Annotated in this window: 47 protein-coding genes and 5 pseudogenes; 26 read left to right on the top strand and 26 right to left on the bottom strand. The window is 62.0% G+C overall.

Annotated elements, in window-relative coordinates; genetic code table 11:
- From H7225_RS11790 to H7225_RS11760, 7 genes and pseudogenes are all read right to left on the bottom strand, one after another.
- The coding region (locus tag H7225_RS11790; RefSeq protein ID WP_290662019.1) for a phage tail protein at positions 1–257 on the bottom strand (257 nt) is incomplete at its 3' end.
- 22 nt (positions 258–279) lie between these two features.
- Positions 280–2256, bottom strand: coding sequence for a phage tail sheath subtilisin-like domain-containing protein (locus H7225_RS11785; protein WP_290662017.1), 1977 nt, complete (start codon positions 2254–2256; stop codon positions 280–282).
- 30 nt (positions 2257–2286) lie between these two features.
- A complete protein-coding gene (locus tag H7225_RS11780) occupies positions 2287–2562 on the bottom strand; it encodes a hypothetical protein (RefSeq protein ID WP_290662015.1) in 276 nt (91 codons plus the stop codon).
- A gap of 211 nt (positions 2563–2773) precedes the next feature.
- Positions 2774–4156 (bottom strand): sigma 54-interacting transcriptional regulator, encoded by a 1383-nt coding sequence (locus tag H7225_RS11775; protein WP_290662013.1) that lies wholly within the window; start codon positions 4154–4156, stop codon positions 2774–2776.
- Between the two features lie 103 nt (positions 4157–4259).
- Positions 4260–4367, bottom strand: a pseudogene (locus H7225_RS11770) (peroxidase); the annotation flags it as partial.
- 54 nt (positions 4368–4421) lie between these two features.
- Positions 4422–5717: an aminotransferase class I/II-fold pyridoxal phosphate-dependent enzyme gene (locus H7225_RS11765; RefSeq protein WP_290662011.1), complete on the bottom strand. Its 1296-nt coding sequence runs from the start codon at positions 5715–5717 to the stop codon at positions 4422–4424.
- 24 nt (positions 5718–5741) lie between these two features.
- Positions 5742–5960: a TOBE domain-containing protein gene (locus tag H7225_RS11760; protein WP_290662009.1), complete on the bottom strand. Its 219-nt coding sequence runs from the start codon at positions 5958–5960 to the stop codon at positions 5742–5744.
- Between the two features lie 150 nt (positions 5961–6110).
- On the opposite strand from H7225_RS11760, the gene H7225_RS11755 reads away from it, so the two are divergent.
- From H7225_RS11755 to rpiA, 3 genes are read left to right on the top strand one after another with little or no spacing between them, the layout of a single operon-like run.
- On the top strand, positions 6111–6737 hold the full coding sequence (locus tag H7225_RS11755) for a heme-binding beta-barrel domain-containing protein (protein ID WP_290662007.1): 627 nt from the start codon (positions 6111–6113) through the stop codon (positions 6735–6737).
- A 6-nt stretch (positions 6738–6743) separates the two neighbouring features.
- Entirely contained in the window at positions 6744–7508 is a 765-nt protein-coding gene (locus H7225_RS11750; protein WP_290662005.1) for a heparan-alpha-glucosaminide N-acetyltransferase, read from the top strand.
- Positions 7509–7515: 7 nt separating this feature from the next.
- Positions 7516–8187, top strand: a complete 672-nt coding sequence (gene rpiA, locus H7225_RS11745; protein WP_290662003.1) for a ribose-5-phosphate isomerase RpiA — start codon at positions 7516–7518, stop codon at positions 8185–8187.
- A gap of 21 nt (positions 8188–8208) precedes the next feature.
- On the opposite strand, the gene H7225_RS11740 is transcribed toward rpiA, so the two are convergent.
- The 5 genes from H7225_RS11740 to H7225_RS11720 all read right to left on the bottom strand — a co-directional run bounded on the left by H7225_RS11740 (position 8209) and on the right by H7225_RS11720 (position 15113).
- Complete coding sequence (locus tag H7225_RS11740; RefSeq protein WP_290662001.1) at positions 8209–8844, bottom strand: glutaredoxin family protein; 636 nt, start codon at positions 8842–8844, stop codon at positions 8209–8211.
- Positions 8845–8866: 22 nt separating this feature from the next.
- Positions 8867–10909 (bottom strand): M3 family metallopeptidase, encoded by a 2043-nt coding sequence (locus H7225_RS11735; RefSeq protein WP_290662000.1) that lies wholly within the window; start codon positions 10907–10909, stop codon positions 8867–8869.
- A gap of 28 nt (positions 10910–10937) precedes the next feature.
- On the bottom strand, positions 10938–11783 hold the full coding sequence (gene folD, locus H7225_RS11730; protein WP_290661999.1) for a bifunctional methylenetetrahydrofolate dehydrogenase/methenyltetrahydrofolate cyclohydrolase FolD: 846 nt from the start codon (positions 11781–11783) through the stop codon (positions 10938–10940).
- A 106-nt stretch (positions 11784–11889) separates the two neighbouring features.
- Positions 11890–12534: a response regulator transcription factor gene (locus H7225_RS11725; RefSeq protein WP_290661998.1), complete on the bottom strand. Its 645-nt coding sequence runs from the start codon at positions 12532–12534 to the stop codon at positions 11890–11892.
- Complete coding sequence (locus H7225_RS11720) at positions 12531–15113, bottom strand: PAS domain S-box protein (RefSeq protein ID WP_290661996.1); 2583 nt, start codon at positions 15111–15113, stop codon at positions 12531–12533. Before H7225_RS11720 ends, H7225_RS11725 begins: the two co-directional genes overlap by 4 nt.
- 191 nt (positions 15114–15304) lie before the next feature.
- Between H7225_RS11720 and aceE the strand changes: the two genes are divergently transcribed.
- From aceE to H7225_RS11690, 6 genes are all read left to right on the top strand, one after another.
- A complete protein-coding gene (gene aceE, locus H7225_RS11715) occupies positions 15305–17983 on the top strand; it encodes a pyruvate dehydrogenase (acetyl-transferring), homodimeric type (RefSeq protein ID WP_290661994.1) in 2679 nt (892 codons plus the stop codon).
- A 19-nt stretch (positions 17984–18002) separates the two neighbouring features.
- Positions 18003–19307: a dihydrolipoyllysine-residue acetyltransferase gene (aceF, locus tag H7225_RS11710; RefSeq protein WP_290661992.1), complete on the top strand. Its 1305-nt coding sequence runs from the start codon at positions 18003–18005 to the stop codon at positions 19305–19307.
- 9 nt (positions 19308–19316) lie between these two features.
- Positions 19317–21221, top strand: coding sequence for a dihydrolipoyl dehydrogenase (gene lpdA / locus H7225_RS11705; RefSeq protein ID WP_290661990.1), 1905 nt, complete (start codon positions 19317–19319; stop codon positions 21219–21221).
- 40 nt (positions 21222–21261) lie between these two features.
- A complete protein-coding gene (locus H7225_RS11700; RefSeq protein ID WP_290661988.1) occupies positions 21262–21408 on the top strand; it encodes a hypothetical protein in 147 nt (48 codons plus the stop codon).
- Positions 21409–21473: 65 nt separating this feature from the next.
- Positions 21474–21902 carry an MbcA/ParS/Xre antitoxin family protein gene (locus H7225_RS11695; RefSeq protein ID WP_290661986.1) on the top strand — a complete coding sequence of 143 codons (429 nt, stop codon included), beginning with the start codon at positions 21474–21476 and terminating at the stop codon, positions 21900–21902.
- Positions 21899–22585, top strand: coding sequence for an RES family NAD+ phosphorylase (locus H7225_RS11690; protein ID WP_290661984.1), 687 nt, complete (start codon positions 21899–21901; stop codon positions 22583–22585). The genes H7225_RS11695 and H7225_RS11690 overlap by 4 nt, the downstream gene beginning before the upstream one ends.
- A 4-nt stretch (positions 22586–22589) precedes the next feature.
- Here the strand turns inward: H7225_RS11690 and H7225_RS11685 are convergent, their stop codons facing one another.
- The 9 genes and pseudogenes from H7225_RS11685 to H7225_RS11645 form a co-directional block, all read right to left on the bottom strand.
- On the bottom strand, positions 22590–24263 hold the full coding sequence (locus tag H7225_RS11685) for a PQQ-binding-like beta-propeller repeat protein (RefSeq protein WP_290661982.1): 1674 nt from the start codon (positions 24261–24263) through the stop codon (positions 22590–22592).
- A 92-nt stretch (positions 24264–24355) separates the two neighbouring features.
- A complete protein-coding gene (locus tag H7225_RS11680; RefSeq protein ID WP_290661980.1) occupies positions 24356–27544 on the bottom strand; it encodes an error-prone DNA polymerase in 3189 nt (1062 codons plus the stop codon).
- Positions 27541–28881, bottom strand: a complete 1341-nt coding sequence (locus H7225_RS11675) for a DNA polymerase Y family protein (protein ID WP_290661978.1) — start codon at positions 28879–28881, stop codon at positions 27541–27543. Before H7225_RS11675 ends, H7225_RS11680 begins: the two co-directional genes overlap by 4 nt.
- 6 nt (positions 28882–28887) lie before the next feature.
- Positions 28888–29595 (bottom strand): translesion DNA synthesis-associated protein ImuA, encoded by a 708-nt coding sequence (gene imuA, locus H7225_RS11670; RefSeq protein WP_290661976.1) that lies wholly within the window; start codon positions 29593–29595, stop codon positions 28888–28890.
- A gap of 73 nt (positions 29596–29668) precedes the next feature.
- Positions 29669–30139, bottom strand: a complete 471-nt coding sequence (locus H7225_RS11665; RefSeq protein ID WP_290661975.1) for a hypothetical protein — start codon at positions 30137–30139, stop codon at positions 29669–29671.
- 179 nt (positions 30140–30318) lie between these two features.
- A pseudogene (locus H7225_RS11660) lies at positions 30319–30912 on the bottom strand (hypothetical protein); the annotation flags it as partial.
- Between the two features lie 32 nt (positions 30913–30944).
- A complete protein-coding gene (locus H7225_RS11655; RefSeq protein ID WP_290661973.1) occupies positions 30945–32180 on the bottom strand; it encodes a GGDEF domain-containing protein in 1236 nt (411 codons plus the stop codon).
- Entirely contained in the window at positions 32177–33472 is a 1296-nt protein-coding gene (locus H7225_RS11650; RefSeq protein ID WP_290661970.1) for a diguanylate cyclase, read from the bottom strand. Before H7225_RS11650 ends, H7225_RS11655 begins: the two co-directional genes overlap by 4 nt.
- Before the next feature lie 201 nt (positions 33473–33673).
- Positions 33674–33877 carry a hypothetical protein gene (locus H7225_RS11645; protein ID WP_290661969.1) on the bottom strand — a complete coding sequence of 68 codons (204 nt, stop codon included), beginning with the start codon at positions 33875–33877 and terminating at the stop codon, positions 33674–33676.
- 246 nt (positions 33878–34123) lie between these two features.
- Here H7225_RS11645 and H7225_RS11640 point away from each other — a divergent pair, with 246 nt between their 5' ends.
- Positions 34124–34729, top strand: a complete 606-nt coding sequence (locus H7225_RS11640) for a DNA-3-methyladenine glycosylase I (RefSeq protein ID WP_366481433.1) — start codon at positions 34124–34126, stop codon at positions 34727–34729.
- Here H7225_RS11640 and H7225_RS11635 read toward each other — a convergent pair.
- Positions 34710–35264, bottom strand: coding sequence for an NADPH-dependent FMN reductase (locus H7225_RS11635; protein WP_290661967.1), 555 nt, complete (start codon positions 35262–35264; stop codon positions 34710–34712). The two genes, H7225_RS11640 and H7225_RS11635, sit on opposite strands and share 20 nt — an antisense overlap.
- Before the next feature lie 205 nt (positions 35265–35469).
- Here H7225_RS11635 and H7225_RS11630 point away from each other — a divergent pair, with 205 nt between their 5' ends.
- Entirely contained in the window at positions 35470–35844 is a 375-nt protein-coding gene (locus tag H7225_RS11630) for a response regulator (RefSeq protein ID WP_290661966.1), read from the top strand.
- Positions 35845–36389: 545 nt separating this feature from the next.
- Here the strand turns inward: H7225_RS11630 and H7225_RS11625 are convergent.
- Positions 36390–37102, bottom strand: a pseudogene (locus H7225_RS11625) (hypothetical protein); the annotation flags it as partial.
- A gap of 218 nt (positions 37103–37320) precedes the next feature.
- On the opposite strand from H7225_RS11625, the gene H7225_RS11620 reads away from it, so the two are divergent.
- Together H7225_RS11620 and H7225_RS11615 are read left to right on the top strand one after the other, a co-directional pair.
- On the top strand, positions 37321–38055 hold the full coding sequence (locus H7225_RS11620) for a response regulator transcription factor (RefSeq protein WP_290661964.1): 735 nt from the start codon (positions 37321–37323) through the stop codon (positions 38053–38055).
- Positions 38052–40127, top strand: a complete 2076-nt coding sequence (locus tag H7225_RS11615) for a PAS domain S-box protein (protein ID WP_290661962.1) — start codon at positions 38052–38054, stop codon at positions 40125–40127. The genes H7225_RS11620 and H7225_RS11615 overlap by 4 nt, the downstream gene beginning before the upstream one ends.
- Here the strand turns inward: H7225_RS11615 and H7225_RS11610 are convergent.
- A complete protein-coding gene (locus H7225_RS11610; RefSeq protein ID WP_290661960.1) occupies positions 40121–40930 on the bottom strand; it encodes a helix-turn-helix domain-containing protein in 810 nt (269 codons plus the stop codon). The genes H7225_RS11615 and H7225_RS11610 overlap by 7 nt on opposite strands.
- A 238-nt stretch (positions 40931–41168) precedes the next feature.
- Between H7225_RS11610 and H7225_RS11605 the strand changes: the two genes are divergently transcribed.
- The 11 genes and pseudogenes from H7225_RS11605 to H7225_RS11555 all read left to right on the top strand — a co-directional run bounded on the left by H7225_RS11605 (position 41169) and on the right by H7225_RS11555 (position 52011).
- Positions 41169–41699, top strand: coding sequence for a hypothetical protein (locus H7225_RS11605; RefSeq protein ID WP_290661958.1), 531 nt, complete (start codon positions 41169–41171; stop codon positions 41697–41699).
- Between the two features lie 4 nt (positions 41700–41703).
- Positions 41704–43965 (top strand): cation-translocating P-type ATPase, encoded by a 2262-nt coding sequence (locus tag H7225_RS11600; RefSeq protein ID WP_290661957.1) that lies wholly within the window; start codon positions 41704–41706, stop codon positions 43963–43965.
- A gap of 6 nt (positions 43966–43971) precedes the next feature.
- Positions 43972–44139: a cbb3-type cytochrome oxidase assembly protein CcoS gene (gene ccoS, locus H7225_RS11595; RefSeq protein ID WP_290661956.1), complete on the top strand. Its 168-nt coding sequence runs from the start codon at positions 43972–43974 to the stop codon at positions 44137–44139.
- Positions 44140–44188: 49 nt separating this feature from the next.
- Positions 44189–44380, top strand: coding sequence for a hypothetical protein (locus tag H7225_RS11590; protein ID WP_290662023.1), 192 nt, complete (start codon positions 44189–44191; stop codon positions 44378–44380).
- 10 nt (positions 44381–44390) lie between these two features.
- Entirely contained in the window at positions 44391–45071 is a 681-nt protein-coding gene (locus H7225_RS11585) for a sulfite exporter TauE/SafE family protein (RefSeq protein WP_290661954.1), read from the top strand.
- A gap of 97 nt (positions 45072–45168) precedes the next feature.
- A pseudogene (gene ccoN, locus H7225_RS11580) lies at positions 45169–46584 on the top strand (cytochrome-c oxidase, cbb3-type subunit I); the annotation flags it as partial.
- Positions 46570–47217: a cytochrome-c oxidase, cbb3-type subunit II gene (gene ccoO / locus H7225_RS11575; RefSeq protein ID WP_290662021.1), complete on the top strand. Its 648-nt coding sequence runs from the start codon at positions 46570–46572 to the stop codon at positions 47215–47217. The pseudogene ccoN and the gene ccoO, both read left to right, overlap by 15 nt.
- Before the next feature lie 14 nt (positions 47218–47231).
- Positions 47232–47381, top strand: coding sequence for a cbb3-type cytochrome c oxidase subunit 3 (locus tag H7225_RS11570; RefSeq protein WP_290661952.1), 150 nt, complete (start codon positions 47232–47234; stop codon positions 47379–47381).
- The gene (gene ccoP, locus H7225_RS11565; protein WP_290661950.1) at positions 47378–48301 is read left to right on the top strand and encodes a cytochrome-c oxidase, cbb3-type subunit III; all 924 of its coding nucleotides are present in this window, start codon (positions 47378–47380) and stop codon (positions 48299–48301) included. Before H7225_RS11570 ends, ccoP begins: the two co-directional genes overlap by 4 nt.
- 7 nt (positions 48302–48308) lie before the next feature.
- Positions 48309–49766, top strand: coding sequence for a cytochrome c oxidase accessory protein CcoG (gene ccoG / locus H7225_RS11560; RefSeq protein WP_290661948.1), 1458 nt, complete (start codon positions 48309–48311; stop codon positions 49764–49766).
- A gap of 262 nt (positions 49767–50028) precedes the next feature.
- Positions 50029–52011 (top strand): methyl-accepting chemotaxis protein, encoded by a 1983-nt coding sequence (locus H7225_RS11555; protein ID WP_290661946.1) that lies wholly within the window; start codon positions 50029–50031, stop codon positions 52009–52011.
- Positions 52012–52029: 18 nt separating this feature from the next.
- On the opposite strand, the gene H7225_RS11550 is transcribed toward H7225_RS11555, so the two are convergent.
- Positions 52030–52572: a TetR/AcrR family transcriptional regulator gene (locus H7225_RS11550; RefSeq protein WP_290661945.1), complete on the bottom strand. Its 543-nt coding sequence runs from the start codon at positions 52570–52572 to the stop codon at positions 52030–52032.
- A gap of 130 nt (positions 52573–52702) precedes the next feature.
- On the opposite strand from H7225_RS11550, the gene H7225_RS11545 reads away from it, so the two are divergent.
- Entirely contained in the window at positions 52703–54016 is a 1314-nt protein-coding gene (locus tag H7225_RS11545; RefSeq protein ID WP_290661944.1) for an SDR family oxidoreductase, read from the top strand.
- An 8-nt stretch (positions 54017–54024) separates the two neighbouring features.
- Positions 54025–55074: a saccharopine dehydrogenase NADP-binding domain-containing protein gene (locus tag H7225_RS11540; protein WP_290661943.1), complete on the top strand. Its 1050-nt coding sequence runs from the start codon at positions 54025–54027 to the stop codon at positions 55072–55074.
- 64 nt (positions 55075–55138) lie between these two features.
- On the opposite strand, the pseudogene H7225_RS11535 reads toward H7225_RS11540, so the two are convergent.
- Positions 55139–55434: pseudogene (locus H7225_RS11535) on the bottom strand (methyl-accepting chemotaxis protein); the annotation flags it as partial.

The following is a 55434-nucleotide window of genomic DNA, read 5'->3' as shown; positions in this document are numbered from 1 at the left end:
TTGGCCCACTTCTCGAACTCCAGATCGTGGGTGATGCCACGCTCCAAGGTCACACCCTCGTAGGTCGAGCGGCCTGGTGACTTGTGGTCATAGCTGTTCTGCCCACCGCTTCGGTGCTTGACCACCTCGGTGGTGCGCTTGAGCGAGCTGACCTTGGACACGCCGAGCACGGGCTTGCCGTCCCACAGCACGCGGAACTTGAAGTTCTTGTAAGGATCGATGCGGGTCGCGTTGACGACGAAACCGGTATTGGCCATGACGAGGTTCTCCGGTATTTATTTACAGATCACCAGCGATCTGCTGGGTGCTGATGACGACAAACTCGGCAGGCTTGAGCGGGGCGAAGCCAACCTGGATGTTGACGATGCCCTTGTTGCGGTCGTCCTGGTTGGTGGTCTCGCCGTCGCACTTGACGAAGTAGGCCTCTTTGGGGGTGCCCCCCTGGAAAGCGCCTTGGCGGAACAGTGAGTTCATGTAGGCGCCCACGTTGAGGCGGATGTTGGCCCACAGCGGTTCGTCATTGGGTTCGAACACCACCCACTTGGTCCCACGGAACAACGACTCTTCGAGCATCAAGGCCAATCGGCGGATGGGCACGTACTTCCATTCCGAGCCCATCTGGTCAGCGCCCACCAGCGTGCGTGCGCCCCATGCAATCCCGCCGTAAACGGGGAAGGTGCGCAGGCAGTTGATGGCCAGGGGATTGAGCACGCCGTTTTCGGCATCGGTCAGTTTGGTGTCGAGTTGCGCCACGCCGTCCAGCACGGCTTCGACCCCGGCAGGTGCCTTCCACACACCGCGTTGGCTGTCGGTGCGGGCGTAGATGCCCGCCATGGTTCCGCTGGCGGCCACGGAGCGCAGGCGGAATTCATTGACCGGGTCCGGGATCTGGGTGCGCGGAAAGTACAGCGCCGCGTTCTTGTTGCGGAACTCGTTGTGGTCTTCCAGCCAGTCCTTGATCTCTTGCACCTCGTTCTTGTCAGAGGGGAAGTCGATCAGGGCGAAGGCACGCTTGCGTTCGCAAAAGGCCAGCGCGGCGCTGTAGACGGCGCGCGTTTGCGTGTCGGGGAAGCCATCGGCCACCGCGCGCGGAATGCACAGGATGTTGAACAGGTCGACTTTTTCAAGGGCCTGCAAGCCGGTGAACAACACCGGGTTGCCGATGATGGCCGTGGCGTCGGGGGCGATGCCGTCGCCACCCACCGTGGACTTCTTGAGTGCCGCGATGTCCGCCCCAGCCACCAGGCCCAAAGGGTACTGCTGCACATTGGTGTTGTTGGCCGCCACCAGTGCCAGCGTGGTGGCCGTGGTGTCGGCCGCCGCATTGACGATGACCACGGTCTCGACTGGGTCGAAGGTGCTGCTGCCCTTGCCCGACAGCACACGCAGCCTCGTGCCCACCACTTCAACCGTGGCGCCGCTGTAAGACGTGGCGTTGACGTTGGCCGCCCGAATGGCTTTCTCCAGGCGGGGCCGGAGCTGGGCGAGCGTGGTGACGGTGCCGGCGAGCCAGACGTCCAGCGTGGCATCCACGGCGGCCAGCGCCCCGATCTTGACGCTGATCTTCTTGCCGCTGAAACCATTGAAGTCGGCCAGCGCCAGGGCGGCCAGATCGCCACTGATGGTGCCGGTAGAGGCCGGCCGATTGGTGGCGGTGGCACCTGCGCCTTTCACCACCTTGATCAACTTCGAGCCATCGTTGATCACCTTGACGGCATAACGTGGTTTGGTGTCGTCCATCGTGAGGTTCAGAAAGCGCTCACTGCCCAGAGGCCGGGCCTTGGCACTGGGGCCGTCATAGCGTGTCACGGTCAGGTTGAACAGCGTGGCCGCGTCGGGCTTGCTGAAGTCCACGTTGTAGTCCACGTCCACGCGAACGTTGTTGCCCCACAGGCCTTCGCTGTAGGCACGCACGTCCAGCACGGCCGCGCCTCCACCTGAGGCATCCGCCTTCAGGACCGCGCCGGCCAGTGACACCGGATGGGTGCCATCGGGCGTGGCCACGCGGATCACGTAAGCCGAGCCACCCCCATTTAGGAAGTACTGGGCAATGGCGTAGCTTGCCTCGCTTCGGTCATCCAGTCCGCCGAAGACGCGCTGAAAATCGGCCATGCCGAAGATCTCGATCGCCTCGTTCATGGGCCCTTCGCGGAAGAAGTCGATGAAAGCGGTGATCGAGGTGCCCACGCTGGTGATGGTGTGCACGCCGCTCGACACTTCCTGGATGTAGACGCCTGGGTAACTCACTTGCACCATGTGTGCCTCCTGGAACAGTCATTCAATCGATCAAGAATCTGCGATGAAACGGTCAAGCGCCTCATCGACCTTGGCGTTCAGGCCCGTGCGCCGGTAGCGCACCTGCCCGTCTGCCGCGTTGCTCGCCTCGATGACACCGGCCTGCTCCATTTGCTTGAGCGCATGGGCCAGGTCCACCAAGGACACCTCATCTGATTTCAACCACCACTGCGCAATGCCTACCAAGGTGTCGGACGCAAGTGGGTTCTGCCGCAGATAGCACGACAGGACACCCACGATCTTGGCGACCGAAGCAGAAACATTCATGGCGACATGCAATCCCTTGACCTGTCTCTACGCAATCTCGGTGCCATGCATTCAGCAGGCTGATCACAGAGGGAAAAGGCATCTCGGGCAGTCATGTCGGCGGACAAATGTGTCCACCTTGCACAGCAATCTCAAGCTTCAACCTTCATGTCGCCCCAGGAGAAAAGCACCTGGATGAATTTGTCCTGCCAGATGCGCGGAAATGTCCTGCTCAATGCGCAGCGGCATCTTTGGGCCGAAAGCGCTCGGCGCAAATGCCATGCTTGCGGATCAACTCGAACAGCGCGCGCCTGTTTTTCTGGGCCACCTCGGCCGCCTGCGTGATGTTGCCGCCATGGGCTGCCAGCAGGCGCTCCAGGTAGCCGCGCTCGAAGGCATCGACGATGCGCGTCTTGGCGTCGTGGAAGGATTCCTCACCGCCTGAATTGGCGTCGATCGCCTGCAGTTGAAGGTCGTCGGGCTGGATGCTCGACCCCTGGGCCAGCAGCACGGCACGCTCGATCACATGCTTGAGCTCGCGCACATTGCCAGGCCAGTCGTGGGCCAGCAGCCGCTTGACGGCCTGAGGTGACAGACCGATGGGTGGGCGCCCGGACTGCGCCGAGAACTGCTGAAGAAATCGCAAGGCCAGGGTGCAGATGTCCTCAGCGCGGTCGCGCAAGGGTGGCAGCAATACCGTCAGCACGTGCAGGCGGAAGAACAGGTCGCGGCGGAAAAGGCCGCGTTCGACCAGGCCGGCCAGATCCTGATTGCAGGCGGCGATCACGCGGACATTGGCTTTCAGCACCGAATCACCACCGACTGGTCGGAACTCCATGTCCTGAAGAAAGCGCAGCAGCTTGGCCTGGGCGGGCAGGGGCAGCGAGTCGATCTCGTCCAGGAACAGGGTGCCGCCTTCGGCTTCGCGCACCAGGCCGCTGCGCGTGGCGTGGGCACTGGTGAAGGCACCGCGCACGTGGCCGAACAGCTCGCTCTCCAGCAGGTCGGACGGGATGGCGCCGCAGTTCACCGCCACCATGGGCCGCGTGGCGCGGGCCGAGGTGTAGTGAATGGCGCGCGCGCAGACCTCTTTGCCAGTGCCTGTTTCGCCCAGGATCAGCACCCCCGCGTCGCAGCCCGCGATGGTGGGCAGCATGGCCAACTGCTTGACAAACGCGGGGCTGGAGCCGACCAGTTCCCGCAAAGCCGGTGACTGAACCTGGCTCATTTGCAGAGGTGATGTGACTGGCATGGCCCCCACAGCACGGCGCAAGCGGGTCAGCAAGGCCACCTCATCCAGCGGCATGCTCACAAAGTCGATCGCGCCCGCAGACAGCAAGGCCAGCAATTGTGGCTGCGTCAGCCCCATCACCACCGGGATCACAAGGCGGCGGGGATGCTTCAGGCGCCAGGCCGCGATGGTGGCGGCCACTTCTGCCACGTTGTCCGCGTCCACCAGCGGCAGCGACAGATCGCACGGCGCGCTTTCAGAAAGACAGGCATGCAGCTCGACCGTGAACAGATCGGTGGCCCCGGCCACGATGCAGTCATGCAACTCGCGGCCCAGCGCACCGTGCGGCTCACCCGCTGTCACTGAGCAGGTGAGCTGGTTCATCGTGATGTCTTGGTTGGCATGCGGGCTCCCTGGGTGAAGGGTTTGTTCTTGCCCGGATTCTGCGAGACATCAACGCATTGCAGTATCCCTACCTTGTCAGGGATCAGCGCTTGGGTTGTGGCGTCAGCCTCAGGTAAGGTGTGACGGCCTTGTAACCTTTGGGGAACTTCTGCTTGATCACCTCAGGATCTTGCAGCGAAGGCACGGTCAGTGTGCTGTTTGAGGCCAAGGCCTTTGTGGTGATCAAGCCCGTGCTGCAGCAAAATCAAAGCACCGTGCTGGCCAGGGCCTGATCCAGGTCGGCCAACAGGTCATCGATGTGTTCGATGCCCACTGACAGGCGGACGGTATCTTCGGTGACGCCGGCTTTGCCCAGCTCCTCTGGCGACAGCTGACGGTGCGTGGTCGAGGCAGGGTGGGTGGCCAATGAGCGCACATCCCCGATGTTGACCAGGCGCGTGAACAGCTTCAAGCCATCCAGAAAACGTGCACCGCCTTCACGGCCTCCTTCGACGCCAAAGGTCAGCAAGCCCGAAGCTTGGCCTGACAAATACCTTTTGACCAAGGCATGGTCGGGATGGTCTTCCAGGCCCGCATAGTTGACCCATTTGACGCGCGGATGGCGGCTCAGGTATTGCGCCGCCTTGAGCGCATTGCTGCTGATGCGGTCCATGCGCAAAGCCAGTGTCTCGATGCCTTGCAGGATCAGGAAGCTGTTGAACGGAGCGATGGCCGCGCCGGTGTTGCGCAAGGGCACGACACGCGCCCGGCCAATGTAGGCCGCAGGGCCCAACGCTTCGGTGTAGACCACGCCGTGGTAGCTCACATCGGGCTCATTCAGGCGCTTGAAGCGCGCCTTGTGTTGCGCCCACGGGAACTTGCCCGAATCGACAATCGCGCCACCCAGGCTGTTGCCATGGCCGCCCAAGTACTTGGTCAAAGAGTGCACGACGATATCAGCACCGTGCTCGAACGGCCGGCACAGGTAAGGCGAGGGCACCGTGTTGTCCACGATCAGCGGGATGCCATGGCGGTGCGCGATCTCGGCCACCTTGGCGATGTCGGTGATGTTGCCCGACGGGTTGCCCAGCGATTCGACAAAGATCGCCTTGGTGCGATCATCGATCAGGGGCTCGAAACTGTCGGGGTTGCGGTGGTCGGCAAAACGCGTGGTGATGCCGAACTGAGGCAGGGTGTGCGCCAGCAGGTTGTAGGTGCCGCCATACAACGCCGTGCTGGAGACGATGTTGTCACCGGCCTCGGCAATGGTCTGGATGGCGTAGGTCACCGCGGCCTGGCCCGAGGCCACTGCCAGCGCGCCAATGCCGCCTTCCAGCGCCGCGATGCGCTGCTCCAGCACATCCTGCGTCGGGTTCATGATCCGGGTGTAGATGTTGCCCGGCACCTTCAAGTCAAACAAATCAGCGCCATGCTGCGCGCTGTCAAACGCATAGGCCACCGTCTGGTAGATCGGCACGGCCACCGCCTTGGTGGTCGGATCAGGAGAGTAGCCCGCGTGCACGGACCTCGTTTCGAACTTCCAGTCGGGATTGGTGGCCATGTTGCTCCTTGGGTGATTGATGGATCAGAGTACTGCGATCGAGACTTCGGTCGATTTGACCAAAGCGATGACTTCCTGGCCAACGACCAGCCCCAGCTCCTTGACCGAGCGGGTGGTGATGACCGAGGTGACGATCAACCCCGAAGGGGTTTCAACGTCGATTTCCGAAACAACGGTGCCGTCAACGATTTCTTTGACTTTGCCGCGAAACTGGTTGCGTACATTGGTGGCGCTGATGGTCATGGGTGTCGAGTCAGTTGTCAATGTCGAAGGTTTCACCTTAGGGGGTCTTTCTGGCTTTGAGAAGTGATGAGTTGGCATGCCGATGTGCAAAAAAATCACATGGCTGCTTAATAATCCTGGCAAGCCTTATCCTTTCACCCAAGCCTGACCATGAGCAATTTTTCGGACGACATCTACACCGAACCCTCCAATGTCGATGTCGACACCCTGGCCAACTTGGGGCCGTTGCGTGGGATGGCCGGCATCTGGCAGGGCACCCGTGGCCTGGACATCAAGCCCAAGGCGGATGGCCCCCGCAGGCAGGCCTATGTAGAGCGCATGGAATTGCAGCCCATCGACCCGGTGACCAACGGCCCCCAGCTCTTGTACGGACTGCGTTACCTGGTGCTGATCACCAAGCCTGACCAGGCCAAGACCTACCACGAGCAAGTCGGCTACTGGCTTTGGGAGCCGGCCACCGACACCGTGACACACACCCTGACCATTCCCCGGGCACAGACCGTCATGGTGTCTGGCCAGGTCAAACCTGATGCGACCAGTTTCGAATTGGTGACCACCAACGGCGCAGGCATTTGCTCCAGTCCTTTCATCGACCACGCCTTCAAAACGGTGGAGTTCCGCATCAAGGTGCAGTTCAACGCGGACGGCACCTGGGCCTATGACGAAGACACCGTGATGATGATCAAGGGCCAGACCGAACCCTTCCACCACATGGACACCAACCACCTGAGCAGGATTGGCGAGCCAACGCCCAACCCGCTCGCCCAGATCCGCTGAGGCCGCGTGGCGTCGTCGTTATCCCGGCCCGTTGATCGGTTTGACCGCCTGGATGCCCTGCGCGGCTTCGCGCTGGTGTGGATGGCGGTCTTTCACTTCTGCTTCGACCTGAGCCACCAAGGCCTGCTGGCCGCCAACTTCTACGAGGACGCGTTGTGGACCACGCAGCGCACCTGCATCCTGTCGCTGTTTCTGCTGTGTGCGGGCGCCGGGCAAGCGGTGGCCACCACGCAAGGCCAGTCTTGGCCACGCTTTTGGCGCCGCTGGGCGCAAGTGGCGGGCTGCGCGGTGCTGGTGTCCCTGGGCAGCTGGTTCATGTTCCCGAACAGCTTCATTTACTTTGGCGTGCTGCACGGCATGGCCGTGATGCTGATCGTGGCGCGCCTGAGTGCGCCTTTGAAGCATTGGCTTTGGCCTTTGGGCGCTCTGGCGCTGATGTTGCCCAGGCTGATCCAGCACCCATTTTTTGACTCACGCGCCACCAACTGGCTGGGTTTGGTCACCTACAAGCCCATCACTGAAGACTATGTGCCGGTGCTGCCCTGGCTGGGGCTCATGTGGTGGGGCATGGCGGCCACCCTGTGGCTGCTGGCCAGGCATCCGCATTGCATGGCTTCTGATGTGGGCAAGCGCGGCAGGGGTGACAATTCAGGCTTGACCACGATGCCCTTGACCGCGTTGGCAACCCTCGGCCGTTGGAGCCTGACCTTTTACATGCTGCACCAGCCCGTGCTGATCGGTGCCCTGAACGCCTGGATTTTTTTGAAGTGACGACACCATGACCCAAGACGAAATGAAAACCCTGGTGGGCCACGCTGCCCTGGACTACGTGGGCTCTGGCAGCGTGGTGGGCGTGGGCACGGGTTCGACCGTGGACAAGTTCATCGACGCCCTGGGCTCCGCGCTCATAATCGATCCCCTGAGGGTGATCGGTGCCGTGTCCAGTTCAGTGCGCAGCACCGAGCGGCTGCTGGCGCTGGGCGTCAAGGTGTTGCCGGCCGAATCGGTCACCAGCTTGGCCGTCTACATCGACGGCGCGGACGAGATCAACCACCAAGGCGACATGATCAAGGGCGGTGGCGCTGCTTTGACCCGCGAAAAAATCGTGGCCGACCTGGCCGAGCGCTTTGTGTGCATCGCCGATGACACCAAGCTGGTGGACACGTTGGGCCGCTTCCCCTTGCCGGTGGAGGTGATCCCCATGGCGTCGGCCCAGGTCATGCGCCGCTTCACGGCCATGGGTGCGCAGGCCAAGGTGCGTGAGGGTGTCACCACCGACAATGGCAATCTGATCGTGGACGTGACCGGCCTGTCCATCACCAACCCCGCTCAAATGGAATCAGACGTGAACCAATGGCCCGGCGTGGTGACGGTGGGCATCTTTGCCCGCAACCGCGCCTCGGTGTGCTTGCTGGGCACACCCACCGGCGTCAGAACCTTGACCTTTTGACGCGCGTCAAACCACGCTGGCTCAGAACTTGAAGCCGGGTGGTGGCGCAGGCGTCGAACTGGGGGCCGGACTGACATTGGTGGGGGTGTCGGCTTGCAGGCGCAGCGGCTCAGGCACGGGCGCGCGCACTTCGGGTGCGACCAACGGCGTGGCCGCGGGCTGTTTGTAGCTGGCGGGCAGCGCCGATTTGGTCGGGTAGCCCGCTGCGTCCAGATAACCTGTCCAATCAGCTTGGGCAAAGCCCACCAACTGCTTGCTGCCGACCTTCAGCACCGGCAACTGCTGCACGCCTTCCTGCTTTTGCAAGGACAGGATGTCATCAGATGTCTCCACTGTTTTCTCGGTGTAAGGGATGCCACGGCCTTGCAGCATCTGCCTCGCGCCATCGCAGGGTACGCATTTGGACGCCGAGTAGAAGGTGACCGGGTATTGGCTGGCCACGCGCTGCAACTCGAAAGGCAGGCCAGCGGTCTGCACCACGGTGCCATTGGTTTTGAGCGTGGCGGCGGGCCGGTCTGCTGGCGGCCGGTCGGTGTAGGTGACGCGGCCATCCGGGGCCACGACCTTGTAAAGGGCCCAAGCTGGGCCAGCCGTGACCAGGGTCATGCCCAAAACGGCCGTGGCCAGCAAGGAAGAGGACTGCAAGTAACGACTCATGTGGTTTCACCTAGCTTTTGGTTCAGCTCATGCCTTGGTGACGCAGCAGGGCGTCGATGCTGGGCTCTCGGCCCCGGAAAGCTTTGAAATTATCCATGGCGGTGCGGCTCCCGCCGGCTTCCAGGATTGACTCGCGGTAACGGCGGCCTACTTCCTGATTCAGCACCCCGGTCGGTCCTGAGGCCGCTTCTTCGAAAGCGGCATAGGCGTCTGCCGACAGCACCTCGGCCCACTTGTAACTGTAATAGCCTGCCGCGTAGCCGCCTGCAAAGATGTGTGAAAAGCTGTGTTGAAAACGATTGAATGCGGGGGGAATGTTGACCGCGACTTCCTGGCGCACTTCGTCCACGATGGCCTGCACGCACTGGTCGGTGCCCACCTCGGCGTGGATGCGCATGTCGAACAGTGAAAATTCCACTTGGCGCAAGGTGGCCATGCCGCTTTGGAAGTTCTTGGCCGCGTTCATCTTGTCGAACAAGTCGCGCGGCAAGGATTCAGCGGTGTCCACGTGGCTGGTGAGCTGCTGGACCACGTCCCACTCCCAGCAGAAGTTTTCCATGAACTGGCTGGGCAGTTCGACCGCGTCCCATTCGACGCCGCTGATGCCAGACACGCCAATGTCGTCCACCTTGGTCAGCATGTGGTGCAGGCCATGGCCGAATTCGTGGAACAGGGTGGTCACGTCGTCGTGGGTGAACAGGGCGGGCTTGCCGCCAACGGCTGAGGCGAAATTGCAGACCAGGTGGGCCACTGGGGTCTGGGTTTGGTGGTTGTCGGGGCGCGTCCAGCGGCCACGCACGTCGTCCATCCACGCGCCAGGGCGCTTGCCGGATCGGGCGTACAGGTCGAGGTAGAACTGGCCGACCAGGCTGCCAGCGCGCTCGATGCGGAAAAACCGCACCGACTCGTGCCAGACGGGGGCGCTGTCCAGCTTGATGTTCACGTCGAACAGGGTTTCAATCAATTTGAACAGCCCGGCCAGCACGGTCGGCTCGGTGAAGTACTGTTTGACTTCCTGGTCGCTGAAGGCGTAGCGGGCTTCCTTGAGCTTCTCGCTGGCAAAGGCGGTGTCCCAGGCTTGCAGGTCGGTCAAGCCCAGCTCAGTACGGGCGAAGTCACGCAACTCGGCCATGTCCTTTTCGGCGAAAGGGCGGGCGCGGCGGGCCAGGTCGCGCAGGAAGTCGCTGACCTGCTGTGGGCTGGTCGCCATCTTGGGTACCAGGGACACATCGGCAAAACTGGCGTAGCCCAGCAGGGCGGCTTCTTCCTGGCGCAGGGCCACGATTTGCTGCAGCAGCGGCGAGTTGTCGCGCTCGGCCGGGCCGGTTTCGCTGGCGCGAGTGGCGTAGGCGCGGTAGAGCGTTTCGCGCAGGGGGCGGTGCGTGGCGTACTGCATGACCGGCAGGTAGCAGGGCATGTGCAGGGTCAGCTTGTAGCCCTCCTTGCCCTCGGCCTTGGCGGCCGCCAAGGTGGATTCGACCACGTCGGCGGGCACGCCAGCCAGCTCATCAAGCGTGGCGCAGTAGCTGTAGGCGTCGGTGGCGTCCATCACATGCTCGGAGAAAGCCTGCGACAAGCCCGCTTGCAGCTCCTGGATTTCGGCAAAGCGTTTTTTGGCGTCGCCTTGCAACTCGGCACCACCCAACACGAAGCCACGCAGGGCGTTGTCGAGCGCACGGTGGCGGGCGGGGCTGAGTCGCTGGCCTTCGGGCGATTGTGACAGGGCCTTGTACTTGGCGTACAAGCGTTCGTCAGCGCCCAGGCGGGTGTAGAACTCGGTCAGGCGTGGCAGGTTCTCGTTGTAAGCCGCCCGGATTTCGGGGGTGTCGGCCACGGAATTGAGGTGCCCCACGGCGCCCCAGGCTCGCCCCAAACGCTCGGTGGAAACGTCCAGCAACAGCGACAGGGTGTCGTAGTCAGGCGGCACGTCGGGGCCAGTGACCTTGTCCAGCGCGGCTTCCACCTCCTTGAGCAGCACGTCCATGGCGGGCGTGACATGCGCCGGCAGGATGGTCGAGAAAGCGGGCAGGCCGGAGGTGTCGAGCAGCGGATTGGGTGTGGTCATGGGCGTGCGTTATTGAGTTGGTGGCGAGTTACAGGCGTTCAGCGGCTTCGATGGTGTTGACCAGCAGCATGGTGATGGTCATGGGGCCGACACCGCCCGGCACGGGGGTGATCCAGCTGGCCACTTCCTTGACGCCGGCAAAATCGACGTCGCCACACAGCTTGCCTTCATCATCGCGGTTCATGCCGACGTCGATCACGACGGCCCCGGGCTTGACCATGTCGGCAGTGAGCACATTGCGCTTGCCCACCGCTGCGACCACGACATCGGCTTGACGCGTGTGGTAGGCCAAATCTGGCGTTGCACTGTGGCAGACGGTGACGGTGGCGCTGGATTGCAAGAGCATCAGGGCCATGGGTTTGCCCACGATGTTGCTGCGGCCGATGACCACGGCGTGCTTGCCGCGCAGGTCATAGCCGATTGATTCGAGCATCTTCATGCAGCCGTAGGGGGTACACGCCTTGAAGCCCGGTTCGCCGACCATGAGGGCGCCGGCGCTGGCCACGTGGAAGCCGTCCACATCCTTGAGGGGCGAGATCGATTCGATGACCTTGTGATCGTCGATGTGTTTGGGCAGGGGCAGTTGCACCAGGATGCCGTGGATCGACGGGTCGTTGTTCAGCGCCTCGACGCGGGCCAGCAGTTCAGCCTCGGTCAGTGTGGCGGGGTATTTTTCGAGCACCGAGTGCAGGCCGGCATCCTGACAGGCCTTCACCTTGTTGCGCACATACACCTGGCTGGCCGGGTTCTCGCCCACCAGGATCACGGCCAGGCCCGGGGTGATGCCTCGTTCGGTGAGCTTTGCGGCGCGAACGGCCACTTCAGCGCGGAGTTGCTTGGACAGGGCGTTGCCGTCGATCAGTTGTGCGGTCATGGAGCGGGCTGCAATTCAGTCAAAAAATGGGTCGAAAGAACGAAAAAGGCCGCACGGATGCGGCCTCTTGATGCGCGTGAGGGCGCAAAGCCCCCGCAGGCCTTGCTCAGGGTTTGGCCGGCGCGCTAGCAGGCTGTGCGCTGGCACCGAGGGCGATCTTGAGCAGGTCGGCCACGGTGTTGGCGTTGAGCTTTTCCATCACATTGGCGCGGTGGGCTTCCACCGTTTTGATGCTGATGCCCAGGTCGTCGGCGATCTGTTTGTTCAGGCGGCCGGCCACGATGCGCTCGAGCACCTGCGCTTCACGCGTGGTCAGGCGCGACAGCAGGGCTTCGCGGCTGGCGGCCTCTTGCGAGCTGGAGAACGCGGTGCGGGCTTCGTCGAGCATGCGCTCGACCAGGGACACCAGGGCGTCTTCCTTGAATGGCTTTTCGATGAAGTCCATCGCGCCTTTTTTCATGGTGTTCACGGCCATGGGCACGTCGCCGTGCCCGGTGATGAACACGATGGGCAAGGGCGATTTACGCTCAAGGAGCTTGTCTTGAAGTTCCAGGCCGCTCATGCCATCCATGCGGATGTCGGCGATCAGGCAGGCCACTTCACGGGGATCGAACCGAGCCAGGAAGGATTCGGCCGAGTCAAAACAGCGTACCCGGTAGTCTTTACCTTCGAGAAGCCATTGCAGCGAATCGCGCACGGCCTCGTCGTCATCGACCACATACACGGTGCCTTTTTTGGGGATCAGACTCATGGGTTATCGGCTAGCAAGTCGTTGGAGGGAGGGGTGACCGAATCGGGGAAATCCAAGGCACCACTGCTGTCGACCGGGAGGGTGAAAGTGAACTTGCACCCCATCACCGTTGAACCATTGTAGATGTTCTCGGCGCCAATGCGACCTTGGTGTGACTCGATGATGGATCTGCACAAACTCAGGCCAATCCCCAGGCCTTCGGCCTTGGACGAATGGAATGCCTCGAAAAGGCGGCTGCTCATCTCTGCCTTCATGCCAGGCCCGGCGTCGGTGACGACAAATTCCACCACCTCGCCCTGGTCTTCGGTTTTGCGCAACTGCACGCGCAAATCAACGTGGCGGCGCGACTGTGGCATTTGCGCCGAATCGATGGCCTCGGCCGCGTTCTTGAGCAGGTTCAGCAGCACCTGTTCAATCAGGATGGGGTCAACCATCAGCGTGGGCAGGCGCTGGGCGATGGTGCTGTTGAGTGTGACGCGGCGGCGGCGCATCTCGAATCCGGCCAAATCCAGCACGGCTTCGATGATGTCGCGGGCGCGGGCGGGCTGGCGCTGAGGCTCGCTGCGTTTAACGAACTGGCGGATGCGGTGGATGATTTGCCCGGCGCGCTGGGCCTGGCGAGCGGTTTTTTCCAGCGCCTCGATCAGGCCTTCGTTGCCGATGCTGCCCGATTTGATTCGGCTGACCATGCCGCTGCAATAGTTGGAGATGGCGGCCAGGGGCTGGTTCAACTCGTGCGCCACGGTGGAGGCCATTTCACCCATGGTGATCAGGCGGCTGGTGAACTGGGCTTTTTCGGCCTGGCGGGCAGCGGCTTCCTCGCCCTGGCGGCGGGCGGTGATGTCGGTGGCGATCAGCATTTGCGCCAAGTGGCCGTCGGTCCACTGGATGTAGCGGGCGCGCACGTCGAACCACTTCTGGGCCGATTCCATGTAGATGTCCCGGGCATCGACACCGGCTGCGGTCAACTCCTGGGTGGGCAGGTTGCCGAAGTTGTCGACGGATTCATCGCCATCGGCCAGGTCGGCCGGGTCAAACTCGCCACCGGTCAGTTCCGAGTGGGCGCCCGGATTGGCGCCAAACCACAGACGGTATGAGCGGTTGGCAAAGAGCAATTCGCCTCGTTGCACAGAGACCACGGACACGGCCGCGTCCAGGCCTTCCAGCACGGTGGTGAAGCGCTCGTGCGCGGCGGTGAGCTGGTCACGCACGCGCTTGGCCTCGGTGATGTTGGTGACCGAGGTCATCCAGCCGGTCTGATTGCCTTGCGAGTCAATCAGGGGCGAGACGTACATGCGGGCGTCGAACTGGCTGATGTCGCGGCGCTGCATCACCACTTCCACGCCACCTGTCGGGCTGCGGCCCAACAGCTCTTGCTGGAACATGCGGTTGAACTCGTCCAGCCGGTCTTTGGGCCAGTAAGGGTAGGGTGGCACAAAGCCAATCAGCTCGTCTTCGGCAAAGCCAGTCATGGCGCAGAAGGCGGGGTTCACGTAGGTGATGCGGCCTTCCAGGTCAATGGTGCGCATGCCGGTGAGCATGGAGTTTTCCATCGCACGGCGGAAGTTGGTTTCCTGCACCAGGGTTTTTTGGATCTGGGCGCGGCGGCGCATGTGGCGCAGTGTGCCCACCAGAGTCCACACGGTGAGGGCTGACAGGGCCACCACCATCCAGAACAAGGTGTTGCCGACCAGGTTGGTGGATGTGCGAAAACCCATGCCCCGCAGGATCAGGCCATTGCCCACCGGCGTGACGATCACTTCATGCACAAAAGTGGGTTTGGCCGAGCCTTCAGTCGAGGCGCTGACGGTGCTGGTCAGAACCTCGCCGCCAACCTGCACCAGGCTCATCGCGTGGCGGCTGACGATCTCGCGCGGGACCATGTAGCGCATCAGCGCCTCCAGCGAGTACTCGGCCGACAGGGTGCCGATGAAGCCGGTGCTGTCGATCAGCGGCACCTGGATCTGGATGACGCGTGCCGCCAAGCCGTTGATATAGGGCTGTGAATAGACCGGCTGGTTGCGCTCCTTGGCCAGTTTGAAGGCGCTTTGAGGCGCTTGAACCCCCCGAAGCGGATCGTAGGACGACAGGCTGGCGTAGGGGTCCAGGTTCAAACCCTGGGGCGCGGGCAGGTACAGGTTCATGGCGGAATGGGTCGCCTTGACCGTTTCGTCCGCCTGCGTCCAGGCCACGCTGATGACCTCGGGTCGGGCCCGCACAAAGTCACTGGCCTGGGACATGAACTGCTCGGAGTTCACGGCCTTGATGCTGATCTCGCGGGCCAGGCGCAGCAACTGCTCCTGGCTTTCGATCATGCGCATGCGGATTTGTTGCTGCACGACCTCGGTATCGCGTTTCACCGACTCTTGCTCGCGCTCCAGCTCTTCGTTGCGCAGGTACCAGAAGGCCGCGATGATGGCGGCCAAAAACAACAGCACGGAGACCAGCGGCCCCAGGGTGGCGTACCGGTCTTGCTGGTTGGGCGATTGCTTGCGCCACCACTGCCAGAAGAAGCGGTTGGAGTTGCCCGCCCCAGGCGTGCGTGAGGCGGCGGTAGACAGCGATGAGCGAGACGGCATCCGTTGATTATCGTGTGGTCTCCCACAATCGACGCACGGCCTGAGAACGGGTGCAATCGCGGCTCAATTCCAGCGTTAAGGATTCACGCTATTGCCCCATTCACTGAGGGGATGGCTGATACTGATGACACTGGTACCTACCAACGGAGACTTAGCTTATGCCCGCTGCCGATGCGCTTCCGTCTGCTTCTATGGATCTGGATCCCGAAGAGACGCGCGAATGGCTTGACGCCTTGTCGGGCGTCATTGAAACCGAGGGTCGCGGTCGTGCCCACGACCTGCTTGAACAGTTGTTGGACCATGCCCGCCAAGCTGGTATCGACCTGCCATTTTCGGCCAACACGGCCTATGTGAACACCATCGGGGTTCAGGACGAAGCCCAGTTCCCCGGCAACATGGAAATCGAAGAGCGCCTGCGCGCCTTCATGCGCTGGAACGCGCTGGCCATGGTGGTGCGGGCCAACCGACACGAACCGCCTGATGGTGGTGACCTGGGCGGGCACATCTCATCCTTCGCCTCACTGGCGACCATGCTGGGCTGTGGCTTCAACCACTTCTGGCATGCCGAGCACGAAGGCCATGGCGGCGATTTGCTCTACATCCAGGGCCATTCGGCGCCCGGCATCTACGCACGTGCCTTCATGGAAGGCCGCATCACCGAAGACCAGTTGATCAATTTCCGACAGGAGGTTGGTGGCAAGGGCCTCTCCAGCTACCCGCACCCCAAGCTGATGCCCGAGTTCTGGCAGTTCCCGACCGTGTCGATGGGACTGGGCCCGATCATGGCCATCTACCAGGCGCGTTTTTTGAAGTACCTGCACGCCCGGGGCATTGCCGACACCTCTAACCGCAAGGTCTGGGTGTTCTGCGGCGACGGCGAGATGGACGAGCCCGAATCCTTGGGCGCCATCGGCTTGGCCACGCGCGAAAAGCTCGACAACCTGATCTTCGTCGTCAACTGCAATCTGCAGCGCCTGGATGGACCGGTGCGCGGCAACGGCAAGATCGTGCAAGAACTCGAAGGCGAGTTCCGTGGCGCGGGTTGGAACGTGATCAAGCTGCTTTGGGGCGGCTACTGGGATCCGCTGTTGGCCCGCGACAAAGAAGGCCTGCTGCGCAAGGTCATGATGGACATGGTCGATGGCGACTACCAGGCCTGCAAGGCCAACGACGGCGCTTTTGTGCGGCAACACTTCTTCGGCCGCAACCCCAAGGTGGCCGAGATGGTGGCCAAGATGTCCGACGATGACATCTGGCGACTGAACCGTGGCGGCCACGACCCGCAGAAGGTGTATGCCGCCTACCACGCGGCCGTGAACCACACCGGCCAGCCCACCGTGCTGCTGATCAAGACCGTCAAGGGTTTTGGCATGGGCAAGAGTGGCGAAGGCAAGAACACCGCGCACCAGACCAAGAAGCTGACCGAGGAGGACATCAAGACCTTCCGCGACCGCTTCAACATCCCCATCACCGACGAAGACCTGCCCGGTGTGCCCTTCTACAAACCGGCCGAGCACACGCCGGAGATGGAATACCTGCATTCGCGCCGCAAGGCCCTGGGTGGCTACCTGCCGCATCGCCGGATCAAGGCCGATGAGCAGTTGGTGGTGCCCGAGTTGTCGGCTTTCAAGACCGTGCTGGACGCTACCGCCGAAGGGCGCGAGATCTCGACTACTCAGGCCTTTGTGCGTTGCCTGACACCTTTGCTGCGCGATGCGCAATTGGGGCCGCGTGTGGTGCCCATCCTGGTGGACGAAGCCCGCACCTTCGGCATGGAAGGGCTGTTCCGCCAGATCGGCATCTATGCCCCTGAAGGCCAGAAGTACACGCCGGTCGATCGCGATCAGGTGAGCTACTACCGCGAAGACAAGGCCGGCCAGATCCTGCAAGAGGGCATCAACGAGGCCGGTGGCATGAGTTCGTGGATCGCGGCGGCGACCTCGTACTCCACCAACAACCGGATCATGATTCCGTTCTATGTGTATTACTCGATGTTCGGGCTGCAGCGCGTGGGCGACCTGGCCTGGGCGGCCGGCGACATGCAGGCGCGCGGCTTTTTGCTGGGTGGCACCTCGGGTCGCACAACGCTGAACGGCGAAGGCTTGCAGCACGAAGATGGTCACAGCCAACTGGTGGCCTCGACCATTCCGAACTGCTTGAGTTACGACCCGACTTACGCGCACGAAGTGGCGGTGATCGTGCAGCACGGCTTGAAGCGCATGGTCGAGCAGCAGGAAAACGTTTTTTACTACCTGACCTTGCTGAACGAAAACTACAGCCAGCCTGGCCTGCGTGAAGGCACCGAGGCCGAGATCATCAAGGGCATGTACCTGCTGCAAGAAGGTGCCAACGGGCTACCAAAGGGCTCCCCGCGCGTGAACCTGCTGGGTTCGGGCTCGATCCTGCGTGAGTCGGTCGCGGCGCGCGAGTTGCTGGAGGCCGACTGGGGCGTGGCGGCCAATGTGTGGAGCTGCCCCAGTTTCAACGAGTTGGCCCGCGATGGCCAGGACGCCGAACGCTGGAGCCTGCTGCACCCCACCGAAGCAGCGCGCGTGTCCTTCGTGGCGCAGCAATTGACGCCGCACGCTGGTCCAGTCATCGCTTCTACCGACTACGTCAAGACCTTCGCCGAACAGATTCGCGCCTACATCCCGAAAGGCCGCACCTACAAAGTGCTGGGCACCGACGGTTTTGGCCGCAGCGACTTCCGCTACCGCCTGCGTGAACATTTCGAAGTCAACCGGCACTACATCGTGGTCGCCGCGCTCAAGGCTTTGTCGGAAGAGGGCACCGTGCCTGTGGCCAAAGTGGCCGAGGCCATCGCGCGCTACAAGATCGACGTCGACAAGATCAACCCGCTCTACGCTTGATGCATTGAGGCAGCACTGAATGGCACTCATCGAACTGAAGGTTCCCGACATTGGCGACGTGGCCGATGCCGCCGTCATTGAAATCCTGGTCAAGGCGGGTGACACCGTCAAGGCCGAGCAAAGCCTGATCACGCTTGAGTCGGACAAGGCCTCCATGGAGGTCCCTGCGGCGCAAGGTGGTGTGATCAAGGAGGTCAAGATCAAACTGGGCGACAAGGTCAGCGAGGGCGCATTGATTGCACTGCTGGAAACGACGGATGCTGCGCCCGGCGCGGCCGATCCCGAGCCGACCAGGGCCTCGTCATCAACGCCGGCCGCCGCCTCGGCGGACAGCGGAGGCGGCGCGCGCGTGCCTCCCACGGCTGCTTTGCCGCCGGTCGAGCTACCAGCCCAGGATGGCCATTTGCCGCATGCATCCCCCTCGGTGCGCCATTTCGCGCGCGAGCTGGGGGTGGCGCTGGGCAAGGTGCAGGGATCAGGGCCCAAGGGTCGAATCACGCAAACCGACGTGCAAGCTTTCGTCAAGGCTGCTTTGGCTCAAGGCCCTGCGGTCGCGTCTTCATCGCCAGGCGTCACAGCCGATGGCGAGGGCCTGACCCTGCTGCCTTGGCCCAAGGTGGATTTCGCCAAATACGGGCCCATTGAGCGCAAGCCGCTCTCGCGCATCCAGAAGATCTCAGGTGCCAACCTGCACCGCAACTGGGTGCGCATCCCTCACGTCACCAACAACGAAGAGGCCGACATCACCGAGCTGGAAGCCCTGCGCGTCAAGCTCAATGAAGAGCACGCCAAGACCGGCCCCAAGTTCACGATGCTGGCCTTTTTGATCAAGGCCTGCGCGGTGGCTTTGAGAAAGTTTCCGCAGTTCAACGCCTCTTTGGATGGCGATGACCTGGTGCTCAAGCAGTACGTGCACATCGGCTTTGCGGCCGACACGCCCAACGGCCTGGTTGTGCCCGTGATCCGCGATGCCGACACCAAGGGCCTGTCCCAGCTGGCCGCCGAGACCGCTGCTTTGGCGCTCAAGGCACGCGAAGGCAAGCTGTCGCCAGTGGACATGCAGGGCGGCACCTTCTCGATCTCGTCGCTGGGCGGCTTTGGGGGCACCACCTTCACGCCCATCATCAATGCGCCCGAGGTGGCCATTCTGGGCGTGTGCCGCGCGGCCATGAAGCCGGTGTGGAATGGCTCAAGCTTCGATCCTCGCCTGATCATCCCGCTGAGCCTGAGCTACGACCACCGTGTGATCGATGGTGCCTCAGCTGCTCGCTTCAACGCCTTCCTGGCCACCTTGCTGGCCGATTTCCGTCGCGCACTTCTTTGAACTGACACCATGGCCCTGATCGACATCCCTGTGCCCGACATTGGCGACATCGCCGATGCGGCGGTCATTGAAATCCTGGTCAAGGCGGGTGACACCGTCAAGGCCGAACAAAGCCTGATCACGATTGAGTCCGACAAGGCCTCCATGGAGGTGCCGGCGTCGCAGGCCGGTGTGGTCGGCGAAGTGAAGGTGAAGCTGGGCGACAAGGTCGGGCAAGGCACGGTCATCTTGACGCTGGAAGCGGCTGGGCAGGATGTGTCTGCGGCGGCTCCAACTCCCGCGTCTTCTGCTGCCCCTGCGGATTCCGCCAGCGCTGTGTCGGCTCCGGCTGCATCGCCAGTGGCGGCTCAACCGCCGAAAGCTACGGCGCCTCAGGCCGTCGCCACCAGCCAGAACGCCAGCAAGGCTCCTGAGAACGCCGACTGCGATTTGCTGGTACTCGGTGGTGGCCCTGGCGGCTACAGCGCCGCCTTCCGCGCTGCCGACCTTGGCCTCAAAGTCATCCTGGTCGAGCGCTATGGTGACCTCGGCGGCGTGTGCCTGAATGTGGGCTGCATCCCTTCCAAGGCCTTGCTCCACGTGGCCGCCGTCATGGAAGAGGTCAAGCATTTCGACGCCTTGGGTGTCAGCTTTGGCGAGCCCAAGCTGGACCTGGACAAACTGCGCGCGCACAAATCCAAAGTCACCGGCAAACTCACCACTGGCCTGGTCGGCATGGCCAAGGCGCGCAAAGTCACGGTTGTGCGAGGCTACGGCAGCTTTGTCGATGACCGCCACATCAAGGTCGAAGTCACCACCGGCCCGGCACAAGACAAGTCGGGCGAGACCACGATGCTCAGCTTCAAGCGCTGCGTCATCGCGGCTGGTTCGCAATCGGTGCGACTGGCTTTCATGCCTGAAGACGCCCGCGTGGTGGACTCCACCGGCGCTTTGACCTTGCCCTGCGTGCCACGCAAGATGCTGGTCATTGGTGGCGGCATCATCGGCCTGGAAATGGGCACCGTCTATTCAACCCTGGGCGCACGCATCGACGTGGTCGAGATGAGCGACACCCTGATGCCTGGCGCCGACCGCGACCTGGTCAAGGTCTGGGAAAAGCACAACGCCAAACGCTTCGACCGCATCATGCTGGGCACCAAAACCGTGGCGGCCGAGGCCGTACCCGACGGCATCCGCGTGAGTTTCGAGTCGGCCAAGCCTGGCGTTGAGGCGCCGGCGTCCGAAACGTATGACCTGGTCTTGCAAGCGGTGGGCCGCAGCCCCAATGGCCGCAAGATTGGCGCGGACCTGGCGGGTGTCACCGTCAACGAGCGCGGCTTCATCCCGGTGGACCTGCAGCAACGCACCAACGTGCCACACATTTTTGCCATCGGCGACATTGTGGGCCAGCCCATGCTGGCGCACAAGGCCACGCACGAAGGCCATGTGGCGGCGGAGGTGGCCGCTGGCGAGTTGCTGAACGACACTGCCTTGTCCCGCGCCACCTTCGATGCGCGCGTCATCCCCAGCGTGGCCTACACCGATCCCGAGATCGCCTGTGTGGGCTTGACCGAAGATCAGGCCAAGGTGCAAGGCAAAGCCATCAAGAAGGGCCTGTTCCCGTGGGCTGCCTCGGGCAGAGCGCTGGCCAATGGCCGCTCGGAAGGCTTCACCAAGCTGCTGTTTGATGCCGAGACAAAGCAGATCCTCGGTGGCGGCATCGTGGGCACCAACGCGGGTGACCTGATCAGTGAGGTGGCCCTGGCCATCGAGATGGGCGCGGACGAGGTGGACATCGGCAAAACCATCCACCCACATCCCACCTTGGGCGAAAGCATCGGCCTGGCCGCCGAAGCGGCACATGGGACTTGCACGGATTTGATGCCCCAGAGGCAGCGACCTCAGCGTTCGCGCGACATCGTCCGGTTACCATGAGGGGTTGCCCCTCAGGGGCCTATTCATCGAGGAGTCAAACATGGCCAAAAGTCAGCAACGCAGCGGCAAAGAAGTCAAAAAACCCAAGCAGGACAAGAGTCCCGCCAAGCCCATTTCGCCAGGCGCGGTCATGCCCAGCGTCACCACCGTGGTGCCGGTTCGCGGCAAGTTGAAGAAACCAGGCTGAATCGCCAGCGCCAGCAATCAAGTTCAGATCTAGACTTTTTTTTGATGAAAGTCTAGAATTGGACCATGAGTGCTGCATTGCATCTTCCTCGGTCAGCTGCCGCGCCGCCTGCGTCTTCAGCCCAGCAAATGGGCGCGGCCGGCTTGCGGGCCTTTGCCCGAATCGCAGAGGCCTGGGATTTGAACACCGACGAGCAGTTGCGCCTTTTGGGCGAGCCTGCCCGCTCAAGCTACTTTGCCTGGCGCAAATCGCCCGACACCGCCCGCGTGGCACGCGACACGTTGGAGCGTCTGTCCAACCTGCTGGGCATCTACAAGTCTTTGCAGATCCTGCTGCCCGACCCAAAGGCGGCCGACGCCTGGGTGCGCCAGCCCAACACGGCGGAACTGTTCGGTGGCCGCTCAGCCCTGGACCGCATGCTGGCGGGCAATGTCAGTGATTTGAACCTGGTGCGTCGTTACCTGGACTCAGTTCGCAGTGGCGGCTGGGCATGACCCCAACGGCGCCTGAAGTCCGGCGTTTGCGCTGGCAGCCAGCCTATCGGATCGTGCCCACGCGCTACCCCACCGTGTACCTGTTCGACCGGGTGGCCCAGGCCGATGATTTCGACGCCTTGTATGCGCTGGAATCCTTGACCAACGAACGCATTCGCGATGAAGTGGGGCAGGTTGATCTGGTGTCAGCACAAGACCGCCTGGTCGGCCCAGGCTCCGGTCCTGTCATGGCGGCCTTCACCCACCTCAACCCGGAAGGCAGCCGGTTTTCAGACGGCAGCTACGGCGTGTTCTACGCTGCGCACGACAAAGACACGGCGGTGGCTGAGACCCAATACCACCACGCGCGATTTTTGGCCGCCACCAGTCAGTCGGCCATGCAATTGCCGATGCGGCTGTATGCCGTGAAGATCAGCGCTCAAGTGCATGACCTGCGGCCGCTGGACCCGGAGGGTGTCGATGTGCATGCCGTGGACAGCTACACCGCCTCTCGGGCATTGGGCAAGCAGTTGCGCCAGCAAGGCTCAGCAGGCGTGGCCTACCGCAGCGTGCGCCATCCGGGTGGCGAGTGCGTTGGCTTGTTCAAGCCCAAGGGCGCCAGCCTGTGCCTGCACGCCGCGCATTTGCTTTACGTCTGGAATGGCCAAGCCTTTGTCGATGTCTACGAAAAGCTCGGCGCATGAATGATCAGGGCAAGCGGAACACGAACAGCGCATTGCCTTCGCCGGCTTGCCATGGGTTGCGGCCGCCAAAGCTGCCGTAGCCCGAATTCACGAACAGGTCCTTGCCTGCAGGCACAGCGCCCACGGAGTCGATCGTGCCGCCCGTGCCAGCCACGCCATTGACGTCAACGACGCCCACAACGGTGTTGTAGGACCACAATTCTTCGCCGTTACTGGTGCGGAAGGCTTTGACTTCACCGTTCAGGCTGCCCGCCAGCAAGACATCGTTGGTCACCGACAGCGCGGCCGAGAACAAGGTGGCGTACTGCGTGCCTTGGTAGTCGTGCGTCAGGTGCTTTTCCCAGACCAAGTTGCCGGTGCTCAGGTCCAGCGCATACAGGCCAGGCTTGGCATTGGGCACCGGGCCCATGTTGTCACCGATGGCGGCTTGCAGGTCCAGCAGGTCGGCGATCGACAAGCGCTGGATCTTGTTCACCCAGATGTCGGTGACGGCAGCGTAGACGTTCTTGGTGTCAACGGCCATGCCCCAGTGAATACCGCCCAGGCTACCGCCAGTGCCAATGCGCCTGGACCAGTTCAGGGTGCCCGTCTTGGGGTTCAGTGAATACACGCCCCCATTCTTGGCGCCAGCAATGATGGCTTTGGTGCCGTTGGGCAAGGTGGCCAGGATGGGAGGCGCGCCAAAGTCGAAGTCACCACCTTCAGGGCGTGAGCAATGGCTGTCCAGACCGGAAGGGGCCTGGCAGGCCGCGTTCCACGCATCGCCCGCTGTCGATTGGTACACCCACTTGACCGCACCGGTGTTGATGTTCAGGGCGATGATCGAGTCGGAGTTGGTGGTGGCAGGCAAGCTCAGGTTCTGGCCCGTGCCGATGATGATCGAGCCATTGGCGGCATCGATCAGGGGGGTGCCCCACAAGCTCATGCCGTTGGGGCCACGGGTGCCGGTGTTGGCGTTGTACTTGGCGTCGGCCGAGGTGTGGTACGTCCATTTGACCTGGCCTGTGTACGGATCCACAGCCTGCAACATGCCGTGGCTGAAGCAGCAGGCGGTCAACAGATCGACCACCGTGGTGATGACTTCCTTGGTGGCCACGGGGATGAACAGCGTGCCGTTGTAGGCCTGGGGCGAGCCAGTGATGAAGTGGCGGCCCGTGTCGGTGCCGACGAAGTCTTTCCAGACCAGGGCGCCGGTCTTGGCGTTCACGCCATAGAAGTTGCCATAAAAGTCGCCGCCATAGACCATGGCAGGCTTGAGCAGCGTGGCAGGCAGGAAGTACACCGACGACGATCGGATGGCATTGCCGCCGATGAAGGGCGTGGTCTTGTCCAGGCCTGAATAGCGCCAGTACTCGCAGCCGTTGACGCGGTTGGCCGCCACGATGTCGCGGCCTTCAGAGAAGTACACCGTTTGCTGCGTGACCGCCGGGGCGCCTTTTTTCTCGATCGTGCCCTCGGCCACGTGCGTGTATGCCAGGGTCAGGCTCGCCACATTGGACGAGTTGATCGATGAAACCTGGTTGCGCGTGTTGGCGGAGTTGAACGCGAAGCCATTGGACAGCAGCGCGGAGCTGGTGTTGATGGTGTCGGTGCATGTGGCGGCTTGGGCATGGCCGGTGACAAACGTTGCCGCCGCAACGCAAGCCACGGTCATGAGTCGGCTCATTCGAGAGGTCATGGTGGTTCTTTCTTAATCAGGAAACGACTGTTATCACTTTTGTGAAGAATGGCACATGAATGTGTTGCGTTAAACCGTGGAAATCCCTGATCTCAGTGAAAGTCTCGGCTTTCGGTGGCCAGTCGGCCCAACAGGGCCGACAAATCGCGCAAATGGTGGGCGATCAGGTGCCGAACATCGCCTTCGCGCTGCCAGACACCGTACACGGCCAGCAGGCGTGAATGCAGTAACTCTTGGCGTTGGCGATCGCGCAGGTGTTTCCAGACGATGACGTTGACGGTGCCGGTTTCGTCTTCCAGAGTCACGAAAACCGCGCCGCCAGCGGTGGGCGGTTGCTGTCGGACGGTGACGATGCCGCAGGCGCGGGCCATTTTGCCGTGGGTGAGTTCACGCAAGGTTTGGGCGGACATCAGGCGCTGCTGGTCGAGTTGGGCTCGCAGCAAGGCCAGCGGATGGCGGCGCAAGGTCAGCCCGAGCGAGGCGTAATCGAACACGATCTCTTCGCCTTCGGGCGCGCAGGGCAGGGTCAGCAGGTCTTCATGGACGGGCGCTTCGCGCAGCAAAGCGGGGGCACGGTGCAAGGCGGCCGCTTCCCAGACCTGCTGGCGTCGGTGGCCGGCCAGGCTGATCAAGGCATCGGCCGCGGCCAGGTGGCGCATGTCGGATTGGTCAAGCCGGGCACGGCGCGACAGCTCTTCGACGTTCTTGAAAGGGCCTGCCTGCCGAGCTTCAATGATGCGCGTGGCGGCGTCCGATGACAGCCCGCCGACCATGGACAGGCCCAGGCGCGCAGACGGCTGCCGACTCTGATCGGTGAGGTCAACCAGGGTGCATTCCAGGCCACTGTGCACCACGTCGGGCGGAAGGACGGTCACGCCATGGCGCGCCGCATCCTGGACCAGTTGGCTGGGCGAGTAAAAGCCCAGGGGTTGGGCGTTGATCAGCGCGGCCAGGAAGATGGCGGGCTCGTGGCATTTGATCCAGGCGCTGTCGTAGACCAGCAAGGCGAAGCTGGCCGAGTGCGATTCGGGGAAACCGTAGGCGCCAAAGCCCTCGATCTGCTGGAAGATGCGTTCGGCGAATTCGGCGGTGTAGCCTTTGCTGGTCATCCCTTGGGTGATGCGTTGGTGGAACTGGTCGACGCTGCCATGGCGTTTCCAGGCCGCCATGGACCGGCGCAGGTCATCGGCCTCGCCAGCGGTGAAGCCCGCCGCGATCATGACCACCTGCATGACCTGCTCCTGGAAGATCGGGATACCGTGCGTGCGCGCCAGGGCGGGCTTCAGCAATTCAGGGCAGTCGTTGGGCTCCTGGCCGGAACGGCGCAACAGGTAGGGCTTGACCATGCCGCCCTGGATGGGCCCGGGCCTGACGAGCGCCACCTCTACCACCAGGTCGTAAAAGGTGCGCGGTTTCAGTTGCGCCAGCATGTTCATCTGCGCGCGGCTTTCGATCTGGAACACACCGATGGTGTCGGCCTGGCAGATCATGTCGAAGGTGGCCGTGTCTTTGTCAGGGATGTCTTGCAAGGCGAAAGTGCGGCCCCGCCTGATGCTGATGAAGTCCAGCGCGCGGCGCAAGGCCGAGAGCATGCCCAGCGCCAGCACATCGACCTTGAGCATGCGCAAGGCGTCCAGGTCATCCTTGTCCCACTGGATCACCGAGCGGTTGGGCATGCTGGCGTTTTCAATCGGCACCAGTTGGCACAGTGCTTTGCGGGCGATCACGAAGCCGCCGGTGTGCTGGCTGAGGTGGCGAGGAAAGCCGATCAGGATGCCGGTCAGCTCCTGCCATTGCTGGACGCGGCGTTCGGTTGGTTCAATCCCCATCTCGATCAAACGTTGCGGGTCGATGCCCCGGCCATCCCACCACTGGTGGTTCACGGCCACGCGTTCGATCACTTCGGCGTTGATCCCCAGCGCTTTGCCCACGTCGCGCAAGGCGCTGCGGGTGCGGTAGGTGATCACTGTAGCGGTCAGCGCGGTGCGGTCGCGGCCGTATTTGCCGTAGAGGTACTGGATGACTTCTTCGCGGCGCTGGTGCTCAAAATCGACGTCGATGTCGGGGGGCTCGTTGCGCTCGCGCGAGATGAAGCGCTCGAACAGCATCGTGTTGCGCGCCGGGTCGATCTCGGTGATGCCCAGGCAGTAGCACACGGTGGAGTTGGCGGCACTGCCACGTCCTTGGCACAGGATGCCCCTGGAGCGGGCAAAACGGACGATGTCGTGAACGGTGAGGAAGTACTTTTCAAAGCCCAGTTCGCTGATCAGGGCCAGTTCTTTCTCGATCTGGTTGGTCACCTCGGTGGGGGTGCCACCGGGGAAGCGGCCCAGGCATCCTTCTTGGGTCAATTGGCGCAGGTGGGCTGCGGCGGTTTCGCCGGCCGGGACGATCTCGTCCGGGTACTCATAGCTGAGTTCGTCCAGGCTGAAATGGCAACGCGCCACCACGTCTTGCGTGGCGGCCAGCAGGTCGGCGGGGTAACGCCGCGCCAGCCTCAAGCGGCTGCGCAAGTGCTGTTCGGCGTGAACTTGCAACGCCAAGCCGCAGTCAGGCAGCGATTTACCCAGGCGCGTGGCGGTCAGCACGTCTTGAAGGGGCTTGCGCGATCGCACGTGCATGTGGACATCGCCGCTGGCCAGCAGGGGCGCGCCACTTTGGAGCCCGAGCTCGCGCAGGCGGCTCAGCCACCAGTCATCGTCCAGGGCGTTGAGCAGCTCGACGGCCAGCCAACACCGGCCTGCAAAGTGGGCCTGCAGCCACTGGGCCTGCAGCCACTGGGCCTGTTGCTGCAACTGGGGCCATGGCGTGCGGCGGTGGGGCACCATCAGGATCAGGCAGTCTTGCAGGCTTGAGGGCGCGATGTCTTGCAGCTTGAGCGCGTCAAGCCCTTTGCCTGGCGTGGCGCACCGAAGCCGGGTGATGAACTCGCAGAGCTGACCATGGCCCTTGATGTGGCAAGCCAGGACCACGAGCTTGAAGTCGGGCTGGGCCTGCACCGTGAACTCGCTGCCGATGATCAACTTGAAATCGGGGAGCTTGCCGCCTTGGGCCAAGGCCTGTTCGCGCGCCTTGCGCAAGGCCAGGTGGGCGCGCACCACGCCCGCCACCGAGCAGTCATCGGTCAGGGCCAGGGCCGTGTAGCCCAGTGCCAAGGCACGGTCCACCAACTCACCCGGGTGCGCGGCGCCACGCAAAAAACCGAAGTTAGAGACGCAATGCAGCTCAGCGTAAGCGGGCAGGGCTGCACGGCTGGGCCGGCCCGTGGTCATCGTGGTCATGAAAAGATGCCGTGCAGGAACAAGGGGCTGGACTGGGTTTCCTGCACGTGCCGCTCGCGGAAGACCCACAACAACCCGGCTTGATCGTAGTGCGCCAGGTAGTAGTCGCGGGCCACGTTTTGATCATCCCACCAACCAGCCTCTACACGGTGGGGGCCCGCCAGCAATCGCAGTGGATTCAAACTCAAGGCTTGAGGTTGTGGCAGCAGCCAAGCGGGTTGCGGGTGATCAGCGATGGGCTGCCCCGGGGTGGCGTCGGTATTGATAGGGGCGCAAGAAGAGGGCAGGGCATCCGCCGCCGCAACCCAGTGCTGGGTGTGCTCGATCCGGTGGTCCGCCTGCACCACCGCTTGCCTGACGTGGTCCTTGCCCAGTCGGGCGGACAGCCGGTCCAACAGGGTGGACAAGGCCTGGCGCTGCTGGCGCTGTGCAGCGGGCGAAGCCAGGGCATCAGGCCCTGAGCCCAGGCCCAGCGTGCTGTGCTCCTGGAAAAGGCAATCGCTGTCGATGGCCAATGGTTCGATAGCATCAACGTGCAGGCTCAGGTCGCCCACCGGGCCGCCCAGCGTGGTGCGGTTCAGGTGTTCGGCCAGCAGGCGGTGCAGGCGGTCCAGGTCGCGCGAGGCCTCGGACAGGCGCATGACCAGTTCACCTTGCGGGGCCACGTCGCGGCGGTGGAAATCAAGTTGCCAGCGCAAGGTCAGGGCCCTGACGCCACTGTGGCGCCCCGCCAGCCAGGCGCACAAGGGCTGCAGCAGGCGCCGGGTCGCGAACACCAGCGAGGCGGCGGTGTCTACTCGGCCGGGTAACTCGAGCCGCAAATCGAATCGTTCCGGCGCCTGCACCCACTCAAAGGCTTCGGGCTTGGCACCATGCGCCTGGTCCAGCGCCAGCAGCAAGGCCGCGCCGAAACGGCGGCTCATGCCGTGCCGAGGCAGGCGACGAACATCGCCCAAGGTTTGGCAGCCCAACCGGGACAAGGTGGCCGCATGGGCTTGCACGGCACTGAGGGTGGACAAGGGCAGCTCGTCAAGGCGGTTGCTTTTGCCTTTGGTGGGCCTGCCGTAGCGGGCCCGCGCCAACGTGGCCAAGGCGGTGGGGCCGCACGCCCAACGACTCCACCCTAGTTGCGCCGCGCCCTGCACGATCAGGCGCTTCAGGTTTTGCGAGCCGCCAAACAGGCGCTGGCTGGCGTGCACCTCCATGACCACGGCCTCGTCCAGCAAGGCCACGCGGGGCGTGAACTGCAAGGCCCACCAGGCGAGCAACAAAGCAACCAGGCTGTCGTCAGGCGACGAGGCGGCTTCTTCGGGCAGCAGGGCGATCCAGAACAGCATGGGCCATCACCGCGGGCCGCAGCCCTTGAGTGGCATAGAACGCTGGATCAAGGGTTCCAGCCCGGCGGGCCAATGGGGCAGTTCAATGATGCGGTCGAGCAAGGGGCCGCGCCGCTTCAGGATGTTCACCCGCAGCGGAGGCGGCAGTTTGGGCGGGTGCCCGCTCACGTTTACTTCCAGCCGAAGCGGCGCGGCCGAGGCTTCAGTGCGCGAAGCCTGGCGCCTGAAGATGAAGGCCAGCGCGGGATGGTGCATGGCGCAGGCCTGCAGCCGCCGCAGCTGGTCAGACCGAGCCTGGGGCAACCAGGCCAGAACGGCGCTGACGCTGCGCGCTTTCAAAGCGTGCTCGGTGGCCCACAGGGCCTCGGTGGGCGTGCGGGTTTGAATCCAGACCAGGCGATCTTCGCGCAGGCCTTCGCGCCGCAAGGCTGGCAGGTGCGGGCTGTGCGGCGGGTTGACCAGCAGCACGGTGCCGCCTTGCGACACCAGCCGTGCCAGCCCCGGCGACAGCAGTCGCCATTCGGCATGCACCCCTGGCGCCTGCAACACCTCGGTCAAGGCCTGGCAGGGCCAGCCGCCACCCGGCAGTTCAGCATCCAGCGCCGCGTGGCCCGTTGACAGGACCGGTGTGGCCTGCCCACCCAGCGCATTGCCGCGCCACACCGTCTGGGCGATGTGGTCGGGCAAGACAGGGGGCTGGCGGGCGAGCGACATGGATGGCATAGATACTGTTTATTTATACAGTATCGTACCGCAGCCCAGCCACGCCGTGTTGAGAAAAAGGACGTCAGCGGGGTTTTCTGAACTCGTCCTCGATCCAAGCCGTGGCGGAGGCCATGTTCAGCTTGAACCCCACCGACACCCGCACCTGGGCCACCTGGTCACCGCCATCGTCGTGCGCGGCCAGCAGTGCATGCGGCTCGTACTCGTCGGCCACGATGTCGAGCGTCACACGCCACTGCTGCGCCGTCACCGTCACCACCACCTCCTTGTGCAAGGTGGCGTGCAGTTGCTGCTCGTGGCGGCGGATCACCTCCGAGGCCGTCTTGACCAAGGTGTTGAAGGCCGCCGTGTCCAGCGGCTTGGGGTTCTTCTTATCCCGCCCCATGGTCCAGGGGCCGACGAGGGCGGGTTCGGGTTCGCCATCGCGCAGCATCTCAACGGCCCAGCCATCGTCATCATTGTTCTTGATGACGCGGGCCGTCCAGCCGTTGTCGGACCACAGGCGGGCTTCTTTCACAGGTGTCGTTTCAGTCATCCGCCGATCTTACGTCTCAGGCTTTGCTCAAGCGGTTGAGCGCCTGCAAGGCATGCCAGGCGGCATCCAGCGGGCCATTGCTTGTCCGACCAGCTGGCGTGTCTGCCCATCCACTGTCACGGTCAAGCTCAGATGGGTCACCGCGCCGTGCTCTGCGATCTGGTGGCCCACAAGACGCTTGAGGTCAGCTTGCGCCCGGTGTCATCGGCCACGCGCTGCACGATGCCGCTGAATTCGATCTGCGCACGGCGCGGCAACACCAGCCCGTAGGCCGACTCCAGCAAATAAGTGATGCCGCCTTTGCCCGATTGGCTGTTACCCCGCACATCGGCCGGGTCGATGGGCAAGTAGGGCACGGCCCACCTGGGCCATCATGCCTTTGCGGATGGCATCCTGGTGCGATCCCGAAAACGCCGTGAAGACCACATCGCCCGCGGGCTGCCAGACCTCAGTGACCGCATTGCAGATGTCCAGAGCAAAGTCCAACTCGGTCGTGCTGAAGGTTTCTGGGCTGTATTGAAGCGACCAATGGGTTTCGGGGTGCTCGTCGGCCAGTTGCTTGATCAGGCACGCGGTGCGCCGCGCAGTGCTTCGAACGTGCGGCGCACCAGGTCTAAATCAGTCTGCGAGGCCGCAGGAAAAGCCACTTCGACTTCCTTGAAACCGAGGTTGACCAGGGTCTTGAACAGGCGCAGCTTGGTGGCGCTATCCATGGGCTCGAACAGCGCCTGGTTGCCATCGCGCAGGTCCGTGCTCATCCAGACGGGGCATCGGCGGGTTCATGGGTGCGGTGTCGGCGAACGATTCAGATTGAGCAAACCCGGTTGCGCCCCTGGTGTTTGGCGTCATACAGCGCGCGATCAGCCTTGGAGATCAAGCCATCGGGTGTGGCGCCAGGCATGGCCGCATTGCAGCAGGCCACGCCCAGGCTCACGGTGACCACCGCAAGCGTGGGCGATTTTGCATGCGCCATCGCCATGCCTTCCACCGCCTTGCGTAGCCGCTCGGCTGCCTGCAATGCCAGCGCCAAAGAGGTGTCGGGCAACACGGCAATGAACTCTTCCCCGCCATAGCGCGCCACCATGTCGCCTGGCTGGCGCAAGCTGTTCTGCATCACGCTGGCCAACTGACGCAGGCACTCGTCTCCTGCAGGATGGCCGTAATGATCGTTGTAAGGCTTGAAATGATCCACATCCATCATGATGATGACCACTTCGGTGCCGCCATGTTTGGCACGTTGCCACAGGTCTTGAAGGTACTCTTGAAAATGCCGGCGGTTGAACAGCGCGGTCAGCACATCCACCCGGGACAGCTGCTGTAACTTCAGGTTCACCTCGCTCAGGTCCTTGACCAGTGCGCGCTCGCGTTCGCTGAGCAGGTAGCGGCGACGCTTGTCGCGCTCCATCACGTAGTTGGCGCACAGCGAGAAGGCCACCGTGGCGGCGGTCAGTGAACAGATGGGCCACACCAGCCGGGGGTTGAAGTTGGGCAGCAACACCACGCCAACCACCTGAATGGCCAACACGGCCAAAGAAAAACCAAGTGCCGACCAAAAACGCAGGCGCTGGACCAGGTTGCCGTACATCACCACCACGGCAAAACCACCGTGGTAGAAATCGCTCAAAGGACTGTGGGTGATCGACAGGGCATAGGCCAGGGTGGCCGCAGCAAAGAGGCCGCTGACCAGTACAGCCGAATCAAGCACCACGGGATGGTGGACAAAAGGCCGATCACGGTGCAGCCACAGCAGCAGCAAGATGATCACGCTGAAGGGCGTGAAGATCAGCAAGCGCAAGGTGACCGCGATTGAAAATACGTCGGGGATCATCAGGTAGTCCGCGATCAGGAAGCCGTCGTACACCATCAGCGAAATCAAGCCGCTGATGATGAAATGCCGCAAACGCTGCTGAGGGTCCTGGCTAAGGAATTGATGTTCCAGCGCGGCCGGAAACTTCATCCACCGAAAGCCCAGGTTCAGCAAGTCCTGCACCTGGTTCATGCGCAGCTTGTCGGCCTCGATTGATGCCTGCGCCGCGCTCATGCGGTGCGCCCGGCATCAGGGTCTGGCCAGACGCGATTGCGCCCGCTGTTCTTGGCCCGGTAAAGCGACTCATCGGCCTTGGTCAACAGGGTTTTCTGGCTGGTGCCACGGTCGATCGGGCGCATGGCGGCCACGCCCACGCTGACCGTCACGAACGAGCTGGTCGGCGATCCCACATGAGGCACGCGAAGCCGTTCGATGGCCACCCTGATGCGATCCGCCGCCTGCAAGGCAACGGGCAGGGGCGTGCCAGTCAGGACGGCGATGAACTCTTCGCCGCCAAATCGGGCCACCAAATCACCCGGGCGCCGCAGCCGGCGTTTGAGGGTGCCGGCCACTTGCCGCAAGCATTCGTCTCCGGCGGGGTGGCCATAGTGGTCGTTGAAGGTCTTGAAGTGATCCACGTCGATCATGATCAAAGACACCTCGCTGCCATCCAGTTCGGCTCGTTCCCAGACTTGCGTCAGGAACTCGTCGAAATGCCGGCGGTTGGCCACTTGCGTGAGCAGGTCTGAGCGCGAAATCTTGTCCAGCCGCTCATTGGCGGTTTTCAGGGCCGCCAGCAGATTGGTTTCGCGGATTCGCAGCAGCCAGTTCTGGCGCTCGTCGCGCTCCAGGCTGTAGCAGCCAAACAAGGTGAAGGTCACGGTCGAGATCAGAACCAGGCCTGAGGGGACCATGACTTCGATGGGCGCGGGCGGGATAAAGCGCAGGGCCACCACCGTGCCGATGGCGATGAAAACGTCCAGCGCGACGGCCATCCAGAAACGCATTTGGGCCACGGAATGGCTGAACATCACGACCATGGCCAGCCCGACCAGGTAGGGGCCGGCCAAGGGATCCTTGCTGATGCTGGGCAGGTACAGGGCAATGCTGGCCGCCAACACGCCGGCCAACAGCACCAGGATTTCCCGGAAAAAGGGGTGCGGGGTTTTGATCAGCACGTACAGGCCGATCAGGCAAACCGGGGTGAACAAGCCTGTGCGCAACGTCACCGCTTGGGCAAAGACATCGGGGATCATCAACAGATCGGTCAGCAGGTAGCCATTGAACAAAATGACGACCAGTGCGGCGGTGATGATGATGACCCTCAGGCGGTCTGCGGCGGTATCGTGCTGAAAACGCCGTTCAAGTACAGCAGGAAACCGCAGCGTGGGAAAGCCGTTCGACAGCAACTGGTCGATTTGCTCAGCGGAGTCTGCGGAGACCGGACCGTAGTCAACCGGCGCAAGTTCAATCTCCCCAAAGCCGGTCGTGGGGACGAAATCGCGCGCGATAGGGCTGATGGACACCGAGGCAGATCCAGGCGTTTGCTGCTTAAAACCGTCGAACATACAACATGGTCACGAATGGCTGAGGCAGTGCCTGGGCCCATCATCATCAACCAATCACCATGGTCTGAGGGAATATTTTCCCCATTGAAGCTCGGGATGCAGGGACGAATACACGTGCATTCTTGCCATGAATTGCATTAAGGCGTCGTCCTCCAGAGCCTATTCGGCGTCCGATTTTCCAAACAAGTGCACAAACAGATCGTCGTCTGTGATCTCCCGCACCGAAAGTCCATCGACCGGCTCGCGAAACGGCGTGGCGGGTTGAGCTGGCAGCAAGGCGGCTGGCACGGGGTCTGAAAAATTGCCCCCCGGACCATTGCCATCCCCCGCCCGTTGCAAGCGCCATGACATGGAATCGGCCAAAGAGGGCGTGTCATCCCACTGCACAAAGCCAGGAGTCGGCTGAGCAGGGCGTTCGACTGGACAGGGTGGTGGTGGCGTTTTCATATGGAACTCAGCCTACCCAAAGTGGTTACAGATGAACACAAGATAAAAGCGCTTTTGAATGGCCAGTTCGCTCGGGTTAACCTCAGGGCTTGTGCAGAACATTCCGTCACCATGACCACGCCATCAGGCCTCTTTTCCGACTCATCTGAATCCGCAGGCTTCATGCGCTGCAGCTGGTGTCAGGCCACACCGGCCTACCGGCGCTACCACGACCACGAGTGGGGCTTTCCAGAAATTGATGATCGGCAGTTGTTCGAAAAGCTGTGCCTGGAAGGCTTTCAGGCCGGACTGAGCTGGCTCACCATCCTCAACAAGCGAGAGACTTTTAGGCAAGCCTTCGCCCAATTCGACATGGACCAGGTGGCCCAATTCGGCGACAGCGACATCGATCGATTGGTCCTGGATGCCGGCATCGTGCGGCACCGGGGCAAGATTGTCTCGACCATCAACAATGCGCGGCGGGCGATTGAGGTGCGCAAGGAGTTTGGTTCGCTGGCCGCCTATGTTTGGCGCTTTGATCCAGCACCACATGCGCGCCCCAAGGCGGTGATCTTTGAGGCGCTCAAGGCCATGGCCGTTGAACCGCAAGCCACGGCCTTGTCCAAGGACCTTAAAAAGCGCGGCTGGACCTTTGTCGGCCCCACCACCATGTACGCCTTCATGCAAGCCATGGGCATGGTCAATGACCACATCGAAGGCTGCGGCGTGCGCGAGGCAGCATCGGCCGCGCGGGCGGCCTTGAGCCCCGTCAAGCCGCCAGCTTCCTGACCCAGGCCACGTAGCGGTCCACCCAGCCCTGCAAGAACTGCTTGCTGTCTTCGTTGGCAATGCTGCCATCGGGGCCAAACAGGCCCTCCTTGGCTTGAACAAAAGCCTCGGGTTGGCCCAGTGTGGGCACATCCAGGTAGGCCAGCACATTGCGCAGATGCTGCTGGGCCAGGGATGTACCAATGGCGCCCACTGATACACCAATCACCCCCGCAGGCTTGCCTCCCCACACGCTTTGCCCGTAGGGGCGCGAGGCATGGTCGATGGCGTTCTTCAACACACCAGGGATGGAGCGGTTGTACTCAGGCGTGACGAACAGCAGGCCCTGAGCGGACTTGACTGCGGCCTTCAACCGTTTGACGGACTCCACCGGGCTGGCATCATCATCCTGGTTGTACAAGGGCAAATCGTCAATTCGGACATGCTCGAACGCGAAGTCGGCCGGGGCCAGTTTGGCCAGTGCGATGGCCAATTGGTGGTTGAACGACGCTTTGCGCAGACTGCCCACCACGACCGCGATTTTGATTTGACTCATGAAAGCTCCTTTGCCTTTGGATTGCTGGATTCAGCCTTGATTAAAGCGTCATTGCGATCAAGCTGCATGACCTCATGGTGAACCCTGTCGGCCAGCAGGTTTTACGGCATGACAAAGCATGCACTTTCAGGAATGTTTAAGTGTGCCTTCAGAAGGATCGCCTCTGCGCGCTGAAGATGGTTGTTAGCAGTTGCATGAGGTTCCCATGGGGCAGACGGTTTTGGTCGTGGACGACAACGCCTTGAATCGCGAGCTATTGCGATTGGTGTTGGAGCAACAAGGGTATGGGGTTGTCGAAGCCAAGACGGCGGAAGACGCGCTGACCATGATCCGCGAAACCCGTCCTGCCTTGGTGCTGATGGACTGCCATCTGCCGGGCATGGATGGCCTGACGGCCACGCGTGAGCTCAAAGGCATTGAGGCCACTTGCGGCATCCCGGTGGTCGCGGTGACTGCGCATGCCATGCCAGGTGACCGGGATCGGGCCTTGGCGGCGGGCTGCAATGAGTACATCTCCAAACCCGTGGATTTTTCCCGCCTGATCGACATCGTCAGCAAACTGGTGCCCCAGTCACCCTGAGCCGTGGTGCGGCCTCCAGGGCCACCAGCGCTTCTTCGAGCGTTTCAACGCACTCCATCTCTGGCTGCCGGGAATGGTCAGTGATTGATGAACGGCTTGCAGGTCGCCATCGTCATCGTTGACCTCGGCAGAGAAGTTGGCCCACCACACGGTGGTGCGACAAGCTGTAAACAGGCTGAAAGCCTTGCATTTCGGTGGCGCCGGCCAAAGCTTGAGCCACCCTACATGCGCGCCAGAGCCTCTCGGATGCGCCGGATTGTCTGATCCATGGGGGCCTTGCTGGAAACTTCGAGCCCCAACTGCCGCGCGATGTCATTGACCTTGACCGGGTTCAGCGGCAAGCCACCGTCGTCAATGGCCTTGATCAACGATTGTGCCCGCTGCATTTCCGCAGAACACGCGGGGCGAGGGCAGAAAAGGCGGGTCAACTGTTTGAGGTACTGCACGGCCACCGTTTTTTCAGCGAAACACGCCCATGGCATCGGCCAGGCAGGCCATCTGCTGCTTGACGCTTTCGGACGCTGCGGCGCCTTGCTCCTGTTCTTCACGGTGACGGTCATCTGCTCCATCGACGAGGCCGTTTCTTCTACGCTGGCCGCGGCCTGCTCGGTGCGCGAGCTCAGGTCGTTATTGCCCTGGGGGATCTCATTCGTGGCCGTTTGCACACTCAGCACCTGGTTGCGAACATCATCAATGACCCAGCGGAACATCAGGCCCAGTTGACCGATCGTGCGCATGGTCATGCCGATTTCATCGACGCGGTTCATGTACAAGGCCGTTTGGTTATCGCCCGAAGCGACAGTGCAGCCACGGCGCCAGAGAAACCTAAAAGTGCCATGCCGCCAGCCAGCCCCACTGCCCATGCCGCGCCAACCAATGCCGGCACCTGCAACAGCAGGGTGGATCGGATGTGCCATCGCGCGGGCATGGTCAGGAACGGGGAAGTCCAACCAGCCAGCCCGGAGCGCACAATCAAACCCTTGTGGAATTGGCGGTTGCCAGCGTTGCCTTCGCGGAAATCGCGGTACAGGCCTTCTGCCGTGGCAATCTCTTCGTTGGATGCCTTGATGCAAACCGACATGTACCCGGTCTGCTGGCCATGGCGCACCAAGGGCGTGGCATTGGCGCGCAACCAATGGTGGTCGCCATTCTTGCGGCGTTTTTTGACCAGCGCCGTCCAGGGCTCGCCAGCTTTGAGGGTGGACCACATGTCGGCAACCTCAAACGCTCGTTGAGTCAGGGGTTGTTTATCACGCATGTGGTCGCCTTGAATGAGTGATGGAGCCGGTCACTGCGTGCGATCCGCCGGTGAAATCATGTTTGAATGTTTGCATGTTCGGGCGATATGGAATCTTCTTTAGAACATGCGGTTTGAGGAGTATTTCTGGATTTCCCGGCTTCAGCCGGCTTGGAAACGGTCGCGCAATGGGTTCATAATTGTGCCCATCCAAGCTGCCGTCGGATCAAGAAACCAACGTGTCACACCCAGTCCACATAGCCGTTGTTGATGATGAGCCCGAGATCACGCAATTGCTGGGCAACTACCTCACCGGTCATGGGTTCCGTGTCAGCAAGCTCCATTCCGGCGCGGCCTTGATGGCGATGATGGCGCTGGATGCGCCGAAGGTGGTGCTGCTGGACCTGGGCCTGCCCGGCGAAGACGGTTTGAGCATCGCCCGACAGCTTCGCGAAAAATGGCATTGCGGCCTGTTGATCGTGACCGGCCGTGGCGACCCGGTGGACAAGGTGGTCGGCCTTGAATTGGGCGCAGATGACTACGTCACCAAGCCCTTTGACCTGCGCGAACTGCTGGCCCGAACCAAGGCGGTTTTGCGCAGAATCGCACTGCCCGCCAACGAGCCCGCCATGTCGGCCACGCACCAGGTCCATGACGCATGGCGTTTCCTGAGTTGGACCTTTGACCAAGGTGCCCGCCGCCTCTTGGCCCCGCAAGGTGACGAGGTGCCACTGACCAGTGGCGAGTTCGATCTGCTCGCGGTGTTCCTGCAGCATCCCGGGCGCGTGCTGTCCCGAGATTTTTTGTTGGAACACACCCGAGGGCGTGAGGCGGGGCCCTTCGACCGCACGATTGATGTGCAAGTTGGGCGCCTTCGCAAAAAGCTGGAAGAAGACTCGCAGGATCCCAAGATCATCAAGTCAGTGCGTGGGGCAGGGTACGTCTTCGTGCCGATCGTCAGCGCCGCATCATGAACCATCACTTGCCGCCAGAGCTTGACCAGGTTTCGGTGTTCCAGTCGATCTTCAAGGCCTATCCCGATGCCCTTTTGCTGGTGGACGGCGGCGGCATGATCGTGATGTCCAACCCGGCTGCCACCGAGCTGCTGGGCTACGGCTTGGACGAACTGGTGGGGCTCGCGGTGGATGCCCTGGTGCCCGATGCCATTCGGCCCCGGCATGCCAACTACCGGCAAGCCTACAGCCACAAACCGCATGCCCGCCCGATGGGCACGCAGATGGACCTGGTGGCCAAACGCAAAGACGGCTCGGAGGTGATGGTCGAGATTGCACTCAGCCCACTCAAAGACCTCGGCCTTCCCTATGTGGTCACCGCCATCCGGGGCATCGGGGCGTATCCACGGGTCAAGCAGGCTTTGCAACGCGCCCGATACAGCGACTATGTGGCGCGTTTAGGGCGGCTGGCGGTGGACATGCGCGACCCCCAAGAGCTCATGCAAGAGGTGCCCGTGATGGCCACCGACGCTTTGCAGGTCGAGTCCAGCGCGGTCTACCTGCTGGATTCCAGTCGCTTGCATTTTCACGTGGCCAGTGGCGTGGGCTTGGTAGGAGAAGAGCCATTGCACGCCCGCATTCCCAGCACGCCTGATCGCATGCCGGGCCATGTTTTGGCCAACCATGCCCCGGTGCTGGTGCACGATGGCCGCACTGAAAAGCGCTTCAGCGTATTGCCGGCCTACCTGGAGGCCGGGCTGATCAGTGGCTTGGCCGTGCCGCTGACTGATCGTGGCAGGACCGTGGGCGTGCTCGTCGTCAGGTCCAAGCAAGCGGCCCGTTTCGGTGACGACGAAATCCGCTTCCTGGAATCGGTCGGGAACCTGCTGGCCAGCACTTTGCAGCGCGCGCAAACCGAAGAAGCGCTAAGGCATTCCCAGCGTCTGGACAGCGTCGGGCAACTCACCGGCGGCATCGCGCACGATTTCAATAACCTGCTGACCGTCATCCAGGGCAACCTCCAGGTGCTGGAAGAATTGCCCGCCATCACCGCTGATCCGCATGCCCAGCAGCTGCTGGGCGCGGCCTTGCGGGCGGGCAAGCGAAGCGCCGAGTTGACCAGCAAACTCCTGGCCTTTTCTCGCCGGCAGGTTCTGCAACCCGGGCGCGTCGATGTTGTCGCCCAGTTGTACTCTTTGGCCGACATGCTGCGCCGCACTTTGGATCAGCGCATTCAGATCAGCTTGGAGGTGGACGAGTCATGCCCCCCATGCCTGGCCGACCCGGGCCAACTGGAAGCCGCACTGCTCAACCTGGCCATCAACGCTCGCGACGCGATGCCTGATGGCGGCACGCTGACCATTGCCTGCAAAGGCTGCGACGCATTGCCCAGCGATCTTCAACCCGAGGTCGCGGATGCGGAAGGGCTGTCGACTCCCCAGCCCTGTGTCCAGATCTCACTGACAGACACGGGCACGGGCATGTCCGAAGAGGTCAAGAAGCGCGCGTTCGAGCCCTTTTTCACGACCAAAGAAGCGGGTCGAGGCACGGGCTTGGGTTTGAGCACGGTCTATGGTTTTGCCAGGCAGTCGCGGGGTGCGGTGGCGATTGACAGCACCGTCGGTGTCGGCACAACCTTGACCTTGTACATCCCCGCACCACCTCAAGAAAACGAGCCTGAGTTGCCGCCAGCCGCATCCACACACCTTGTGCCGGTGGGCCTAAGAGTGATCCTGGTTGAAGACGACGCGGAGGTCAGGGCGGTTGTGCAGCGCTTTCTCGAAGCACTGGGCTGCCAGGTCACGCCTTTTGCCAGCGCAGAAGAGGCCTTGATCGGTTTCGATGCCGGTGAGGATGCTCAACTCTTGCTGACCGACATCGCCTTGGGGCCGGGCATGCGCGGCATGGAGTTGGCCAAGATGGCGCAAGCGCGCTGGCCCGCCTTGGCCATCATCCTGATGTCGGGGTTCTCATCTGAACTGCTGGACGCCAACCGCGATGCACCCGAACATTGGGAGTTGCTCCAGAAGCCTTACGGCCGAGATGAACTGGCCAATGCCATCGCCAAAGTCACCTCGGCATCACCTCACTGAAGCGTGGCTGTGCGGGCGGCAGGCAAGCTGCTTTCAATGAAGGCCACCAGTTGCGTCACGTCGGGGATGAGGATGTCGCGCCGGCCTTTGGCCGTGAAGCCGATCAGGTTCTTGCTGGCCAAGCGGGTCAAGGCGCGGCTGACAGTTTCCAGCGTCATGCCCAGGTAGTTGCCAATCTCTGCGCGGGTCATGCGCAGGGTGATCTGGTCGGTGCGCAAACCACGTTGGGCCAGCGACTCGGCCCAGTACCGCAGGAAGTCGGCCACCCGGGCATCCGCAGACAGGGTGCACAGCGCCAACAGCGAGTCCCGGTCGCGTGTGATTTCGCGGCTCATGGATTCGTGGAGCAGTGCCAGCAAGGCTGGCTGTGCCGCAGCGGCCTGGCACAAGGCCTCGTAGCTCAGGCACCAGACATCAGCGGTGTCCATCGCGATGGCATCGCAGCCATAGCGGCCTCGCGCAATGCCGTCAAAGCCCAGCCAGTCGCCCTTGAAGTGCAAGCCGACGACTTGTTCCCGGCCGTCTTGTGATGAATTGATGGTTTTGAAAATGCCCGAGTTGAGCACGTACAGATACTTGAAGGGTTGCCCGGCCTCATAAACCTTGTCACCCGCATGAACCAGGCGCCGCTGAATTTTCACTGCTTGTTGCAGCAGACGCAGGCTGCCCGCAATCCGCTCGCTCACCACCGTGGCATCCGTGTTTCTCCATCCCAGATCCGCCATCGTCGCGACGGCGAACGGCGGGTGAGCGGGCAGGGCAGCAGTGTGGGTGGAGGTGGAGGTGGAGGTGGAGGTGGTCATTGGCGACTTTCTCTGGACGGTGCGTTGGAGGGTGTCTGTCTATGCTGCCAAGTCTAGAAATGGCGGATCAATGACGTGCCAACGCTCTGTCTCGCTGCGTAACGTTGCGTAACGTTGCGTAAACGGTTTGTATCAAGGCGGCGCCATTTGACCTGCGTCAAGCCCGGCGGCCTCCTTGCCCCTTAGCCTCTGACCACCGCAGATCATCATCCCGATGCATGCCTCATGGCCATCCAATGTGAGCATCTACCTCGACTACAAAGCGCTGAATGTCCCGAACGGCCTGAACGCACAGCAGGTCGAAGCTTTGCGCTGCGTGGCGGACAGCCTGGCTGCACCCAGCACGGGTGGGGCGCCGCAAATGCTGCTTCGCGGCAAGAACATCGCCCTCGTCTGTGGGCAATCAGATTTGGACGATGCCAGTGTTTTTGAGCGCGCCGCCATTGGCCTGGGTGCCCGCGTGGCCCGGATCCGCTCCAGCGACGCGGGCCTGGCACCTGGGGCCGAACTCATTGCCACGGCGCGGATGTTGGGGAGGCTGTATGACGCAGTCGAATGCCAGGGCGTGGATGACGAGGTGCTTGCACAGCTGGAGCAACATGCCAGCACCGTGGTGTACAAGGCCATTGGCTCGCCCCGGCATGACGCTTTCAGGCAGTTCGATCACATCAGGCGCCAGGCCCTGGCGCACCTTGCCAGCACGGCCCATGACGAACAGGGTTGCCGAGAGGCCTTCATCCAGGCGGTGCTGCTGAGCACCCTGCGCTGACCCCATGAACACCTTGGCGAAGCCCCAACCGATCTCCATGCCCGAGGGCCAGGTGGCGGTGCTGGACGACGAAGTGGAAGCCGCGCGGTTCACGCGGTGGACGTCCGTGGCCAATGGCCGGCGCCTTGGTGAGTCATCCTTGCGCATCGGCGGCATGCACTGTGCGGCTTGCGCATCGACCCTTGAGCACGCACTCCAAAGCGTGCCCGGCGTGACCGCGGTGCGCGTCAGCGCAGCGGGTCAATGCGCGACCGTCTCTTGGGATGTTGGGCTGACCCGCCCCTCTGCGCTGGTGCAGGCCATCGAACAAGCAGGCTACAGCGCAACACCCGACACCGTGGCCGGCGCGCGGGCCATGCGTTTGAAAGAATCACGCGATGCGCTTTGGCGCCTGTTCGTGGCCTCTTTTTGCGCCATGCAGGTCATGATGCTGGCCACACCCTCTTACGTCAGCGCAGCTGGCCAACTCGCACCCGACTTGAAGCAGTTGCTGGATTGGGGCAGTTGGCTGCTCACGCTGCCCGTGATGATCTTTGCCGCAGCCCCTTTCCTGACGGGCGCCTGGCGCTCAATGCGGCATGGCCGAATCGGGATGGACGTGCCGGCCGCGCTGGGCATGCTCGTCGCCTTCATCGCCAGCAGTGGGGCCACTTTTGATCCAGGCGGCTTGTTCGGCCACGAGGTCTACTTTGACTCGCTGACCATGTTCATCAGCTTTCTGCTGGGCGGTCGATACCTTGAAATGCGTGCCCGCCATCATGCCGAGCGCTCGCTCGAAGACACCGTCGGGCGGCTGCCAGAAGTGGCGCTGCGCGAGAACCCGGACGGCAGCGTGGCCGCGATCAGTGTGCTGCGCTTGCAGCGTGGCGACATCGTTCGCGTGCCGGTGGGCGGGGCTTTCTGCGCCGATGGTGCATTGACCCAAGGCCAAACAAGCGCGGATGAATCGCTGCTGACGGGTGAGTCTGCGCCGGTGCAAAAGGCGGTGGGCGATGTCGTGGTGGCCGGAAGCCTGAACTTGGGCGCGCCAGTCGCCATGCGGGTTGAGCACGTCGGGGCCGACACCCGCTATGAAGCGATCGTCGCCATGATGCGTGATGCCCGCACACAGCGCCCCTTGGCAACCAACGAAGGTGACCGCTGGGCAGCGCCTTTCCTCTGGGCCATCTTGGTGCTGGCCGCCTTGGCAGCAGCAGCCTGGAGCGTGATCGATCCATCCAGGGCCGTCTGGGTGGCAGTCTCTGTGCTGATCGTGACTTGTCCGTGTGCATTGTCACTGGCTGCACCCTCGGCCATGTTGTCGGCGGCCATGGCCATGGCCAAGCAAGGCCTGCTGCTGCGCCGTGTCGAGGCCATTGAAGGTCTGGCCCGCATGCAAGTCTTGTTCATCGACAAAACCGGCACCTTGACCGAAGCCCGGCGCCAGCGCGCCACCATGATCCGCACAGGCCACGATGGACGCTGGACAGACGACGCCGTGCGCAGGCAGGCCGCCTCATTGGCCGCGTGGTCAACCCATCCGCTGGCGCAGGTTCTGGCACAGGAGCCTGCCCAGGCCACCACGACCTGGCATGGCCTGTTTGAAACACCGGGCCAAGGCATCGAGGGCTGCGCGGGTGATGGATCGATCTGGCGTTTGGGCCGGGCATCGCCAGGCCTGCCAGTGGCCGCCAATGATGGCGCCGAGGCAGAAACCTGGCTGAGCCGGAACGGCCAACCCGTGGCCTGCTTCCGATTCACCGAAACCGTGAGAGTGGGGGCCGTCGAGGCGGTCAGGGCCCTTGAACAGGACGGTGTGAGAGTCATCCTGTTGTCGGGCGACAGCTTGGATCGTGTGAACCAAATGGGCCGTTTGCTGGGCCTGCTTGATGGCCAAGGCGGCATGGCCCCGCAGGACAAATTGGCCGCGGTGAAAGTGGCGCAGGCGCGTGGCGAGCACGTGGCCATGCTGGGTGATGGCATCAATGACGCCCCAGTTCTGGCGCAGGCCGACACTTCCATCGCCATGGGCGAGGGCGCACAAATTGCCCGAGCCCAGGCCGACGGCGTGTTGGTCACCAATGACTTGCAGGACGTGGTCCGCGCACGCGCCCTGGCCAAGCGAACGTTGCGCGTCATGCGCCAGAACGTCATCTGGGCTGCGTCTTACAACGCTGCTTGCGTGCCTTTGGCCCTGCTGGGTTGGTTGCCGCCCTGGGCCGCCGGTCTGGGCATGGCCACCAGCTCACTGCTGGTCGTACTCAACTCACTGCGCCTTTCGCGCTGAACGGGCATGGACATCCTCTACCTGTTGATCCCCCTGTCTTCGGTGCTGGTGCTGGGCATTTTGGGCGTCTTTGCCTGGGCACTGCATTCCGGCCAGTTTGACGATGTTGAGCAGCACGGCGAGCAGATTCTGGATGCCGCGCAAGAACCGGTTGATTTGCATCAAGGTGCTTGAAGGCGCTTCATCCAACAATCTGCACTGAGCAAGAAAGCAGAGGTGATTGATGGCTGACAACACACGAACGATCATGGGGCCGCCCACGCTGCCGTGGTGGCGCATTCGAATGGTGTGGCTGGTGATCAGCGGCCCGGCCATCGTCGTCGTCGCGGGCTTCATCACCTTGGCCCTGGCCATTGATGGCGGTGACCAGCCCGTGCCCAACCCAGGATCGGCCGCGCTGGCGGCCCGCCGCTGACACCAACGCCATGCAGTGGCCCTTGATCCTCGCCGGCTTGGCCATGGGCGTGGCCGCCACACCGCATTGCGCCGTCATGTGCGCGGCACCTTGCTCAGCCTTGACCGGTGGCGATAAGCACAGCACCACCAGTTTTCAAGTGGGGCGCCTGATCAGCTACATGCTGGTGGGCTCACTCGCCGCGTGCAGCGTGGCCACCCTGGGTGTGTGGAGTGAGGCGGTGCCTGCACTGCGGCCGTTGTGGACGCTGCTTCATCTGGCCTTCATGGGGTTGGGCCTCTGGTGGGTGCTCACCGGAGAACAACCCGCCTGGCTGAGGCGCGATGACACCGTGTCCATCATCCGCATGCCGGGCCGCCAATCGCCCGTGCTGCGCGCCGGCTTGTCGGGCTTGGTGTGGGCTGCTTGGCCCTGCGCCGCATTGCAAGCCGCTTTGGTGCTGGCGGCGTTGGCCAACACGCCTTTGGCTGGTGCCATGGTGATGGGCGCCTTTGCAGTGGCCTCCATGCCTGGCTTGCTGCTCGCGCCTTGGGCGTGGAAACACTGGCAGGCCCATCACGGCACAACGCCTTCCCCCGGACAGCTCTCGCTGCACGGGTTTCGCATTGCCGGGCTCGGCTTGGTACTCGCCTGCGGGTGGGCCTTGACGCACGACCTCTGGCAGCGCTTTGCAACCTGGTGCGCAACATGATGATCAGCGTCAAAGGCCCAACGGGGCCCCTGCCCAACAATCTCGGTAGACCCTTCAATTCTCAATCTCAAGCTCGAAAAACGAAAGGATGCGCCGAATGGCCGCTCTAAAATCTGCCGTGGTCAGCTATGACGACTGGCCTGTTCGACAGTTCGCACTGGCCGCGGTGCTGTGGGGCGTGGTCGGCATGTCTGTCGGTATCCTGATCGCTGCACAACTGGCCTGGCCCGACCTGACCGCCAACATCCCCTGGCTCAGCTATGGGCGCCTCAGGCCCTTGCACACCAACGCGGTGATCTTCGCCTTTGGCGGATGCGCTTTGTTTGCCACGTCTTACCACGTGGCCCAACGCACGGGTCAGACTCGCTTGTTCGCGCCAGCCTTGGCCAAGTTCACATTCTGGGGATGGCAAGCCGTCATCGTGGCGGCCGCGATCACGCTGCCGATGGGCTACACGCAAGGCAAGGAATACGCCGAGCTGGAATGGCCCATCGACATTCTGATCACGATCGTGTGGGTCTCTTACGCGATCGTTTTCTTTGGCACCATCGCCAAGCGGCAGGTTCGCCACATCTACGTGGCCAACTGGTTCTTTGGCGCGTTCATCCTGGCAGTGGCCTTGCTGCACGTGGTCAACAGTGCGGTCATGCCCGTGAGTCTGTGGAAGAGCTACTCGGCTTACGCAGGCGTGCAAGACGCGATGGTGCAATGGTGGTATGGCCACAATGCCGTCGGCTTCTTCCTCACCGCCGGCTTCCTGGGCATGATGTATTACTACATCCCCAAGCAGGCTGAACGGCCGGTGTACTCGTACCGCCTTTCGATCGTGCACTTCTGGGCGCTGATCTTCACCTACATGTGGGCGGGCCCGCACCACTTGCACTACACCGCCTTGCCCGACTGGACTCAATCGGTGGGCATGGTGTTCTCGCTGGTGCTGCTGGCGCCCAGCTGGGGCGGCATGATCAACGGCGTGATGACCTTGTCGGGCGCCTGGTACAAGCTGCGTGACGACGCCATCCTCAAGTTCCTGATCGTGGCCTTGTCTTTCTACGGCATGGCCACGTTCGAGGGCCCAATGATGTCCATCAAGACCGTCAATGCGCTGTCGCATTACACGGATTGGACGATTGGCCACGTGCACGCCGGGGCCTTGGGCTGGGTTGGCTTCATCACCATGGGCTCGCTGTACTACCTCATCCCCCGCATGTTCGGGCGGACCACCATGTTCAGCGTCAAGGCGATTGAGATTCACTTCTGGATCGCGACACTGGGCGTCGTCCTGTACATCGCGGCCATGTGGATCGCTGGTGTGATGCAAGGCTTGATGTGGCGTGCGGTGAACCCCGATGGCACTTTGGTGTACAGCTTCATCGAAAGCGTGAAGGCCACCTTCCCGTTCTACGTGGTGCGCCTGGCAGGTGGCCTGCTTTACCTCAGTGGCATGCTGCTCATGGCGTGGAACGTTGTAATGACTGTGCGCGCTGGCAAGCCGGTCATTGCGCAGGTTCCTGCCACCAAGCCTGAAGGGCACGTTAACCCAGCCCGGGGACACGAAAAGATCGAGACCAACAATGGCCTGATGATCGTCTTGATCCTGTTGGTGGTGGCCGTGGGCGGCATGGTTGAAATCGTGCCCTTGTTCTTTCAGCGCTCCACCACCGAAGCCGTGGCCGGCCTTAAGCCTTACACCGCCTTGCAACTGGCGGGCAGGGATGTCTACCTGCGCGAAGGTTGCTACAACTGCCACTCGCAGATGATCCGCGCCTTGCAGTCGGAAACATTGCGCTACGGCCACTACTCCATGGCGGGCGAGTTCGTCTACGACCGGCCATTCCAATGGGGCAGCAAGCGCACCGGACCTGACTTGGCGCGCGTTGGGGGCAAGTACAGCGATGAATGGCACCGCATCCACCTGACCAGCCCACGCGACCTGGTCCCTGAATCCAACATGGCGGCTTACCCGTGGTTGGCCACCAATCAAGTCGATCCTGCCAGCATGCCGCCTCGCTTGACGGCCATGAAGCGACTGGGCGTGCCTTACTCGCAGGCCGAAGTCGATGCCTCGTCAGAAGCCGTGCAGGGCAAGAGCGAGCTGGATGCGCTCATCGCCTACCTGCAGGTGCTGGGCACCCAACTGAAGTAACACGGAGACCCCACATGGACATCAATGACATGCGCGTCCTGGTCACCCTGGCCAGTTTCATCAGCTTTGGCGGCATCGCCGTTTGGGCCTGCTGGCCCAGCCATCGCGCCGATTTCGAAGCCGCCGCACAACTGCCTTTCAGCGGCGAGGAGCCACAGTCGTGAGTGATTTCATCAGCAGCGGCTGGTCCGTCTATGTGGCCGCAGCCACCATCATTGGTTTGTTGGCCTGCTTGGCCTTGTTGATCATTGCAGCAAGGCGCAAGGTCATTCCAGGAGACAACACCACCGGCCATGTCTGGGACGAAGACCTGCGCGAATTGAACAACCCCTTGCCACGCTGGTGGATGAGTCTGTTTGTGGCCACGGTGGTGTTCGCCTTTGCCTACTTGGCGCTCTATCCTGGCTTGGGCAGCGCGCGTGGCTACTTTGGCTGGAGCACCAATGGCCAGCACGCATCTGAAGTGCAAGCCGCGCGAGCCTTGAGTGCCCCGCTTTACGCCAAGTTCGCAGGCTTGCCGGCCGCCAAACTGGCGCAAGATCCGCAGGCGATGGGCATTGGCGAGCGCCTGTTCGTGAACAACTGCGCCACCTGCCATGGCTCGGACGCGCGGGGCAGCAAAGGCTTTCCCGACCTCACCGACAGCGACTGGATTCACGGTGGAACCATCGACAAAATCGAAGAAACCATCACGAAGGGGCGGATTGGCATGATGCCCCCCATGGCCGCGGCCGTGGGCACGGAGGCGGATGTGCGCAACCTGGCCAACTACGTTTTGAGCCTGTCGGGCGGTGCTCACAACAACATCGCGGCGCAGTTGGGCCGGTCGTCATTCTCGGCCTGCGCGGCCTGTCATGGTGTGGATGGCAAAGGCAATCAGGCCATCGGTGCCCCCAATCTGACCGACAAGGTCTGGCTGCATGGCTGGGGCGAGGACGCCGTCATGAGCATGATCAAGAACGGCAAGACCAACCAGATGCCGGCCCACGGCAACCGTTTGAGCGCCGAGCAGATCCACGTCCTGGCGGCGTATGTCTGGCAAATGTCTCAACCCAAGGTGGAGAGCGTTGCCTCGCAACGATAGACGCACCATGGCTGGAACGGAAAAGAAGGCTTCGTCGGCACGGGTCATACCGATCGTTCCGGTGCAACTCGTGTCGCTGTACGAGAAGCAGCCCAAGATCCACCCACGCGCCGTTCATGGCTGGTTTGCCGCCTGGCGCTGGAGCTTGGTCTGGTTGACCCAAATCTTGTTCTATGGATTGGCCTGGTTGCCATGGAACGGTCGTCAAGCTTTGCTGTTTGACCTGACCGCCAAGCGCTTTTTCATCTTTGACCTGGTGTTGTACCCGCAGGACTTCATTTACCTGACGGGGTTGCTGGTCATCTGCGCCTTTGCGCTGTTCCTGTTCACCGCTGTGGCCGGGCGCCTGTGGTGCGGTTACGCGTGCCCTCAAACGGTCTACACCGAAATATTCCTGTGGACCGAGCGCCTGTTCGAAGGAGACCGCAGCCAACGCCTCAAGCTGGACGCAGGCCCTTGGGGCTGGCAAAAGCTTTGGCGAAAGTGCGGCAAACACTTCACCTGGGGCGCCATCGCCTTGTGGACGGGCTTCACCTTCGTGGGCTACTTCACACCGATCAGGACGCTGGCCGCCGAAGTCACCCAGTTCAATTTGGGGCCATGGGAAACCTTCTGGGTGCTGTTCTATGGGCTGGCCACTTATGGCAACGCCGGCTATCTGCGCGAGCAGGTCTGCAAGTACATGTGCCCCTATGCGCGCTTTCAGAGCGCCATGTTTGACCGCGACACCCTGGTCATCAGCTATGACCAGGCGCGTGGCGACCCTCGCGGCACTCGGGCCCGCAGTGCCGACCTTCAGCAACTGGGCCTGGGCGATTGCATTGACTGCGGCCTGTGCGTGCAAGTGTGCCCAACCGGCATCGACATCCGAGAGGGCTTGCAGTACGAGTGCATCGGTTGTGCTGCTTGCATTGACGTCTGCGACAGTGTCATGGACAAGATGCACTACCCGCGTGGCTTGATCCAGTACGCCACGCAAAATGGCATCGAGAAAAAACTCACTTCGCGCCAGATGCGGGCCCGCATGCTGCGGCCCCGCATCCTCATTTACAGCGGCATCCTGACGGCCATTGCCCTGGCGCTGGCGGCCAGCTTGGCCATGAAAAGTCCGTTCAAGGTCGATGTGGTGAGAGACCGCGGCTCCCTGGCCCGGATCGCAGGGGAGGGCAACGTTGAAAACGTCTACCGCCTGCAACTGATGAACGCGACTGAGCAAACTCAGCGGCTGCAGGTGCAGGTCAGCGGCCTGCCTGGGGCCAAGGTCACCGGCGTGGCCGAGATCCAGGTGGAGGCCACCCAAGCGCGCTGGTTCCCGATCGTGGTCCAGGTGCCGCATGAATCTGCCCGCCAACTGAGCCCTGGCGCGCACCCGATTCAGTTTCGAATCGAGCGACTGGCCAATGGCGATGGCCAGAGTGGCAACGCCAGCGTGGTAGAAAAATCCACCTTCGTCATCCCTCGTTGAAAGCTGCTCATGGCGTTCGGATCCGCGTGCGGTGCAACTGACGCCCATTGACGCAAGGTGCCCAGCTATGGCGCCAAACACCGCTGATTTGAGACTTATGTCACAAGAAACCGGTTTGGTTGTCATGGCGGTTTTGTCTGAATTAAAGGGTGCCAACAAAAGTACGATATCCCGAAGACAAAAGCTAATTCGCACCAAGTTTCGCCACTGATGGACTTTCAGCCGCGCCAATCCAGCCGTGGTTCCTGCAAAGGATTACTCAATGTCTAGTTACCCCCGTCCTGCCTCTGGCCGCGCTAAAGATGGCAGCGGCTTTGGCGAATTTTTCCGGTATCACGGCTGGCTTGCCCCAGGAGTGCGACTTTTTCGCAGCATCAGTTTTCCATCCAAGGCTGCTTGCATCGCCATGGCCTTCGTGGTGCCACTGCTGTTCATGTTGTTCTTCATTTGGACAAGCGCTCGCGCGCAGATCGAGTTTGCCAGCTCGGAGCGACAGGGCGTGACCTACGCAAGGCCACTGGTCGACTTGATCAAACTGGCCCAGCAGCGTCGTCGCTCGGTCGTCACCAACGCACCCGAACTGGCCGAGCTTCAGGACAAGGTCGCAGCCGCCTTTGACAAGGTCAAAGCAAAGCACGATGAGCTCGGTACAGCGTTCAATGACACCAAAGAGTACGAGGCTTTGGCGCAAGCTCACCAAGCCCTGATGCAAAGCGCAGTAGCCGCCATGCCCGACGAAACCTTCAAGCACCACTCCAACTACATCACAGCCATCATCGACCTTATCGGCCAGGTCGCCAACGGCTCGCAACTTACCCTTGATCCCGACCTCGACACCTTCCACATGATGAACATGTCGGTACTGAGGGGGCCGCTACAGTACGAGAACACTGCCAAGTTGCGAGGCATGGGCGCCATGATTCTAAAAACGAACGAGTTGACGCCGCAACGTCGTGACTTGATGAGCAAGTGGCTGGCTCAGCTGGACATGCTCGAAAAAGACGTGGAAAGCTCCTACCGACGCAGCATTGAGTTCACGCCCGAGGTCGCCCAGTTGTTTGACATGAAAGGAACCAATGCCGCAGCCCTTGCTTTCAGTGAGGCAGTGCGCCAGCAGGTGATGGGGCAGGCTCTGAGCGGTGATGCCGCAACATTACTGGCGCTGGGCAATGCGGCGGTTGATCAGCAAATTAAACTGTCATTGCAGGTCATGGATCGGCTTGACTCTCAACTGCAGGCCCGCATTGACCGCTTGCAGTCAACACTGATCAGCCAGTTGGCCTTTACCGCTTTTTTTGTCGGCTTGGCGGGCTACCTGATGCTGTCTTTCTACAAGGTGATGATGGGCGGCTTGCATGAGGTGTCAGGCCACCTGCAAGCCATCACCAAAGGCAATCTGTCCACGGCCCCCAAACCTTGGGGCAATGATGAAGCCGCACGACTGATGATCACCTTGGGTGAAATGCAGAACAGCCTTCGCAGGATTGTGGGCGTGGTGCTTGATGGTGCGGCCAACGTGCAAGCCGCTAGCAATGAAATCGCATCTGCCTCGTTAAACTTGTCTCAACGAACCGAGCAATCTGCAGCCAGCCTGCAGCAAACAACCGCCAGCATGGAGCAGATCAAGGGCTCCATGAAGCACTCGTCTGACATGGTTAATGTTGCATCAGGCAGCGCCGAGGCCAACGCATTGGCCGCCGATCACGGAGGCGTGGCCATTGCCAAGGTGGTGCACACGATGCAGGGCATTCGCGAATCGTCGAGCAAGATCAGCGAAATCATCAGCGTGATCGATGGCATCGCTTTTCAGACCAACATCCTGGCCCTCAACGCTGCCGTGGAATCGGCCCGAGCTGGCGAGCATGGGCGCGGTTTTGCGGTGGTCGCGTCAGAGGTGAGGGCGCTGGCTGGTCGCTCAGCCCTGGCGGCCAAAGAAATCAAATCACTGATCGGATCGAGCATGACGCAGGTGGAGACAGGCTCCGCCGTGGTGGCCAAAGCTGGCGAAAGCATGCGGGCCGTCGTTGACAATGCCGCGAAAATCTCCAAGCTGATGAAAGAGATTGCCGAGGACACGCGCCACCAGAATCAGGGCGTTGGCGAGGTGACCGCAGCGGTGCGCATCCTGGACGACTCCACTCAGCAGAATGCTGCCTTGGTGGAAGAAACCGCAGCCGCCTCTGGCTCGTTGGCGGACCAGGCGCAACGACTCAGCAACGAGGTCAGCTTTTTCAAGTTGATTTAGGTGGCCAAGTGGCTTTGCTTAGAGCTTTCCGCTCCCAGTCAGCCACTGGACCACCTTCTCGACTTGTTGGGATCCATGGGGATGAGACAGCAGGCCCTCGACAACGTAGGTGCCCACGGTGGCCATGACAGAGGCCTTCGCTTTTGACATCCCTTTAGACACCATTTGAAGAACGAGCATTTGGTCCAGCATGGCGTGAAAACGATCATGCCAATCCCGGATCGTTTCTGATTTATCCAACCGTGCATGCACGGTTGAAATGAGCTTGCTTGCTTGCTGGAGTTCCGTCAGCAGCCAAAGCACCTGATCACCAAAAGACTGACGCTGCATGGTTGCAAGCTGAGCGACCGCTCGATTGACCAAGCGGTCCAAGATGGCCACCAGCAAGTCGTCTTTGCTGGCGAAATACCAGTAGAGGGTATTCGGTGCCACACCAGCTGCCTTCGCGATCGCGGCCATTGATGTCGACTCATAGCCGTCAACCAGAAACAGCATGCAAGCTGCTTGCTCGATCTGCTCGCGCTTCACTTCTGAGTCAACTTCACGCTTGTTCTTTGCCATGGTCGCCATCCTAAACCAACATCTTGAATGGCGTTCAACAAATGGTTATACTTGGCCATGTTGAACGTCATTCAAGATCATGAAAACAGCAAGCGTTTCCTCTTCACTCGTTGAGTCTGATTTGTTGGCCATGAGTGTCAAAGAACTCATGTCGCTGTTTGCCAAGTCGCCCGCACCAACGGTGCAGCAAATGGATGGCGAGTTCGCGGCGCGCCTGCTGGCTCAGCCTGGCAAGCTGGCGCAGGTCATCGGCAACGTCACGGTCAACAACCCGATCATGCCGGGGCGCTGGCTTTGCAAGGCCTTCAAGCCCATCTCTGGCGAACGTGGCCGCGGCTACAACGCCTTTGCGCACCTCGGGCGCAAGGTGCAGCGTTTTCCAATGGAAACGCTGATTGCGCCATCTCGCTTTGACGGTCGTCCTGCCTACACCCTGGTGTATGCGTCATTTCGGTCCATGTGCGGCGCCGTGAACATGGTGGATGAAGTCCGACAAGTTGGGCCTGACCTTTATCTGGGCATTGGCACCTGGGGCTTCACAGACGCCCAGCGGCGCATTCCGCTGCCCTTTGTCCTTCGTGGCCCCATCGCGCCCTGTGCGGGTGACATTGGCGCGCACAAAAAAAGCTTTGACGTCCGTCAAGCCATCCCGGCATTGCATCCTCGCCGTAAAGCCCTGATCACTGGCGCCTCTGCAGGCATTGGTGCCACTTTTGCGCATCAACTGGCCGCCAGCGGCTACGACTTGCTGCTCGCCGCTCGCCGTGGCGATCGGCTGCAAAACTTGGCAGACCAACTGTCCAAGCAGTACTCGGTTCAGTGCGAAGTCTTGTCGGTCGATCTTGCCAGTTCGGATGCCGCCACGGTTGTGATGGATCACCTCGACAAGCTCAACTGGACAATCGATTTCCTCGTCAATAATGCAGGCCTGTCAGGTCACTCGAAGTTCGCCGAGGCGTCCTGGTCGCAGTTGAATGGTGAGATCCAGTTGATGATGACCACCCTGACTGAACTGACGCATCGCATCGCGCCCGGCATGATTGAGCGTCGTTGGGGGCGAATCATCAACGTGTCATCCCTGGCAGCCTTGTCGCCGCCAGGAGAGAGCCTCTTGTACTCGGCGATCAAGACCTACGTCATGGTGCTGTCGCAGTCGCTGGACATGGAGTTCAAGCCCCATGGCGTCCACGTGACGGCGCTTTGCCCCGGTTTCACGCACAGCGAGTTCCACGATGTGATGGGCACCAGAGACACCGCCAATCATCTGCCTGCCTTGATGTGGCAGCAGCCACAAGATGTGGTTCGCGCAGGCATCGCTGCCGTGATGGCCGGCAAGCCGGTGTGCGTGCCAGGCTTGTCCAACAAGATCTTGGCCGCAGTAATGCGCCCCATGCCGCTTTGGCTGGGCTACTTGGCAGGGCGCACATTCAATCCATTCAAGTAAGGCTCACCATGTCGTTCATGATTTACGGCGCCAATGGCTACACCGGGGAGCTCATTGCTCGCGAAGCAGTCGCACGTGGCATGAAGCCCATCCTCGCTGGACGCACCAGAGCCAAGGTCGAGCGCCTGGCAAGCGAATTGAATCTGGAATGCCGCATCTTTGATTTGGGCAGCCCAGCCAGCATCGTGCAGCAACTGCACGGTGTCACCGTTGTGCTGCTCACGGCGGGGCCGTTTTCTGCCACGAGCCAACCGATGGTTCGGGCCTGCATTGAGGCAAGGGCGCACTACTTGGACATCACCGGCGAGATCGACGTGTTCGAAGAGGTGCACCGCGCTCACAGCGATGCACAAAAGGCCGGCGTGGTGCTTTGTCCCGGCGTGGGCTTCGATGTGATTCCGACTGACTGTGTGGCAGCGGCGTTGAAGGAAGCGCTGCCTGATGCCGTGCAGTTGAGTCTAGGCTTTGACACCACGGTCAGCCTCTCACCAGGCACGATGAAGACAACTTTGGAAAGCACGCCTCAGGGCGGCAGAGTGCGTCGACATGGCCACCTCGTTCGCGTGCCACTGGCCCATGAAGTCAGAAGGATCGACTTCGGGCGTGGCGAGCGCTTGGCCGTGGCCGTGCCTTGGGGGGATGTCTCAACGGCCTTTCACACCACGGGTATTCCGAATATCACGGTCTACGTTCCTGCCAGCCGCTTGGCTGTTTTTGGCATGAAGCTTGGCAATGTGTTTGGCCCTTTCCTGGCGATGTCACTGGTTCAGCGCGCTCTTACAAAGCTGGTTTCCTTGACAGTCAAGGGCCCCGATGAGGCAGCCCGAGCCCGCATGCCAGCCTACGTGTGGGGCGAAGCGATCAACGCTCAAGGAGAACGCCGCACAGCTCGTGTGAAAACAGCCAATGGCTACACCCTCACGATTCCCGGCGCACTTGCCGTGACGGCCTTCCTGCTCAGCAACGATGCACCCGGAGGTTTCACGACACCATCCCGATTGATGGGGCATGGGATGTTGGCGCAGCTTCCTGGTGGAGGCCAGATCATCATTGAATGAAGCTCGACCAGGGCGCTTCGAACTCCTTGAGCGGTGGAATTGATTCTGATGCGGCGGGCCGCACTCAGAACGACGCCCAATCATCGGTGCCGGTCTTGGCATGGGCACTGACCTGTACGTTCGGCGCCGGGCTCCGTGCAAATTCGGCGTTTGGCTTTGGCTGGAAGACCGGGCGGGCTACGTTCTTGGCCCGAGTCGGGCCGCGTCGTTCACCGGGATGCGTCGCTGCTGGTGCCGCTGTGTTGAAGGCGGCTACATGTCTCGCTTGCCCTGACAGTTTGAACACGGCCACAGCCTCCACCAGTTGCTTCGCCTGTCTCTTCAGGCTTTCGGCTGCGGCGGCGCTCTGCTCAACCAGTG

The sequence above is a fragment of the Aquabacterium sp. genome (genome assembly GCF_014378415.1).
Lineage (GTDB): Bacteria > Pseudomonadota > Gammaproteobacteria > Burkholderiales > Burkholderiaceae_C > Aquabacterium.
This window is presented reverse-complemented; position numbering and strand designations above follow the sequence as displayed.

Bases quoted from the DNA above. Each gene is read 5' to 3' on its own strand.
- H7225_RS11785 (WP_290662017.1), bottom strand. From the start codon at position 2,256: ATGGTGCAAGTGAGTTACCCAGGCGTCTACATCCAGGAAGTGTCGAGC.
- H7225_RS11780 (WP_290662015.1), bottom strand. From the start codon at position 2,562: ATGAATGTTTCTGCTTCGGTCGCCAAGATCGTGGGTGTCCTGTCGTGC.
- H7225_RS11775 (WP_290662013.1), bottom strand. From the start codon at position 4,156: ATGAACCAGCTCACCTGCTCAGTGACAGCGGGTGAGCCGCACGGTGCG.
- H7225_RS11765 (WP_290662011.1), bottom strand. From the start codon at position 5,717: ATGGCCACCAATCCCGACTGGAAGTTCGAAACGAGGTCCGTGCACGCG.
- H7225_RS11760 (WP_290662009.1), bottom strand. From the start codon at position 5,960: ATGACCATCAGCGCCACCAATGTACGCAACCAGTTTCGCGGCAAAGTC.
- H7225_RS11755 (WP_290662007.1), top strand. From the start codon at position 6,111: ATGAGCAATTTTTCGGACGACATCTACACCGAACCCTCCAATGTCGAT.
- rpiA (WP_290662003.1), top strand. From the start codon at position 7,516: ATGACCCAAGACGAAATGAAAACCCTGGTGGGCCACGCTGCCCTGGAC.
- H7225_RS11740 (WP_290662001.1), bottom strand. From the start codon at position 8,844: ATGAGTCGTTACTTGCAGTCCTCTTCCTTGCTGGCCACGGCCGTTTTG.
- H7225_RS11735 (WP_290662000.1), bottom strand. From the start codon at position 10,909: ATGACCACACCCAATCCGCTGCTCGACACCTCCGGCCTGCCCGCTTTC.
- folD (WP_290661999.1), bottom strand. From the start codon at position 11,783: ATGACCGCACAACTGATCGACGGCAACGCCCTGTCCAAGCAACTCCGC.
- H7225_RS11725 (WP_290661998.1), bottom strand. From the start codon at position 12,534: ATGAGTCTGATCCCCAAAAAAGGCACCGTGTATGTGGTCGATGACGAC.
- H7225_RS11720 (WP_290661996.1), bottom strand. From the start codon at position 15,113: ATGCCGTCTCGCTCATCGCTGTCTACCGCCGCCTCACGCACGCCTGGG.
- aceE (WP_290661994.1), top strand. From the start codon at position 15,305: ATGGATCTGGATCCCGAAGAGACGCGCGAATGGCTTGACGCCTTGTCG.
- aceF (WP_290661992.1), top strand. From the start codon at position 18,003: ATGGCACTCATCGAACTGAAGGTTCCCGACATTGGCGACGTGGCCGAT.
- lpdA (WP_290661990.1), top strand. From the start codon at position 19,317: ATGGCCCTGATCGACATCCCTGTGCCCGACATTGGCGACATCGCCGAT.
- H7225_RS11700 (WP_290661988.1), top strand. From the start codon at position 21,262: ATGGCCAAAAGTCAGCAACGCAGCGGCAAAGAAGTCAAAAAACCCAAG.
- H7225_RS11695 (WP_290661986.1), top strand. From the start codon at position 21,474: ATGAGTGCTGCATTGCATCTTCCTCGGTCAGCTGCCGCGCCGCCTGCG.
- H7225_RS11690 (WP_290661984.1), top strand. From the start codon at position 21,899: ATGACCCCAACGGCGCCTGAAGTCCGGCGTTTGCGCTGGCAGCCAGCC.
- H7225_RS11685 (WP_290661982.1), bottom strand. From the start codon at position 24,263: ATGACCTCTCGAATGAGCCGACTCATGACCGTGGCTTGCGTTGCGGCG.
- H7225_RS11680 (WP_290661980.1), bottom strand. From the start codon at position 27,544: ATGACCACGATGACCACGGGCCGGCCCAGCCGTGCAGCCCTGCCCGCT.
- H7225_RS11675 (WP_290661978.1), bottom strand. From the start codon at position 28,881: ATGCTGTTCTGGATCGCCCTGCTGCCCGAAGAAGCCGCCTCGTCGCCT.
- imuA (WP_290661976.1), bottom strand. From the start codon at position 29,595: ATGTCGCTCGCCCGCCAGCCCCCTGTCTTGCCCGACCACATCGCCCAG.
- H7225_RS11665 (WP_290661975.1), bottom strand. From the start codon at position 30,139: ATGACTGAAACGACACCTGTGAAAGAAGCCCGCCTGTGGTCCGACAAC.
- H7225_RS11655 (WP_290661973.1), bottom strand. From the start codon at position 32,180: ATGAGCGCGGCGCAGGCATCAATCGAGGCCGACAAGCTGCGCATGAAC.
- H7225_RS11640 (WP_366481433.1), top strand. From the start codon at position 34,124: ATGCGCTGCAGCTGGTGTCAGGCCACACCGGCCTACCGGCGCTACCAC.
- H7225_RS11635 (WP_290661967.1), bottom strand. From the start codon at position 35,264: ATGAGTCAAATCAAAATCGCGGTCGTGGTGGGCAGTCTGCGCAAAGCG.
- H7225_RS11630 (WP_290661966.1), top strand. From the start codon at position 35,470: ATGGGGCAGACGGTTTTGGTCGTGGACGACAACGCCTTGAATCGCGAG.
- H7225_RS11615 (WP_290661962.1), top strand. From the start codon at position 38,052: ATGAACCATCACTTGCCGCCAGAGCTTGACCAGGTTTCGGTGTTCCAG.
- H7225_RS11610 (WP_290661960.1), bottom strand. From the start codon at position 40,930: ATGACCACCTCCACCTCCACCTCCACCTCCACCCACACTGCTGCCCTG.
- H7225_RS11600 (WP_290661957.1), top strand. From the start codon at position 41,704: ATGAACACCTTGGCGAAGCCCCAACCGATCTCCATGCCCGAGGGCCAG.
- ccoS (WP_290661956.1), top strand. From the start codon at position 43,972: ATGGACATCCTCTACCTGTTGATCCCCCTGTCTTCGGTGCTGGTGCTG.
- H7225_RS11590 (WP_290662023.1), top strand. From the start codon at position 44,189: ATGGCTGACAACACACGAACGATCATGGGGCCGCCCACGCTGCCGTGG.
- H7225_RS11585 (WP_290661954.1), top strand. From the start codon at position 44,391: ATGCAGTGGCCCTTGATCCTCGCCGGCTTGGCCATGGGCGTGGCCGCC.
- H7225_RS11570 (WP_290661952.1), top strand. From the start codon at position 47,232: ATGGACATCAATGACATGCGCGTCCTGGTCACCCTGGCCAGTTTCATC.
- ccoG (WP_290661948.1), top strand. From the start codon at position 48,309: ATGGCTGGAACGGAAAAGAAGGCTTCGTCGGCACGGGTCATACCGATC.
- H7225_RS11555 (WP_290661946.1), top strand. From the start codon at position 50,029: ATGTCTAGTTACCCCCGTCCTGCCTCTGGCCGCGCTAAAGATGGCAGC.
- H7225_RS11550 (WP_290661945.1), bottom strand. From the start codon at position 52,572: ATGGCAAAGAACAAGCGTGAAGTTGACTCAGAAGTGAAGCGCGAGCAG.
- H7225_RS11545 (WP_290661944.1), top strand. From the start codon at position 52,703: ATGAGTGTCAAAGAACTCATGTCGCTGTTTGCCAAGTCGCCCGCACCA.
- H7225_RS11540 (WP_290661943.1), top strand. From the start codon at position 54,025: ATGTCGTTCATGATTTACGGCGCCAATGGCTACACCGGGGAGCTCATT.